The organism is Alitabrizicola rongguiensis, assembly GCF_021491355.1.
In the GTDB taxonomy this organism is placed as follows: Bacteria; Pseudomonadota; Alphaproteobacteria; order Rhodobacterales; family Rhodobacteraceae; genus Aliitabrizicola; species Aliitabrizicola rongguiensis.
Genome location: NZ_JAKENF010000003.1, coordinates 57672 through 112281, shown reverse-complemented (window position 1 = coordinate 112281; position 54610 = coordinate 57672). Strand labels below are relative to the sequence as shown.

The following is a 54610-nucleotide window of genomic DNA, read 5'->3' as shown; positions in this document are numbered from 1 at the left end:
CCTTCCGCGATGTCTTGGGCCTTCATACCGTTGTTCTGGGCTTCAGCCATGACGACGAGAACCTGCACGCGCCCGACGAATTCTTCCGGCTGGAGGCCTTCCGCAAGGGGCAAGAGGTCTATGGGCGGCTTTTGCAGCGGCTGGGCGGGCAGGCCTGAGCCAGGCCGCGCCGCGCGGCCAAAGCTTTTGCTTGAAACACCTCGCCGCTCGGCCTAGCGTAATTTGATCAAATTGTGGCGAGCGGACATGGCGATGGGTACGACGATCATCACGGGCGCCACATCGGGCATCGGTGCGGCCATCGCGCGAGAGTTGGCGGGACCCGAGCTGGCGCTGATCCTTGTCGGGCGCAACCTAAAGGCCGGTGCGGCGATTTCGGCAGAGCTTTCCCGGCATGGCCCGGTGCTTTTTGTGGCCGAAGACCTCGCGGACCGCAGCGCGCCGGAACGGGTCGTGGCGGCAGCCGAGGCCTTTGCAGGCCCTGTCACGGGGTTGGTGAACAATGCGGGCATGCTTACCAACGGTACGGCCCTGACCACTACGGACGCAGACTGGGATCGGCTGATGGACCTGAACCTGACGGCGGCCTTTCGCATGTCGCGTGCTGTTCTGCCGGGGATGATCGCGGCGCGACGGGGGGTGATCTTGCACATCGCCTCGGACTGGGCGCTGATGGGCGCGCAGGGGGCCTTGGCCTATGCGGTCTCGAAGGCGGGCCTTGCGCAGTTGGCGCGCTGCATGGCGCTGGACCATGCCGCGCAAGGCGTCCGCGTCAATGCGCTCTGCCCCGGTGACACCGACACGCCGATGATGGACTTGGCGCAGCCCGGCCAGGATCGCACCGCCATTGCCTCGAACCTCGCTCAAGGCATCCCCATGGGCCGCGTGGCCCAGGCCCCGGAAATCGCCAAGGTCGCCGCCTTTCTCATGTCCGACGCCGCCAGCTTCATGACCGGGGCGCTGGTCCCGGTCGATGGCGGCACCTCGGCCCAATGACCCTGAAGGAGACCAAATGACAGACTGGAACCAGGCGCCGGTGATCCTGACCGTTGCGCCGGTGGGCGCCGAGGTCACCCGGGACCATCACCCCGGCGTCCCCTTCACGCCCGAGGAAATCGCCGTGGCCTCGCTCGAGGCGGTCGCGGCCGGGGCCTCTGTCGTGCATCTGCATGCGCGGCTCGATGATGGCACGCCAAGCGGCGACCCCGAACTGTTTGACCGCACCATCCGGGCGATCCGGGCCAAGGCCGATCCGGTCATCATGGTGTCAACCGGCGGTGCGGTCTGGATGACCATCGAAGAGCGCACCCGCGCCCTAGAGGCCCGGCCCGACATGTGCTCGCTGGAAACCGGGTCGATGAACTTCGGCGACGACCTTTTCCTGACTTCGCGGCCCGACAGCATCGCTTCGGCGGCCAAGGCGCGGGCGATGGGGATCGTGCCCGAGATCGAGCTGTTCGACGTGGGTCATGCGGTCGCCGCCGCCCGGATGCTGAAAGAGGGCCATCTGACCGGCCCGCTGAACGTCAATCTGGTTCTGGGCGTGCCGGGCGGCATCGATGCCGTGCCCGAGGCGATCCCGGCCCTGTTGCGCCCGTTGCCCGCCGATGTGCGCTGGACAGTCACCGCGATAGGTCGCCACCAAAGGCGCATGCTGGCCGTGGCGGCACTTTTGGGCGCCCATGGCCTGCGGGTCGGATTTGAGGACAATGTCTTCCTGCGCAAGGGCCGCCTTGCCGCCTCCAACGCCGAACTCGTAGCCGACATGGCCCGACTCGTAACCGAGCTTGGCCGCACCATCGCAAACCCGGCCGAGGCGCGCAGCCTCCTTGGCCTTCCCCCTTCGGGAGCCTTCAAATGATCCGCCGTCCCCTTGGGCCCTCCGGCCTGACCACCGCTCCCGTCGTTTTCGGCGGAAATGTCCTTGGCTGGACCGTCGACGAGCCGACCGGTTTTGCCATCCTCGATGCCTTCGTCGATCACGGCTTCAACGCAATCGACACGGCCGATGTCTATTCCAACTGGGCGCCGGGCAACCACGGCGGCGAATCCGAGACGCTGATCGGCCGCTGGCTGAAGGCGCGTCCGGGGATGCGCGAGCGGGTGACGATCTTTACCAAGGTGGGCTCCGACCTCGGCCGGCCGGGGGAAAAGGGCCTGTCTGCGGGCTGGATCACCCGGGCCGTCGAGAGCTCTTTGCGTCGGCTCCAAACCGATGTGATTGACCTCTATTTCTCGCATTGGCCCGATGCCGAGACCCCGCAGGAAGAGACCCTGTCGGCCTTTGCCACGCTGCTGGCTTCGGGCAAGGTGCGCGCCATCGGGGCCTCGAACCTGGACGCGGGGCAATTGAGAGCAGCGCTGGAGCTTAGTCAGAAGGGCCTGCCGCGCTATCAGGTCCTGCAGCCGGAATACAACCTCTATGACCGCGCCAGCTTCGAGGGCCCCTTGCAGGACCTGTGCCGGGATCAGGGGCTAGGTGTGGTGACTTACTTCAGCCTGGCCTCGGGCTTCCTCAGCGGCAAATACCTCAGCGAGGCGGACTTCGCCCAGTCGGTGCGCGCCGAGGACATTGCCAAGTATCTGACACCTCGGGGCTTTGCGATCCTGGACGCCTTGCAAGAGGTCGCGGGACGCCACGGCGCGCAGCCCTCCGAGGTGGCGCTGGCGTGGGTCATGGCGCAACCCGGCGTCACCGCGCCCATCGCATCTGCGACCAAGCTTGCCCATGTCACCAGCTTTGCCCGCGCCGCCGAATTGAGGTTGACGGCCGAAGACCTGATCAGGCTGGCACTCTGAGGGTACGAGGCCGGTTGGGCAGTCCTACATAGGGAAGCAGATTGTACTCAGTCAGTGTGCGGAAGTACTCGGGTTCTGTCTGATCCAATGCGGTGCCTCTCCCACCAAGAGGAGCGCGGCGACTTTGTCCATTCGCACCGTGCCGCCTGCGCCTGCGCCAACGGATAGAAGAAGCGTATCCGGCAAATCACGGCTCGGCTGCGAGAGAGAAGCTTGCGATCGCTATATGGCGGCTCTGGCAGCGTCAGAGAGACCGGCCCCTCATACCCCCTGGCGAAAGATTGCGACTAAGCCGTCCGACCCTGGTCACGCAGCGACGGCTACGGGCACATGTTTGCCTCTCTGGAACAGGCGATTGATCAGCACGAAGAACACCGGCACGAAGAACACTGTAAGTGTTGTGCCGATGATCGTGCCGAACAGCGTTGCATAGCCGATGGCTTCACGCGCACCCGAGCCGGCCCCCGTGGACAACACCAGAGGAACGACGCCCAAACCGAAGGCCAGCGATGTCATCAGGATGGGGCGGAAACGCAGGCGCGCCGCAGCCCTGACTGCATCCACCGCTGTTTCGCCGAGGCCAGTCATGCGGTCGCGGGCAAACTCGACGATCAGGATTCCATTCTTGCCGGTCAAGGCAACGATGGTAAGTAGCCCGACCTGGAAGTACACCCCGTTCGACTGGCCGCCAATCCATGCGCCGACCAGCGCGCCAAGAATACCGACCGGCATTGCCAGCATCACTGCGATCGGGATGGTCCAGCTTTCGTAAAGCGCCGCCAGGCAGAGGAAGACAACGGCCAACGCAAGGCCATAAAGAGTCATCGCCCCCGCTCCGGCTTCCTTTTCTTCCAGCGACATGCCCGTCCATTGCAGGCTGAAGCCGGGCGGCAGCTTTTCTGCCATTTCCTCCATCGCGGCAATCGCCGCGCCCGACGTGAACCCAGGCGCGGCTGCCCCTTCGATCGCCATGGCTGGCAAAGCGTTGTAGCGCGTGACCTGTTGCGGGCCAAAGATCCATTCCTGCGTGGCAAAGGTCGAGAAGTCGACAAAATCGCCGCTGGCGTTTTGGATCCGCCACTGTGACATGTCATCCGGGGTTGACCGCGCCGAAGGCTCGCCCTGGACATAGACGCGCTTCATCCTGCCCTCGTAGAGGAAGTCGTTGACATAGGCGCTAGACCAGATGGTGGTCAGGAAATCACCGACATCCGCTGCCGTCACACCGACCGCCCCGGCCTTGGCCCAGTCGATGTTCATCCGGAATTGTGGGGCGTCCTCCACCCCGCTCGGTCGCACACCCGTAAGGATCGGGTTCTGCGACGCCATGCCCAGCAGCATATTGCGGGCATCCAGCAACTCCTGATGCGTCTTGCCAGTGGTTGCGGTCAGATAGACACTGAAACCGCTGGCATTGCCCAGTTCCATGACCGCAGGCGGCGCGAAGGGCACGACCATCGCCTCACGCATTCCGAAGAACAGGGGACCGAAGGCGCGTTGCACGACGGCCTGCACTGAAGCATCCGGTGTCGGGCGTTCCTCCCAGTCCTTCATCTTGACGAACAGCAGGCCCGTGTTCTGCCCCTGCCCCCCGAACGAAAAGCCGCGGACCGAGAAGATGGCATCGACGTTTGCGGCCTCAGCCGTTGTCCAATACCGTTCGACATTTCGCAGCACGGTTTCAGTCGCATGGGCGGTTCCGCCGGATGGCAGTTGCACGATGGTGATGAGCGAGCCCTGATCCTCTTCCGGCAGGAACGACGTCGGCGTGTGCTGGTACATGTAGATCATTCCGCCAACGATCAACGCATAGACGATCAGCATCCGCAGCGGCTTTGCCGTGGCATAGATCACGCCTGCCATATAGGTTTTCGTCACGCGACCGAAGTTGCGTTCGAACCAATCGGCAAAGCCATTGCCAAGCCGTGCGAGTATGCCTTGCCGACGTGCGCCCGGATGGGCATGCGGCTTCAGCATCGTCGCGCACAGCGCGGGTGTGAAGATGAGCGCGACCAGGACCGAAAGTCCCATCGCCGAAACGATGGTGACCGAGAACTGCTTGTACATCTCGCCCGTCGCACCGCCGAAGAAGGCCATCGGCACGAACACCGCCGACACAACCATGGCAATACCGACAAGCGCGCCGGAAATTTCGCCCATGGATTTTTCGGTGGCTTCCTTCGGACCCAGATGTTCGTCCTTCATGACACGTTCGACGTTCTCGACCACCACGATGGCATCATCCACCAGCAAGCCGATGGCCAGAACCATGGCGAGCATGGTCAGCGTGTTGATCGAGTATCCAAGCGCAGCCAGGATCCCGAACGTGCCCAGCAGCACCACCGGAACCGCGAGCGTCGGGATCAAAGTCGCCCTGAAGTTATGAAGGAATATCAGCATGACGATGAAGACCAGCACGATCGCCTCGATCAGCGTGTGGATTACGGCCTCGATCGACAGGACCACGAAAGGGGTGGTGTCATACGGGATGACGTAGCTGACGCCTTGCGGGAAATCCTTCGCAAGTTCGTTCAGCTTTGACTTGACCAGTTCGGCCGTTTGCAGCGCGTTGGCCCCAGAGGCCAGCTGGATCGCCATCGCCGCCGCGGGGCGGCTGTTGTAGAAGCCGGCAAGTTCGTAGTTTTCGGTGCCCAGTTCGGCGCGGGCCACATCACGCAGCAGCACCAGCCCGCCATCGGTGTCGGCCCGCAGGACGATACGCTCGAAATCCTCCGGGGTCTTGAGCAGCGATTGAGCGGTGATCGTCGCGTTCAGCAACTGGCCCTCGGGCGCGGGCATGGCACCAAAGGCTCCGGCAGATATCTGCGCGTTCTGGGCGCGGATGGCTGCCACGACGGTCGAAGGGGACATGTCGTAGTATTTGAGCTTTTGCGGATCCAGCCAGATGCGCATGGCATATTCCGACCCGAAGACCTGCACCTTGCCAACACCCGTCAGACGCGACACGGGCTCCACGATGTTGGACGCCAAGTAGTCGGCCAGGTCGATATCGCTGCGCGTGCCATCGTTGGAAACGAGGCCCACGATCATCAGAAAGCCGGTGGCGGATTTCTCGACCGTGACGCCCTGCCGCGTCACGGTCTCAGGCAGGCCAGCCTCGGCTTGCGCCAGTTTGTTCTGGACCTGAACCTGAGCGGTGTCGGGATCAGTGCCATTCTCGAATGTAATCGTGATACTGACCTGTCCCGTCGAGGTGGTCGAGGAATTGATGTATCGCAGCCCATCAAGGCCGGTCATTTCCTTTTCGATGATCTGCACGACGGTGTCGGCCGCAGTCTCGGCCGAAGCGCCCGGGTAATAGGCGCTGATCACGATCGAAGGACCGGCGATCGACGGATACTGCGAGATCGGCAACCGCATGATCGACAACGCGCCCACAGCCATCACGATGATGGCCAGCACCCAGGCGAAGATCGGGCGGTTGATGAAGAAACGCGCCATGGATCAGTTCCCTTCCGAAGGGGCCGGTTCCTGCCCTGGGGCGGCATCCGGAGGTGCGATCACGACCTCTGCACCGGGCCCCGCTTTCTGGAAGCCGGAGGTGACGATCTGGTCCCCGGCATTCAGGCCGGACGACACCACCCAGTTGTTGCCCGAAGCGCCCAGAATAGTGACCGGGCGAACCGCGATCTTGCCGTCCTCGACGACCCAAACGTTGGCGCCTCCGCGAACGTCCCGCATAACGGCGGATTGCGGCACAAGAACTGTGTTTTTCTCAGTGGTTTGCGGAAGAACGACCTCGACATAGAGTCCTGGCAGCAGAACGAAATCCGGGTTGTCGAAGCTTATCCGGAGCGTGACCATGCCTGTTGTCGGCTCGACCTGCGGCTCGGCGGCTTTCATCTGGCCCTTGTGTGGGAACGTCTCGCCATTTGGCAGGATCAGGGCCGCTTCGGCCGATTTCAGTATTTCATTGGGCGTACCGGGTGTGTTCCAGCGCATCAGATCGTTTACTGACTGGGTGACATCCACATAGATCGGGTCGAGGGTGCGGATTGTTGCAAGCGGAGCGACCTGCTGCGCACCGACAAGCGAACCGGTATTGGTCTGCGACAGACCGATCACCCCCGACACGGGCGCGCGAACCGTCGTGTGGTCAAGGTCAATCTCTGCGCTCGTCAGTTGCGCCTGAGCGGCCTGGAGCGCAGCAGCGGCGCCGTCACGCGTGGCCGTGGCCTTGTCGCGATTGGCTGCCGAACCGGCATTGGTGGCCAGGAGGCCTTCCGCGCGATTGGCGTCCAGAACCGAAAGGTCATAGGTCGCCTGCGCCTGAGCAACAGCGGCTTTCGCGGCTGCCACGGCTGCCGCGTAAACCGCGTCGTCGATCTTGTAGAGTGGTTGACCCGCCTCGACCCAGCTGCCCTCTTCGAACAGTTCTTCGCGGATAATGCCGGTTACCTGTGGCCTCACCTCTGCGACCTTGGATGCCTTGATCCGACCGGGCAGACGGGTCGTCAGCGTGTATTCCCCAACAACGGCGGGTTGGACCGTGACACTTGGCGGGGGCATCTGCTGGGCCAGCGCCACAACCGGCAGGGACGTGGCCAGCAGGGCGCACAGGGTTGCACGCATAACTTTGTCACGGATCATCTTGATACCTTGTTCGCTATTTGGCGGAGTCTGTCTGTTGGCTGGCGCAGTCACGCCGGGACATCGTCCGAAGAGGTGAGTTTTTCTCGGCGGAACAGAGACATTTGCCGTTTGACAAGTCTCGCGCCAAGATCGGCCAGCGGGAATAGCCTGCCTGATCGCAGCCAATCACTGATAAAGCCGTTCAAAGTGGCAATCATGATTACAGTGACTTCATTTGGAGAAAAGTCAGGCGTAAGCTCGCCTTTCTGTTCTGCCTGACCGATCAAGCTGGACAGGGTTAGGAAGAGTTCAGCGTTGACCTGTCGCAACCAGGCCGCGCCGCCTTCGTCGGGCGAGGTGAAGTTCATGATCATGAACATGCGTTGTTGCCGTGCATCCTGCTCGAAAGCAACCAGCATGTCGGTCGCCGCTTGCTCTAGCAAACCAAGCGGGTCCTCGTGCCCATCCTGAGCAGCGGCGCGGATCATGGCGTCCTGGACGGGCCGGCTGCGGTCGTGAAGCGCCTGCAGCAGGTCCGCCTTGTCCTTGAAATGCCAGTAAAGCGCGCCTCGCGTGACCCCTGCCCGGTGCGAGATCTTCTCAAGCGTGGCCGCTGCCACGCCCTGACTGCAAAAGATCTCCTCGGCGGCATCGAGAATGGCCTGCCGGGTCTGCTCTGCGTCTTCTTTGCTTCTGCGCACACCGAATCCCCCATGCGCCGCCGATTTATAAACATCCGCGTATGTATGTAAACTGAAAAGCTCCAGCTGCGCGGTAGTGGGCGCGCGGGCGATCCCTGGTCTCGAGAAACCTTGCCGGCAGGCGCCGGGCGGCTCCGAGTGAGGAGCGGGTGAAGCGGCAACCTGCGGCGATGGTTTTGCGAAGCGAGGAGGCTCTGGCAGAAGCCCGTTGGAAATCGGCCATCTTGCTGAGATTTCGAGGCATCGGCGCGGACCAATGCCGACTTGATAAGCCGTGACTCGCAATAGGACGCATAGTGAGAAGGCGCGTCGGGGATATCCTTACTCCCCGGGTAGACGAGAAGGTGGGCTCTTGGAAATCGTCTGGTCAAAAAGTGCTTTGCAAACAATCTGTTGCAAAGAAAATCTGGTGCCCCCAGAGGGACTTGAACCCCCGACCCCCTGATTACAAATCAGATGCTCTACCAGCTGAGCTATAGGGGCGCACGCGCGGCTTGGATAGCGCCCGAGGGGGCGTCGCGCAAGAGCAAGAAGGCAATGCGGTCCGGTCTGTCGGCCTGACCAAGGCCTGCTCAGGCTGCGCCAGGGCACGGAAAGGCGTTCCCCCCTTCGCAAAAGCCCCTATATTCCGCAAGAGCGGGGCCGGTTCGCCGTGACGGGCGCAGGGCGGACCCCAGGAACCGACAGCAGGACGAGCAGACGACCGATGCGTATTGCCTATCACCTCGGCGCCCACTGCACCGACGAGGAAAAGCTTCTCCGCTGCCTGCTGAAGAATCGCGGCCCTCTGGCCGAGCAGGGCATTCTCGTGCCGGGCCCCTCGCGCTACCGTGTCGCCTTGCGCGATGCCCTGGTGCAACTGAAGGGCCAGCCCGCCGACGAGGCGATGCAGGCCATGCTCCTGGAACAGATCATGGAGGCGGACGAGGCCGAACGGCTGGTCCTGTCCTGGGACAGCTTCATGGCCTTCCCGCAATGGGCGGTTCGGCGCAGCCTCTATCCAAACGGCCCCGAGCGGCTGCGGGCCTTGACCCGGATCTTCCCGCAGATCGAGGCGGAGTTCTTCCTTGCCATACGCAACCCTGCGGGCTTCCTGCCCGCCATGGTCGCCCGGCAGAAGGACCGCAGCTACGAGGACATCATCGCCGGGACCGACCCGCTGGCGCTGCGCTGGTCCGAGCTGATCACCCGCATCCGCAACGTCAATCCAGAGGTGCCGCTGACCGTCTGGTGCGACGAGGATTCGCCGTTGATCTGGCCCGAAGTGCTTCAGGCGATCTCGGGGCATGCGCCAGGAACGGAACTGGAAGGCGCCGACGACCTGTTGGGCACAATCATGACGCCGCGGGGCTTTGGCCGGCTAAAGGCCTATCTCGAGGCGAGTCCTCCCCCCGACGCCGAGACCCGGCGGCGCGCGGTTACCGGCTATCTCCAGCGCTTCGCTCTGCCGGAGCAGATCGAGACCGAAGTCGACCTGCCCGGCTGGACCGACGACTATGTCGCGCATCTGACCGAAGCCTACGACCGCGACGTGGCCCGCATAGTGGACATCCCGGGCGTCCGGCTCATCACCGCCTGACGCCCGCTGCCAGTCAGTTCATGCCGAGTGCGGCCTTGTACATCTCGAGCACCGCCTCTTCCTCGGCGATCTCGTCGGGCTTGCGCTTGCGGAGCGCGATGACCTTGCGCATCACCTTCGTGTCGTAGCCCCGACCCTTCGCCTCGGCGAAGAGTTCTTTCTCCTGCTCGGCGATGTCCTTCTTCTCGGCGGCCAACTGTTCGGCGCGCTCGATGAACTGCCGCAGCTCGTCGGCGGTGACGTTGTAGGGATCGGGATTGCTGCTCATTCCTGCCTCTCGGGGATTGGTCGGCCTTCCCTACCCCGTCAGTGACGCCCGGTTCAAGGGCTGCGGCGGCGGTTCAAGGCCCCGACCCTTGCCAGGACGGCGTGAACCCGCTAGGGGCGGCGGCGACAGGACCGCAGGGGCAGGAAGAAACCATGGACTGGCTGATCTCGATCGGAACGCTGTTCACGCTCGCGGGCGTCGGCGCGCTTGTCTGGTGCGTGCTCGTCGCCCTGCGCGCGCGGCGCGGCAACCTGCCCGAGGATCAGCTGCGCCAGCGTTTGCAGACGGTGGTCACGGTGAACATGGCTGCGCTTGGCGCGTCGGCGCTTGGGCTTGGCATGGTGGTGGCAGGCATCCTGCTGAAATAGTCAGGCGCCCAGGTCGGAAAGTTTCCGACCGTCGCGGATAAGCTGGTCGATCAGCGGTGCCACGGCCCAGAATTCCGGCGCCTGATCGGCGAAGCGGCGAAGCTCGGCCCGCAGCACCAGAAGCCCGCGCGCTTCCGCCCGGAACATCGGCCCGCCCTGCCAGCGTGGGAACCCCTGCCCCGCGACCATGACGACGTCGATATCCGAGGCGCGCGGCACGACAGCTTCGCCCAGGATCCGGGCACCCTCGTTGGCCAGCGCCGCAAGACAGCGGTCGCGGATCTCGTCGCTGCCGATCGGGCGCGCGACAATGCCCTTGGCAGCGCGAAGCTCGGCCAAAAGCGCGAGGACTTCGGGGTCCTCACGCCCCCCTGGTCCCTGATCGTAGATGTAGTAGCCGCGCCCCGTTTCCTGCCCCAGCCGACCGGACTCGACCAGCAGGTCGGCCAACTCGACATAGCGCGCCGCCGGATCGCGCCCCGGTGCAGCGCGCTGGCGCTCGGCCCAGTCCTTGTCGAGTCCGGCCGCATCCGACGCCTGATAGGGACCCATCGCAAAGCCCCAGGCCCTGAGCGCCATGTCGACCTGCAGGGGAGTCGCGCCATCCTCGATCAGGAAATCAGCCGCCGTCCGCAGGGCCGCCTGCATCCGCGGTCCGACCAGCCCCGGCGCGGCCGCGACCCGCACGGCAAGCTTGCCGGATTTCTTTGCCACGGCGACGACCGTCGCCACGGCATCGGCAGCTGTCTCGGGGCCGACACCGATCTCGGCTAGGCGGGCACGGTCCGCCACTGCAGGCTGCCGCAGGATCAGGGTATCGGCCGGACGACCGGTCAGCCGGCCCAGGTGATCGCCGGTCAGAAAGGTGGCAGAGGTCGCGAAAACCGCGCGAGGGTTCAGGGCAGCGGCCAACGCCGCCATGACCTCGGATTTCGACCCGAGATCGTCTGGCACTGCCTCGATCACCAGATCGCATTGCGACAGGGCGGCAAGGTCGATCGCGGGGGTCAGCCGTTCCCATTCGCGGTCCCTGGCCTCGCTTGTCAGCCTCCCGGCGGCGACGGCCTGCTCCTGCAGGTCCGAGACCCTTTCCAGCCCTGCGACGAGGGCTTCGGCATCGCGTTCGGCGGTGATGACACGGTAGCCGCTGGCGGCCATCTGCAAGGCGATCCTCGCGCCCGTACGACCAAGCCCGACCACGCCGACCGTCTGAACAAGGCGCGGAACCGACCCGGCTTCGGGAAAGTCTGCGATATGGCGCTCGGCGAGGAAGGCATGCCGAAGACCAGCGCTTTCGGGGCTGGCCCGCAGATCGTCGAAGGCCGCGCGTTCGAAGGCGATCCCCTGATCGAAGGGCAGAAGCTGCGCCGCCTCCACGCAATCCACAATGCGGCCGGCCGCGGGCAATCGGTCTTTCGCATGGGCGGCGCGCGAGGCCGCGACCGCGCTCTGATAGGCGGCGGCATCGCGCATCCCGTCCATCCGGTCGCGTGTGCGCGCCAGCGTCCGCCGTCCAGCGGCGACTTCGGCGGCGATCTCGGCCGCAAGGGTCACGGCTGCCTCACGCAGACCGGCATCGACCACCCCGTCGATCAGACCGAGCGACTGCGCCTCGGCGGGGCCGATGGCGCGACCGGTCAGCATAAGGCGCAACGCCGCCTGGGCTCCGATCAGGCGCGGCAGACGCTGCGTTCCCCCGGCGCCTGGACACAGGCCCAGCCCGACTTCGGGCAAACCGAAGCGGGCCTGAGGGCCGGCGATACGCAAATGACAGGCAAGAGCAAGCTCCAGCCCCGCGCCAAGGGCACTGCCTTGGATCGCCGCGATGACTGGCTTGCCCGCAAGTTCGACCCTGTCGCAGATCGCGGACATGCTGGGCACGGCAGGATCGGCAGGCAGGCCAAACTCGCGAATATCGGCACCGCCCGAGAAGTGGCGCCCCTCGGAGGCGATGACCACCGCATGAATGCCAGGGTCGGCCAAGGCGATCGTCAGCAGGGCCTCGAGCCCGCCACGCAGGGCTTGCCCGAAAGCATTGACGGGCGGCCTGTCAATCTCCAGAACCGCAACGCCACCGTCGCGGGTCAGCCGCACCACATCCGCATCCGGCCCCTGTGCAGGCCCGTTCTCTGCCATTCCCCGCCGTCCTGCCTTTTCCTCTTTAGCTCTTTGTAAGGGCTCAGACGAACTTGGCAACGCCCAGAGTGACATGGCGCAGCAGTGAGCGACCGCTTCGCCTTCGGGCTCAGACCGGCATGTTGTCGAAACCGGCCTCGATATCGGCTTCCATGGCGCGACGCTCTTCCTCGGTCAATGGCTTGTGTCCGCCGGGGAGAACCGAAGCGAGCGCCTGCATTTCGCTCAGCACGAAGGTCGCTGCGCGATCGGCGCTTTCCACCAGCTCATGCGCAAGCTGCTCGGCCACGTCGACAGGTTTGGCCGTTTCATTCGGTTCGCTTGTCATGGTTTCCTCCTCTGCCGATTACGGCGCGCACTTGCGGCAAAACGGGGTGTAGGGCAGCGCATCGAGCCGTTCGTCGCTGATCTGTTCGCCGCACTTCACACAGTAGCCGTATTCACCAATTGCCACACGCTCCAGAGCGGCCTGGATCTGACGAATTTCGGTCTGAGCCGAATTCCCCATGCCTTCGAGCACTTCGTCATCCTCGCGCTCGGTCGCAAGCTCTTCCCAGTCCTTGGCGTCATGCGAGTCGAGCTCCATCTCGATCCCGGCGATACGAGCGTTCAGATCGGCCAGCCGCGCTTCCAGTTGCGCGCGCCTCTCGTGAATGGACGACATGACACTTCCTCCTATTGACCGCAGTCTTTGTGAAAGCTTTCCCGCCATCCTACCTTGATTCAGGTCAAAACCCCACTGGAAGCTTGCAGGCGCTCTTCGGGCGGCTAAAGTCCCGGCGAAAATCACGGGTAAGTATATGCACACCGACTGGATCTGGGGGTTGTGTGGCGGGCTCATGATCGGGCTGGCAGGATCGGTCTATCTGTTGTGGAACGGGCGGATCATGGGCGCTTCCGGAATTCTGGGAGGGCTGATCGACGGGCAAGGTCGCGACACAGCGAACGAGCGCCTGGCCTTCCTGGGCGGCACGGTCGCCATTCCCGCTGTCCTGGCTCTGTTCACCCCCGGCGTCAGCACGCACCTGACCGGCAACGTCGCGGTCGTGGTGTTGGCCGGCCTTCTGGTTGGGATTGGCACGCGCATCGCCAACGGCTGCACCTCTGGCCACGGAGTCTGCGGCATTTCGCGCCTGTCCCTGCGCGGGATCGTGGCAACGGTGTTCTACATCCTGTCGGGCGGCCTCGTGATGGCGGTCCTGCGCCACCTCCTGGAGATCGTCTGATGCGTCGCCTCCTGTTCGCCTTCCTGTCCGGCGGCCTTTTCGGCGCAGGACTTTTCCTGTCCGGCATGACCGATACGACCAAGGTCCAGGGCTGGCTCGATGTGTTCGGCGACTGGGACCCGACGCTTGCCTTCGTGATGGGCGGCGCGATCATCCCAATGGCTATAGCCTGGAGGATCGCGGCGGGTCGCAGAACATCGCTCCTCGGCTCGCCCCTGCCCGGCCGCTCAAAGGCGCATGTCGACGCTCCGCTCGTTGTTGGCTCGGTGATCTTCGGTGCAGGCTGGGCAATGGCGGGGCTTTGCCCGGGGCCGGCCATCGCCTCGCTCAGTTACGGCGGATGGCGCGGGCTGCTCTTCCTTGTGGCGATGACGGGGGGTATGGTGGCCGCGCCCCCGCTCAAGGCCTGGCTTGCTGCCGCCTGACGCAACCCATTCGACCCTAAGGAACCAGCATGGACATCCGCGCCCTGACCGACAGCTACGCCGTCTCGCCGCAGATCTCGCCCGACGACTTGCCAGCGATCAAGGCGGCAGGCTATGTCACCGTGATCGACAACCGCCCGGATGCCGAGATCCCTGCCGAGCTTCACACCGAGACAATGCGCGCGGCGGCCGAGGCGCTTGGCCTGACCTTCGTCGCGAACCCGGTGATCGGCGGGGCAATCACACTGGCCAATGTAGAGCTGCAGCGCGAGACGCTGGCCGCCTCGCCCGGTCCGGTTTTTGCATACTGCGCCTCAGGCAACCGGTGTTCGATCGTCTGGGCGCTCGCCCATGCGGGACAGCGTCCTGCGGACGAGCTGATTTCGACCCCGGCCAAGTTCGGATACAATCTGGAACACCTTCGCCCGCAGCTAGAGGCCCTGGCCCGGGGCTGATGCAAAAGTTCACACGAATGGCTTTTCCCTCATAAAATCCGCCATATAAGCGCCAGATTTCATGTAAGATGTTATCCGGATGCCGTCATGACTGGCCTGCAGCGATCCTCCGGTCTGTGGACTGTTCCATGACCGGTGTCGCAGGCGGCGCCTCGGGGACGAGGCGTACCGCCCGCATCCCGCGGTTCTGGCCGAGTTTGCCGGTGGCCAACGGCCGACCGTCAATGCCTTCTACGACGACATGTCCGATCGCAGCCATCGGGAGCGGCACGATCTCGCCCGGTTGAAGGGACATCACTGCGCCGAGCGGCAACGTGACCCGGTGCAGGACCGCCCCAAGCTCGGCCTCGGTCTGCATGACCTGGTCGGAAAGTGCCTGGGCGAAATGCGCGGCAGAAGGCGGACTGGCCATTGACGGATCAGAGGGCCTGACCGGCGCGCTGGCACGTCCGTCGGCGGGCAGGGCCAGCAGCACCGCACCTGACCGCGCCCCGCCGGCAAGCGAGACCTCGGCCCGCAGGACGCGATAGGCGTCCTCCTCCAGCAGAAGACCAAGGGGGCGCGGATCGTCCAGGAACGAGGCATAGCGGAAGCCGGCAGCCCAGATCCTGTCCATGTCCTGTTCCAGTCCGGCTTCCAGATCGGCGAGCGCCCGGTCGATCAGACCCGCCGCCATTGCAGCATCCGTGCGGGTCGGCTTGCGCGGGGCGACCGGGCCGCCAGAGACCCGGCCGGTCGTCTGCTGCTCGATCAAGGAGGCCAGGACCGGCGGCGCCAGCGCGATCAGACCAAACCCCTCGCCCGGCCCTTCCAGTACGGCGATCAGCGCCCGCTCGGGGATGAGTTCCAGCAGATCGGTCAGTGACCGCCGTTCGATGGAAAGGCGCGTCACCTCCAGCGGCAGACCGATGTCGTCATTCGCCGCCCGGGCCAGGGCAAGGCGCCAGCCGCGATCGGCCCCCGGGCCGCCTTCCAGCGCCATCGCCCGCGCCGCCGCCACTTTCCGCCGGATCACATCGTTTTCCACGCCGTCGCCCTTCTGCCGAACGGTCCAAGGCTAATCCCCGGGCGGTAAACCGAATGTTGAGTTCCACGTCGCTCAGGCGGCTTTCTGCAAGCGCAGCGGGAAGGTCACGCGGAAGGCCGCACCGCCCTGCCCCGGCAGATAGGTGATCGTCCCGCCAAGGTTGGCCATCACCTCGCGGCAGATGGCAAGGCCAAGACCCGCCCCGCCGGCCCGGTTCTGATCGGTCAGGCGTGAGAACTTCTCGAAGATAAGCGCCTGGCTTTCCTCGGGAATGCCAGTGCCATTGTCGATGAAGTCGGCGATCATTCGCCCCCCGCGCTGTCGCACGACGATCCGCAATTCCGGCTGGGCCGCGTCGCAATACTTCCGCGCATTGGAGATCAGGTTGATGAAAACCTGGGTCAGGCGGTCGGGGTCGGTCGTGACATAGATCGATTCCGACGGCAGGTCGCGACGGACCGCAAACTGGCGCTCGGGCAGGGTCTCGCCGGCGGCCAGCAGGGCGCGGTCCAGCAGTTCCAGCACAGTGACCAAGGCAAGGTCGAGCCGCACCGAGCCATTCTCGAGAACGCTCAGATCCAGCAGATCGTCCAGCAGGCGGGTGAGCCGGATCGCCTCGCTGTGGATGATCCCCGCATGGCGCGCCGCCTGCTCGGAGGGAACATCACCCGCCATCAGAATTTCCGAGAAGGCTCGGATCGAGGTCATCGGCGTGCGCAATTCGTGGCTGATCTGGCTCAGGAAGGCGTCCTTCTGCTCTGAAAGCTGGGTCAGCTTTTCATTGGCTTCGCGCAGTTGCCGGGCAACGCGTGACAGTTCCTCGGACTGTTCTTCGAGCTTTGCGGAGTATTCCATGACCTGCGCGGTCTCGTTCGCCACCGCGACCAGATCCTCGACCGAGACGGTCTCTCCTCCCATGACCTGCGATAGCATGGCATGGGCGGCGGCCGCACCGACCGAACCGGCCAGCCGCAACTCCAGGCCGTCGAGGAATTCCGGAGTCGGGTCGGGCAGGAACCCTTCCTTGCCCTGCGCCCGTGCCTCGGCCTGGAAGAAGGCCAGCGCCTCGTCCTCGCCGAGGATGCGACTGCTGAGGATCAGCAGATCCTCTGCCTCGGCCTTGCCACCCGCCCAGCCGCCGGTGGTCAGTCCGCCCTCGAAGACATTGACGAAGGCCGCGCCCTGCACCCGTTCCATCGGTGAGGGAAAGCCCAGGATCGACACCAGACAGTAGGTCATGGCGTTGAGCGTCAACGACCAGAAGAGCGCATGGATCAGCGGGTCCATCCCCTCGATCCCGAACAGCGCCTCCGGACGGAGCCAGGCAATGCCCCAGGGGCCGTGGTCCATTACTGCGTCCGAAATGATCCCTTCGGGGCCGAAGGAGGGCAGGTACAGCGAATAGGCCCAAACCGCCGCTCCCAGGATCATGCCGGTCGCCGCACCGGCGCGGGTCGCGCCGCGCCAGAAGATGCCGCCGATCATCGCCGGCAGGATCTGCGCCACCCCCACGAAAGAGATCAGGCCGATGGCCGCCAGCGCCGAAGATCCGCCCGAAAGCCGGTAATAGGCATAGCCAAGCCCCACGATTCCCGCGATCGACACCCGCCGCGACAGAAGCACGATCCGCCGCACATCGCCCGAGACGGCGCGGGAGGGCTGCATCCGGAGCCAGAAGGGCATGACGATATGGTTCGACACCATCGTGGCCAGCGCGATCGCGGCGACGATCACCATGGAAGTGGCCGAGGAAAACCCGCCCAAAAAGGCGAGCATCGCCAAAGCTCCCTGTCCGCCCGCCAAGGGCAGCGTCAGCACGAACAGGTCGGGGTTGGCCCCTTCCGGCAGCACCATCAGGCCGGTCACGGCGATCGGCACGACGAAGAGGCTCATCAGCGCCAGGTACAGCGGAAAGGCCCAGCTGGCGGTCGCCAGATGGCTTTCCTCGACATTCTCGACCACCGTCACCTGAAACATCCGCGGCAGGCACAGGACGGCGGCACCCGAAAGGAAGATCAGTCCGATCCACCGGCCCGGATCCAGCGTCCAGTTCGCGACGGGGCTCGCCTCGATCCGGCTGAAGATCTCTGCTGGTCCGTCGGCCAACCCCCAGACGACGAAGATGCCAACGCCGAGCAGCGCCACAAGCTTGACCACTGCCTCGACAGCGATCGCGGTCACGACCCCGTGGTGCCTTTCGTTGGCGTCGAGGTTGCGCGTCCCGAAGAGAACGGTGAACAGCGCAAGTCCCACCGCGACCCAAAGCGCCGTCGCCTCCTTGCCGGGCGGAGCGCCGAAGGTATCGACGGGGCTGGCGAAGACCCCGAAGGACAGCGTAACCGATTGAAGCTGAAGCGCGATGTAGGGCGTCGCCGCCGTCACGGCGATCACGGTGACCAGCACGCCAAGCAGGTTTGACTTGCCGTAGCGCGACGAAATCAGGTCGGCGATCGAGGTGACGCGCTGCGCCTTGCCGATCCTGACCAGCTTGCGCAGGACCCACCACCAACCGATGAAGACAAGCGTCGGACCCAGATAGATCGTCAGGAACTCAAGCCCGGATCGGGCCGCATAGCCGACGGCGCCGAAGAAGGTCCAGGCGGTGCAGTAGATCGACAGCGAAAGCGTGTAGACCAGCGGCGAGCGCAGCCAGCGCGCCCTGAGCCTGATCGCGGGATGCTCGACCACAAAGGCCACGACGAAGAGCACCAGCACATAGGCCAGACAGACGAGCACAAGGATGTTGAAGGGAACCATAGGTTCAATCCCCTGCATCATCCGTCTCCGGGTTACTGCCGGGCCTGCGTTTTTCCTGCTCGATCGACACGAGGCGTGATCCAAGCAAGGCGGCCAGAACGATCAGGATCGCCCAGGCGAGAAACAGATAGAGCCCGTCCGCGGCGGTGCTTCGGCCTGTCTGCTCTCCCGGCATGGGCGACCAGAGCATCGGCAACAGGAACAGAAAGGCGCCCAGGATTGGCAGAAGGCGCGCCGCGTCCATCGCCCGCCGCCGCCGGTACGGCTGCCGCTTCAGGAAAAGGGGAAGACCGGGGCGCCTCACGCGCTGGCCAGCTCGCGCACCGTGGCGAGCATCTCGCTGTTCGAGAACGGCTTGGTCATGAAGCGGCTCGCCCCGATCCGCTCGGCCTCTGCCCGGTCGCGGCCCTGTCCGCGGGCGGTCAGCATCAGGACCGGCAGGTTGCATGTCGACTCGTCGGCCCGCAGGGCCGCAAGCACATCGAGCCCGCTCCGCCCCGGCAGCATGACGTCGAGGATCACCACATCCGGTCGGGCCGAGCGGATCGCCGCTTCCGCCGCCGCGCCATCCGTTAGCGCCGTGACTTCCCAGCCATCGCGGGCCAGGATGAACCGGATCGCCTCGGTAATGTTGGGCTCGTCCTCCACGAGCAAGACATGACGTCCCATCGGCCCTCCCCCGGCCGTTTCAGTCTGCCCGACTATCTGCGCAAAGCAGTTGCCTGAAAAGGGAATTGTCACTCGCTGCGACCTTCGTCCATCAGCGAGGGTTCACGCCGCGCGGCACACCCGATGCGGGGGCAGATGCGGCAGGTTGTCCCGACGGGCAGTGCGGGCTCGCTTGTCGCTTCGACCGGCACAAGAAGCATCGCCGCCTCGACAACCTCGGGCCCGCCGAATCCCCCGGTCAGGCGCGGCGCGGCGAAAGCGAGCGCGCGGAACCGCCGCGTCCGGCGTGACGCCATCTCGATCAGCCCGGTAATCGGGGTCATCGGCCGGCCGAGTGCACGGTAGAGTGGCCAGAGTGGACACGCGGCAGCAAAGCGCGGCAACGGGAAGCCCTCGACCGGGCGGCGAAACGTCAGCGTGCCCGAGGCGTCGCAGGCGACAACGCCCCACCGCGCACCCGGCACTAGGGCCAGCCGTCGAAACACGGCGACGATGTCCGCACCGAAACTCTGTGCAAGCTGGGCCGGATCGGGCAGGCCAGGCCCGATCGCCGTCTTGAACGCCTCCATCGGCAGGCGCTTCGCGTCTTCGGCGGCGATCCGCAGCCAATCCGCGGCGAGCGCCCGAGCCACGCTGGAGGCAAGCTGCCCGGCCTCTTCGCGCAGCCGCGCCAGGCCGGCCGCCCCCTGTTCGAGTTCGGGCATCTGCCAGTCATGGGCGGCCAGCCAGGCCTCCAGTTCTTCTTGTGGCGCGGCTAGGCCTGCCGCTTCCGCCTCGCCCGCAGCATCGAGATACGCCACCAGCGTCTCGGCCCCGGCCGCGAGCCGTTCGCTGTCGGCGTGAAGGTTGGCGTGGAACCTTGCCCGCCAATGCGGCTCGATCTCTTCGCTTTCGGCCAGGATCGCTGCTGTAGACCGCACCGAGCTGAGCGCTGACAGAAGCTCGTGCAGCGCCGCCGAAAGGTGCGGGTCATGCGCCATGCGGTCCGACAGTGCCGCGACCGACCGCTCGAGCGACCCAAGCCTGCGGTGCTGGGCCGAGATGAGCCCGGCCCAACCGGGAAACCGGCCGATGAAATCCTCGATCCGATCGACCTCCGGCATCGGGGCGGAAGCCCCCGCCGCCGCATCGCGCAGGTCAGCCACCAAAACGCCTTCCGCCCCTTCCGAGAGGACATCGGGTTTCAGGTCCAGAGCAGCGGCCAGGCGCAGCAGCACTTCGCCGGCAACGCGCCTGCGGTTGTGTTCGATAAGGTTGAGATAGGAGGCAGAAATGCCCGCTGCTTCGGCCAGTTCGCCCTGGCGCATCCCCAGAAGCAGGCGCCGCTCGCGCACGCGGCTGCCGGTCAGGGCCGTCATCGGCATGGCTCAACTCCCTCCGCTCAAGAGAGTTTACAACCGGCCAGAAGATTTACAAGAACCGGTAAATTCCAGCGCCGACCCTGCCCAAAATGCAAAGGAGGAGGCGCCTGGCCTCCTCCTTCCTTCTTTGCGCGAAGGCCTTGCGGCCTTCACTGTCTGTCAGGTCACTGAAGCGCCTTGTCGGTGATCTGGTGGGTCCAGGCCCCTTCCGGCGCCTTCGAGATCACCGGGTCCGAGCCGCCGGCGAGCAGGATCTTCACCGTGCGCTCATAGTCGGCCGGATCGAGAGCGCCGTTGGAGCCGGCGGTGAGCTTGGCGACTTCACCCATCATCCGCTTCTGGTGCTTTTCGGTCTGGGCACCGGTTTCGTCGTTCTCAAGAACGATCATTGCGGCCTCGTCGGGGTTCTCCTCGGCGTATTTCCAGCCCTTCATCGAGGCGCGGACGAACTTGACCATCTTGTCCTCGAAGGCCGGGTCCTTCAGCTTGTCCTCAAGCACATAGAGACCGTCTTCCAGCGTCGCCACGCCCTCGTCCTCGTACTTGAAGGTGACGAGCTGCTCGGGCGTGATGCCGGCGTCGATCACCTGCCAGTATTCGTTGTAGGTCATGGTCGAGATGCAGGCTGCCTGCTTCTGCAGCAGCGGATCGACGTTGAAGCCCTGCTTCAGCACGGTCACGCCGTTCGCGCTGCCATCGGTCGGGATGCCGAGCGTCGCCATCCAGCTGAGGAACGGATATTCGTTGCCGAAGAACCAGACACCAAGCGTCTTGCCGGGGAAATCCTTGGGCGAGGTGATGCCGCTTTCCTTGAGGCAGGTCAGCATCATGCCCGACGACTTGAAGGGCTGGGCGATGTTGACGAGCGCCAGACCCTTCTCGCGGGCGGCCAGCGCCGAGGGCATCCAGTCGATGACCACATCGGCCCCACCGCCGGCGATCACCTGCGTCGGCGCGATATCCGGGCCACCCGGCAGGATCGTCACGTCAAGGCCCTCTTCCTCGTAGAAGCCCTTGTCCTTGGCGACATAGTAGCCCGCGAACTGGGCCTGGGTGACCCATTTCAGCTGGAGCTTGACCTCATCCGCCGCCCAGGCACCGCTGGCCGCGAAGGCCGCCGTCACCAGACCCGTCACTAGACCTTTCATCTCTAACCTCCGTGTTGCGGGCACGTTTCGCCCTGTTCTTGGTTCTCTCAATGTCGTTGCGAGGGATGCCAGAAGGTCACCCGCCGCTCGATCAGCGCGACCAGCCCATAAAAGGCAGATCCCGCCAATGCCGCAACGGCAATCTCGGCCCAGACCATGTCCAGCCCCAGCCGCCCGACCTCGGTCGAGATGCGAAAGCCCATGCCCTTGATCGGACTGCCGAAAAACTCTGCCACGATGGCGCCGATCAGCGCGAGCGTCGTGGCGATCTTCAAGCCGTTGAAGATGAACGGCATCGCTGCCGGCAGGCGCAGCTTGAACAGCGTCTGCCAGTAGCTTGCATTCCAGGTCGCCATCAGGTCGCGCTGCATCTGTTCGCTCGCCGCAAGGCCCGCCACGGTGTTCACCAGCACCGGGAAGAACACCATGACCACCACCACCGCCGCCTTCGACTGCCAGTCGAAGCCGAACCACATGACCAGGATCGGCGCGATGCCGACGATGGGGAGTGCCGCGACGAAGTTCCCGATCGGCAAAAGGCCGCGCTGCAGGAAGGAGGACCGGTCGATCAGGATCGCCGTCAGGATCGCCGCCGCGCAGCCGATCAGATAGCCGGTCAACGCCCCCTTCACGAAAGTCTGGACGAAATCGATCCACAGCGTGTCGAGGTTCGAGGCGATCTTGGCCGAGATGGCGCTCGGAGAGGGCAGGATCACCTCGGGCACGGCATAGAGCCTTGTCATCAGCTCCCACAACAGAAGCAGCGTCAGCCCGAAACAGGCGGCCACGACCCCCTTGGCAAGCCGGGTCGTGGCGCGTTCCGAGAGCCAGGCATTGCCCATCCAGGCCAGAACCCAGACCAGCAACACCGTCCAGAGCCGCGGATCGGCCAGAACCCGCCCCACCTCGGCCACGGGAAGGCCCTCGAGCAGCGGCACCAGCACAAAGAAACCCAGCACCAGCACGAAGCCGATCAGGGGCATCCGCATCCAGCCGGGCAACGCGCCGCTCATCGTGCCATCCCCATCCGCTTGAGCGTCACCCGCTCTATCCCGCCGACGATCGCAACCAGCGCCGCCGCAACCAGGGCCGCCATGAACAGGGTCGACCAGATCTGGATCGTCTGCCCGTAGTAACTGCCAGACAGAAGCCGCGCGCCCAAGCCGGCCACGGCGCCAGTCGGCATCTCGCCCACGATCGCGCCGACCAGCGATGCCGCGACGGCAACCTTGAGGGAGGCAAAGAGATAGGGGGCCGAGGATGGCCAGCGCAGCTTCCAGAAGGTCTGGCTCTGGCTCGCACTGTAAGTCTTCAAGAGGTCCAGCTGCATCCGGTCGGGGCTGCGGAAGCCCTTCACCATCCCCACGACCACCGGGAAGAAGCTGAGATAGGCGCTGATGATCGCCTTGGGGATCAGCCCCTGCACGCCCACCGAGTTCAGCACCACGATGATCATCGGCGCGATGGCGAGGATCGGGATCGTCTGGCTGGCGATCGCCCAGGGCATCACGCTCAGGTCCATCGCCCGGTTATGAACGATGCCGATCGCCAGAAGAATGCCCAGACCCGCCCCGATCGCAAAGCCCAGAAGCGTGGCGGATACCGTGATCCACGCATGGTAGACAAGGCTGCGCTTGGATGTAACCGCCTGACCTGAAACACCTTTCCACAGCTCCGCGATCACCTGGTGAGGCGCAGGCAGAACAGGCCGCTCCTGATTCAAAGTCTCGCGGACCAATTGCGAGGTCGTGACCTCCTGCCCGGCCCGCGCCGCCTGGTCGCGCACCCAGGGCGCATTCATCCAAACCGTCGCGGCGTACCAGAGCGCGACGATCACCGCGACCACTGTCAGGATCGGCAGCACCCGGTTCATTGCCGCCCTCCGCGCCAGTCGTAGGTCGGCACAAGGATCAGGTCGTCATCGCTGACGTCGTCATGGATCAGAAGCTTGATCCCGGCCACGCCCGCGGGATCGTCTGGCGAGGGCTTGAAGCGGAACCGGAGCTTCAACCGCTCCTCACGCCCGACCAGGGCCTGCGTATTGCCCGAAAAGCAGGGGCCATTCAGGGCCTCGTCCTGGTTTCCCTCGGGATCGATGAAGGTCACCGTGCAGCTGAGCTTCAGCCGGCGATCCGCGATCTTGGGATCGGCCGTCAGACTCGTGACCAGCTGGATCGTCTCGGCCTCTTCGACGACCGACGCCGGCTCTTTGGTCCGCTCAAGCACCAGGAGGGCGCTGATGGTGACACCGCCCGCGAAGCTTGCATCATCCTGCGGATGCGCAGGGCTGATGCCGATCCCGTAGGACTGCGCTTCGGTTTCCGCAAAGGCACCGCCGCCGGTCAGGCAACCGACCGCGGCGACAAGGGCGACGCGGCGGCACATCTCAGACATCATAGGAATGCCCCGCCCTCAGCCCGTCGCGGACCCTGTGCGAGATCGCCAGGAATTCCGGCGTGTCGCGGATGTCGAGCGGCCGCTCGCGCGGCAGTGTGCTTTCGATGATGTCGGTGATCCGCCCCGGCCGCGGTGACATGACGACGATCTTCGTCGATAGATAGACCGCCTCCGGGATCGAATGGGTGACGAAGCCGATGGTCTTTTCCGTTTGCGCCCAGAGCTTGAGCAATTCCTCGTTCAGCCGGTCGCGCACGATCTCGTCCAGCGCACCAAATGGTTCGTCCATCAAGAGAATGTCGGCGTCGAAGGCCAGCGCCCGCGCGATGCTCGCCCGCTGCTGCATGCCGCCCGACAACTGCCAGGGAAACTTTGCGCCAAAGCCGTCCAGCTCGACCAACGATAGCACTTTTCGAACACGCTCGTCCTGATCAGTCTTGGAAAACCCCATGATCTCAAGGGGAAGTTTCACATTCCCTGCAATTGTCCGCCACGGGTAAAGCCCCGCTGCCTGAAAGACATAGCCATAGGCGCGCGCCTTTCGCGCGGCGTCCGGGCTCATTCCATTCACGGTCAGCGTCCCGCCCGTGGGCGTTTCGAGCGCCGCGATCGCGCGCAGAAGCGTGGTCTTGCCGCAGCCCGACGGCCCGATGAAGCTGACGAATTCGCCCTTACCGACTGTCAGGTTCACGTCCTTGAGCGCCTGCACCGGGCCGTCATTCGTCTCGAAAACGAGATTGACCCCCTTGGCCTCGATCACTGCCTTGTCCGTCATCCGCCCCTGTCCCTGCGACCGGTCTTCACCAGTTCGTCATCAATCCTACGCGCTTCGCCCGCACTGTTGCACATGCCGGCACCAGTCCCCATCTGCCCGGCATGGGAGGAGACCAATGCCATCGACACTCGCCTTCGCACCCGAACCCGAGGATCTGGAGGAACGCTTCTTCGATGCTCCGGTCATGACCTTCGCTCCGCCCCGGCCCGCGCCCGAGGCAAATCCCTTGGACAGACTCCCCGAACCGCGCGACAGTCGTCCAGACGACAGCGACCGGACACTCTCGCCATGACCGACTGCATCAAGCTCCGCCCCGGCGCCACCTACGACGGCAAGCAGGGCTTCTCCTATTTCGAGGGTATCGCCCGCGAAACCGCCGGGTCCCAGGCGATCTGCATGCACCTCCTGACCATCCCTCCCGGCGGACGCGCCAAGGCGCACAAACACGCCACCCACGAAACCGCGATCTACGCGCTGGAAGGGCGAACGGTGATGTACTGGGGGCCACGGCTGGAAAACCGCATGGAAGTCGAAGCGGGCGAGCTTCTCTACATCCCCGCCGACATGCCGCATCTGCCCTTCAATCCCGGCCCCGGCGTCGCCCGCGCGGTCATCGCGCGCACCGACCCGCACGAGCAGGAGAGCGTCATCCTCCTGCCCGAGCTCGAGGCGCTGGTGACCGAAGGCGTCGCCTGACATCACACCCCCGTCGCCGGGATGCCGGTCCGCACCACCGGGCGCGGCGCGGTCAGCTCTTTCCACTGGGTCAGGGCGCGGTTGACCGCAGGGCGCGGCTCGCGGGCCACGAACTGGCCGTGCCCTTCCTGCCCCTTGAACGCGCCGTCCACGACCGCCACGCGGCCCCGGGTCAGAGTGTAGCGTGGCAGGCCCTTCACCTCTTTCCCCTCGAAGACGTTATAGTCGATCGAGGATTGCTGGCTCTTGGCCGAGATCGTCTTGGTCTTCTCCGGGTCCCAGACCACCAGATCGGCATCCGCCCCCACCAGAACCGCGCCCTTCTTCGGATAGCAGTTCAGGATCTTGGCGATGTTGGTCGAGGTGACGGCCACGAATTCGTTCGGCGTCAGCCGCCCGGTATTCACCCCGGCGGTCCAGAGCATCGGCAGCCGGTCCTCAAGGCCCCCGGTCCCGTTCGGGATCTTGGCGAAGTTGCCGACGCCAAAGCGCTTCTGCTCGGTGGTGAAGGCGCAATGGTCGGTCGCAACGCAAGACAGCGACCCGGATTGCAACCCGGCCCAGAGACTGTCCTGATGCTTCCTGTCGCGGAACGGCGGCGACATGACCCGCCGCGCCGCATGGTCCCAGTCGGGGTGGAAGTACTCGCTTTCATCCAGAGTCAGGTGCTGGATCAGCGGTTCGCCCCAGACGCGCTTGCCCTGCGCCCGCGCCCGGCGGATCGCCTCATGCGCCTCCTCGCAGGAGGTGTGCACCACGTAAAGCGGCACGCCCGCCATGTCGGCGATCATGATGGCGCGGTTCGTCGCCTCGCCCTCGACCTGCGGCGGGCGGGAATAGGCATGCGCCTCGGGCCCGGTATTGCCCTCGGCCAGCAGCTTCGCCGTCAGTTCCGCCACCACGTCGCCATTCTCGGCATGAACAAGCGCGACACCGCCCAGATCGCCCACCCGACGGAACGAGGCGAACATCTCGTCGTCGTTCACCATCAGCGCGCCCTTGTAGGCCATGAAATGCTTGAACGAGGTGATCCCGGCCTTCACCGAGTCCGCCATGTCGTGCCAGACCTGCTCGCCCCACCAGGTGATCGCCATGTGATAGGAATAGTCGCAATGCGCCCGGCCCGACTTGTTGTGCCACATCTGCGCGGCATCCATCAGGCCCTGGCCCTGCCCCGGCAGGATGAAGTCCACGACCATCGTCGTGCCACCCGCCAGCGCCGCCCGCGTGCCGGACTCGAAATCGTCCGCCGAATAGGTGCCCATGAACGGCATCTCGAGATGGGTATGCGGATCAATCCCGCCCGGCATCACATAACAGCCGGTCGCATCCAGCACCTCGGTGCCCACGAGATTCTCGCCGATATGGATGATGACCCCCCGATCAACCAGCACATCCGCCTTGTAGGTCAGGTCGGCGGTGACGATCGTGCCGTTCTTGATGACTGTGCTCATCGTCGCTTCCTCCTTGCGAAACCGGGCGAGGTTCTCCCTCCAACCCTCTTCTTCTGTTCAGAAATATTCCGGGGTCCGGGGCAGAGCCCCGGTCCGCCCTCAGTCCACGATCACCGCCGTTTCCAGCACCGCGTGCAGCAGCACATCCGTCCCCGCCGCCGCCCATTCCGGGCTGATTTCCTCGGCCTCGTTATGGCTCAGCCCGTCGACGCAGGGACACATCACCATCACCGTCGGCGCCACCCGGTTGATCCAGCAGGCGTCATGGCCGGCGCCGGACACGATGTCCATGTGGCTGTAGCCCAGCCGCTCCGCCGCCGCCCGGACGGTCTTCACGAGGCCCGCATCAAAGGTGACCGGGTCGAAATGCCCGACCTCCTCGATCCCGATCCTCAACCCCAGCTCGGCGGCCACCGCATTGGCGTGACGGATCACCTCGGCCTTCATCGCGTCGAGCTTGGCCTGCTCGGGCGAGCGGATGTCGACGGTGAAGATCACCTTGCCGGGGATGACGTTGCGCGAGTTCGGGAAGACCTTCACCTGCCCCACGGCGCCTACGGCATTCGGCAGGTGGCTCATGGCGATCTGGTGGACCCGTTCGGTGATCCGCGCCATGCCGAGGCCTGCATTGACCCGCATATTCATGGGAGTCGAGCCGGTATGAGCGTCCTTGCCGGTGAGCGTGATCTCCAGCCACCACAGACCCTGCCCGTGGGTGACAACGCCGATATCCTTGCCCTCGGCCTCAAGGATCGGGCCCTGCTCGATATGCAGCTCGAACATCGCGTGCATCTTGCGGGCGCCGACCTTTTCGTCTCCGACCCAGCCGATCCGCGCCAACTCCTCGCCGAAGACCTTGCCGTCGAGGTCAGTCCGCGCCTTGGCGTATTCCTCGGTATGAAGACCGGCGAAGACGCCCGAGGCGAGCATGGCCGGCGCAAAACGCGCGCCTTCCTCGTTCGTCCAGTTGGTCACCACGATCGGGTGCTTTGTCTTCACGCCGAGGTCGTTCATCGAGCGCACCACTTCGAGCGCGCCCAGCACCCCCAGAACCCCATCGAACTTGCCACCCGTGGGCTGGGTGTCGAGATGCGAGCCCATATAGACCGGCAGCGCATCGGGGTCTGTCCCCGGCCGGGTGAAGAACATGTTGCCCATGGTGTCGACGCCCATGGTCATACCGGCGGCTTCGCACCAGCGCTTGAACAGATGGCGGCCCTCGTTGTCGGCATCGGTCAGCGTCTGACGGTTGTTGCCCCCCGCCACGCCCGGCCCGATCTTGGCCATCTCCATCAGGCTGTCCCACAGGCGCGGGCCATTGATCCGCAGGTTGGCTCCGGGTGCTGGCATCAGCTTGCTCTCCCTGGTCGCGGGGCGTCTCGCGCGCCTCTTGCGACGAATCCGTGTCTGACCATATGGTCAGGAAAGAAGGCACCATAACCTGACCATCCGGTCAACGAATATCTTGAGGCGCGCGACAGGATGACCGAGGCCCCCCGCCCCCTTCGCCGAACAGAAATCCGGCGCGAGAATGAGAAGCTCATTCTTTCGGCAGCGGAAAAAGTCTTTGCAGAGGCTGGGTTTGGCGGCGCGACGATGCAGCTCATCGCCGATGTGGCCGGATTGCCCAAGGCCAACCTGCACTATTATTTCGCAACCAAGGAAGACCTCTATCGCCGCGTCGTGCGCGACATTTTCGAGATCTGGCTGAAGGCGGCCGAGACCTTCGACAATGCCCCCGGCCCGGTCGAAGGGATTGGCGCCTATATCGACGCCAAGATGGAGATCAGCCGCCGCCATCCCGACGGATCGAAGGTCTGGGCCTCTGAGGTCATGCACGGTGCCCCAGTGATCCAGGACTATCTGGAGACGACGCTCCGCGACTGGACCGAGGGGCGGATCGCGGTGATCCAGCGCTGGATCGACGAGGGCAAGATGGCGCCGGTCGATCCGCGCCACCTGCTCTACATGCTCTGGGCCACAACCCAGCACTATGCCGATTTTGGCCACCAGATCGAAACGCTGAACGCCGGCAAGCCTCTGTCCGACCGCCAGTGGAAGGCCGCGAAGGACAGCGTCAAGACCATCATCCTGACGGGGATCGGGGCGCTGTAAGCGCAGCGCTTCCGCGGGATGATGTCAATCTGGGGAATGTGTCGAATTTAACGAGGGTTCATGCGATTCCGCTCTAAGCTCGCCTCGGACGGCATCGAGTCGTCCTCCATTACTTTAAACATTCACTGGGAGGGCCAAGAAGATGAAGGGATCACTGATCGCCGGTTTCACGGCACTGCTGCTCGTGACTGCCTGCTCTGCGCCGACTGCGACCGTTCGGGTCAAATGCGGCAATACGGATGTGCTCATGCCGGGCGCGCTTGCGAACCAGATCAAGGAACAGACCGGCGAGATCGAATTCGGCCACGAGGTCTGCAAGGCCGTAAAGGATGTCGACGCCTCGACCTACACCCAGCCGACCGACGTGAAGGTCATCATGTCGAACGGAAACACCTATCAGGTCCAGCTGCAGAAGAACGCGGGCTAAAAAGCTGATTGCGTCGCGGCCGCCCCAGCCAATCGGACGGGGCGGCCGTTCCGTTCTTGATTTCCGTCATCTGCGTCCCGCATCTTGCCCGAACCTGTGCAATGCAGCAGGTTGCGTCCTGACAATTCCCAGTCGAGGCAGTTCTTTGACGATGTCTCTCCATTGCTGCGAGACCCAGACGGGCGTCGTTGGGTTTCCTTCCCTCAACGAGATTGCGCCATCGCGCTCTTGCACTGATGCTTCCAGACTGGACCTGGCGTGACTGAAGCGCCGCCCTTCCTTGCGCTGTTGCTTGACGAACTGAGCCCCGTTCGGCCCACCTCGATCGTGGATGTTGGGGCGAACCCGATCAACGTGCCACCCTATGCGCCGTTGCTGGCGTCCGGCGGATGTGTCGTCACCGGATTCGAACCGCAGCCCGAGGCGTTCGCGGCCCTTCAGGAGCGGCACACACCGAACGAGCGCTATCTGCCCCATGCCGTCGGCAATGGCGAAACGATGGAACTGAAGGTGATGCGGTCGTCAGGCATGACCTCGCTCCTTGAGCCGTACATGCCCGGCCTGACGCTTCTCGGGCATCCTCGTTGGGGCAAGGTCCAACAAAGGATCGAGATGGAGACCGTGCGTCTCGACAGCCTTGAGGACCTGGGGCCGATCGACCTCCTCAAGATCGACATCCAGGGCGCCGAACTGATGGTGATCGAGGCGGCGCGGCGGGCCTTGTCCGAGGCTGTGGCCGTGATCGTGGAGCTTCGGTACCTGAGGCTCTATGTCGGCGAGCCGATGATGGGAGGCCTTGATCTTGGCCTGCGGGATCTGGGATTCGGGCTGCACAAGTTCCTGTTCAACAAGAGCGTGATGGTGCCCAACTCGCAGTCCGGGCGCCTGAGATCGGCGATCGCGCAGGACCAGCTGGTCGATGGCGACGCGGTTTATGTGAAGGACATCTCGCATTTCGAAACCTTTTCGGACGAACAGCTGAAGCACCTGGCCCTGCTCGCCGCCTCGACCTTCCAAAGCTATCCGTTGGCGATACGCTGCCTAGACGAGCTTGCCGCCCGTGGAATCGTGGCGGAGGATCTGGCCGAACGCTTCGTGACCAGACTGGATCCCCAGCTGCTGCGCCCCTCTCGCCGGTCCGATGACGGCCGAGCGAGGACGGCGCCCCGCAAGGCCAGTCGCAATGGTTGATCCGGTTCCCGTCGCATTTGCCACCATGGTGCGCAACGAGCCGATCTTCCTGCCGATCTGGATCAACCATTACGCCCGGCTTGTTCCGAAATCGCAGCTCTTCATCCTGTTCGATGGCGGGGACCAGGACATCCCACCCGAGGCCGAAGGATGTCAGGCTCTGGTCCTGCCCCGCGGAGCGATCGCCGCGGGATGGGAACGCAGGCGCTGGTCGATGCTTGCCGATTTGGCCGCGATGCTGCTCGCGAGATTTGATGTGGTTGTCCTGCACGATGTTGACGAGCTGATCGTCGCCGATCCGCAGATCACCTCTGATCCGCTGGCCACGCTCCTCACGGCGAGAGAGCGGGGTGTCATCTCGCCCTTCGGGGTAGAGATTATTCACCGGACCGATCTCGAGACATCCTCCTTCGACCCGGCGCGCCCTGTGCTGGATCAGCGAAGCCATGCACGCGTCAATGCAAGCTATAGCAAGCCCTGCATTCTGGGCGTGCCGGTGCGCTGGTCGCCCGGCGGGCATTATGCCTCGCATCAGACGCTGGATATCGACCCAGCCCTGTACCTGTTCCACTTGCGCTTCATGGACCGTGACCTGCTCCTCGAGCGGCAAGCCAGCCGCAACACCTTCATGGGCGAGGCGCCCGAGGACGACGAGGCGCCGGCGGGAAACGGATGGTCCCGGGACCAGACGGAGATTATCGACTTCCTCGACTCCTTCGTCGCCAAGGGGAAGCCGCAGACAACCGATTTCCGGTTCGACTGGCAGCGGGAGCGCATCCGGTCCGACTGGTCCTTCGACGCTGCCGAGGGCATCTGGCGCCACGGGAAACTTCACAACCGCAAGACCTATCTCATACCCGAGCGGTTCCGCTCGGCCTTCTGAAAGGACTGCCCATTGGACGCCAGCACCTATGATGCCGAGGAACGCGCCCTCGCCTTCGAGTCCTTCGACGAGAACAGGGCGATCGAGCTCGGCCTTGCGCTGGTTCGCCTCGCCAGCGAGGCTGGCCATCCCGTCGTCATCGATATCCGCAGCTCGGACCGAACCCTGTTCCATGCCGCCCTGCCCGGATCCGGCGGGATCAACGACAACTGGGCCCGGCGGAAAAGCAACACAGCCCTAGCCTTCCGCAAGGCGTCACTCGTGGTCGGGCTACAGAACAAGGCCAAGGGCGAAAGCCTGGCGGTGCATGGCCTGGATACCTCGGATTACGCCGATCATGGCGGCGCTGTCCCGATCCGGGTCAAGGGCACCGGGGTTGTCGCCGTCGCCACGGTTTCCGGACTGCCGCAGGTCGAGGACCACAATCTGGTGATCCGCGCCCTGCGGCTGATCCACAGCCAAGGCTAGCGCGCAATCTGCTTCAAGAGAAATTGCCAAAAGTCTTCAAAGACTTTTGGCACGAAGCTCAACTGCCGGTCATGATCCGCTGCCAGGCGCGCGTGCGAGCGCTGTCATAGTCCGCGCTGACCGCTTCGGGCAGCCAGATACGCGCCTTGACCTCGGCATCGGGATAGACGGCCGGGTTGCCGCGGATCGCCGGATCGACCAGTGCGTCGGCATCCTTGTTTGCGTTGGCATAGGCCGTGTAGTTCGTCGCCGCGGCAATCACTTCTGGCTTCATCATGAAATCGAGGAAGGCATGCGCCTCTTCCTTGTTGGCGGCATCCGCGGGGATGATGAAGGCATCGACCCACATCGTGCCGCCGGTCTTGGGCACGAAATACTGCAGGTCAAGATCAAGGCCAGCTTCCTTCGCCCGCGTGACCGACACGGCATAGTCGCCGGCCCAGTTCATGGTGACGCAAAGCTCTTCATTGGCCATGTTGGCGATGTAGGCGTTGTTGTCGAAGGACCGGATGAAGGGGCGGACCTTGTCGAAGGCGGCGATCGCCGCATCCAGATCCGCCGGATCCTGCGACATCGGATTCTTGCCAAGCCAGGCCAGGATCATCGGCATCACCGTGCCGGGGCTGTCGAGCATGTTGACGCCACAGGCCGACAATTTCTCCATCACCACCGGATCGAACAGGAAATCGAGCGTCGATGGATCGGTGCCGGGGGCGAATTCCTCGACCAGTTTGCGGTTCACCGTGATGCCGGTGGTCCCCCACATATAGGGAAGCGCATAGGCGTTGCCCGGATCGAGCGGATCGAGGATCGCCATGATCGCCGGGTCCATATGCACAAGGTTCGGCATCTTCGCCTTGTCGAGCGGCGCCATGATGCCCGCCGCCTTGAACCGCGGCAGGTTCCGGCCTGCGGTCACGACCACGTCATAGCCCGATTGACCCGCCATAAGCTTGGCCTCTGCCGCCTCGGCGCTGTCATAGACGTCATAGACCGGCGTGATGCCGGTTGCGGCCTCGAAATCTGCCAGCGTGGTCTCACCGATATAGTCTGCCCAGTTGTAGACATTGACGGTCCGGCCCTGGGCAAGGGCGAGACGCGAAAGGAATGGCGTGGCAAGGGCGGCGGCTCCAGCCCCGAGCGCGGCCCGGCGGGTCAGTTTCATGTTGCACTCCCTGGTCAGGACCGCCTGTTGCCGGCGGTCTCTGGCCCGAGCCTAGCATCGGTGCGGCCCGCCGGGCAACGATTTGCTTAACGCCCCGTTCAGTCGGTCAGCGCAGGGCCTGAAGCAGCTCCTGCGTCGCAACGCCCGTCACAGCCATGCCATGTGCGGCCTGATAGTCGCGGATCGCCTGTTCGCTCTTCTTGCCGATCACGCCGTCTGTGCCTTGAGTATCGTAGCCCGCCGCAGTCAACCGCCGCTGGATCTCCTGCCTGTCGGCCAGCGTGAGGCCCTGCGCGTCTGGCGGGAAGTTGCCCTGGATCGCGGGTCCACCGGCGATCCGGTCGGACAGGTGACCGACGCCGATCACGTAATTGACCGCGTTGTTGTAGCGGGCGATGGCGTTGAAGTTGTTGAAGATCAGGAAGGCCGGACCAGACGACCCCGCCGGCAGCAGCAGCGAAGCCGGGCCGTAATCCGGAACCACCCGCCCGTTCATGTCGCGGACACCCATGGCGGCCCAGGCCGAGGTCGAGCGGCCCTTGCCGCGTCCGGCGACACTGGTGTCGAACCCTGCCGGCAGAGTGACCTCCACCCCCCAGGGCTGGCCCTTGCGCCAGCCCGACTTCTGCAGATAGGCGGCCGTCGAGGCCAGCGCGTCGGTCGGGTCCGCCGCCCAGATGTCGCGCCGCCCGTCGCCGTCGTAATCCACCGCATAGGCCAGATAGGTCGTCGGGATGAACTGGGTCTGCCCCATCGCCCCGGCCCAGCTGCCCGTCATCCGCTCGGGCGTGACATCGCCATTCTGGACGATCTTCAGCGCCGCGATCAGCTGGTCCTCGAAGAAGTCGGCGCGATAGCCGCTATAGACCAGTGTCGACAAAGCGCCCACGACCGGGATGTTGCCGGTCCGCGTGCCGAAATTGCTTTCCACCCCCCAGACGGCGACGATCACCTCGGGCTCCACCCCGTAGGTCGCCGAGATCGAGTCGATCAATCCGCGATAGCGTGCCAGCGCCGCCTTGCCGTTCGCCACCTTCTCGTCCGAGGCGGTGATGGCCAGATAGTCCTGGAGCGAGCGCTTGAACTCGGTCTGGTTATTCGCCTTCTCGATCACCTCGGGCATATAGCCGCCATGGGCAAAGGCCCGGTCATAGGTCGCGGCCGAGATGCCCCTCGCCTCGGCGCGCGGCCGGAAGGCAGCAACCCACCGGTCGTAGTCGGGATTGGGCACCGGCTGCATGATCGGCTCCGGTCCCGCGCTCGCCACGCGTCCACCGCCACCCACACAGGCCGACAAGCCCAAAACGGAAATGCCGATCAAGATTGCCCGTCGTGTCGCCTGCATGATTTGCCTCGCTGTTCTGTTTTGTCTGAAGGCTAGCGCATGACGGGGAGAGTTCAAAGATCACCGGACCGCAAAGATTGACCGGGCCAGCCAGATCAAGCCGGGTGATCTCGGCCTCGGGACCGCCGCCATTCCAGAACGACATCCTCGCCGTGCCGTTCACCCGACGCCCGCCATCCAAGTCTTTCGTAGAAGCCGCTTGCCCGGACATCGGGATCGGGGTTTGCGTAGAGCCACAGCCGCTCGTGCCCGGCGGCCAGCAGGCGCGTTGTTACGCGGTGAAGCAGGTTGCGGCCGATGCCCCGTCCCTCCCAGTCGGGCAAAAGGGCCACCACAACCACCTCGCCCGTCCGTTCGTCGCCCATCGCAAAGCCCACGATGCCGCTCCCCGCCTCGACCACCCAGCCGAACAGCCCCCGGCTCATGTCTGCCGCCACGCCTTCGGGCGTAATGCCGTAGTCGCGCTCCATCTCCTCGCGCGTGACGGGGTTTTCACGGGTCAGCGCCCGCATCTCCATCGTCGCGGGGATGTCGTCGATCCGCATCGGACGGACGCTCCAGCCGGTATCAGCCACAAGCAGGCCCCTCTTGCAGGAGGTGAATATTTGACCGGACGGTCAATTGCAGGGTAGCAAGAGGGGAAGGGTCAGGAAAGGCAAGATGGGCGCGGAAGGTCGGCTTCAGGCGGCAGGGCGATGAGCAAGCCGCGCACGAGAATCCAGCAGCGGAACTCGGAGGCGATCCTTGACGCCGCGCTCGAGGTGTTTTCCCAACACGGCTTTCGCGGCGCGACGCTTGACCAGATTGCCGAGGTTGCGGGCCTGTCGAAGCCCAATCTGCTCTACTACTACCCATCGAAAGAGGCGATCCATGTCGCGCTGCTGAGCGGCCTGCTCGACACCTGGCTCGACCCCTTGCGCGAAATGGACCCGGCCGGCGAACCGGTTGAAGAGTTGCTGGCCTATGTCCGGCGCAAGCTGGAACTCAGCCGCGATTTCCCGCGCGAAAGCCGGCTTTTCGCCAACGAGATCCTTCAGGGTGCGCCACGGATCCAGGAAGCGATCGAAGGCGATCTGCGGACGCTGGTCCAAGAGAAAGCTGCCGTCCTGACGCGCTGGATGGACGAGGGTCGCATCGCCCGCGTCCACCCCGTGCACCTGATCTTCTCGATCTGGGCCCTGACCCAGCACTATGCCGACTTCGACGTACAGGTCCATGCGGTCCTCGGCCCGGCGGAACCCGATCCCTACCCAGAGGCGCATCTGTATCTCGAGACGGTCTTCCGCAGGCTTCTTGCCGTCTGACCCCCGGCGAAAACGCTTGTGCCCTGCGCCAAATCGCGGATTCTGGCAGGGGGAGCCTGTTCCGGGGGAGATTTCAGGATGATGATGCGCAAGGCTGCGGCACCGGCCCGGCGGATTTCGGCCGCGGAAGCGGCTGGTCTGGTGCAGTCCGGCATGTGGGTCGATTACGGCGCGGTGCTGGCCCAGCCCGATGTCTTTGATGCCGCGCTTGCCGAACGCCGCGCCGAGTTGCACGGGGTCAAGGTCCGGACCTGCCTGTCGACCCGCCCCCGCGCGGTGCTGGAACACGATCCCGACAACCAGCATTTCTTCATGCTCAGCCTGCATTTCTCGGGCTATGACCGGCGCAAGCACGATGCCGGGATCGTGTCCTATCTGCCGGTGAACCTCGGCGAGATCCCCGACTATTACCGCCGCTTCCTTCCGCCGGTGGATGTCGCCGTCTTCAAGACCCGGCCGATGGACAAGGACGGCAACTTCAACCTCGGGCCGGCCAATCTCTGGCACCGCGCGGTCGCCGAGCGGGCGCGCCTGGTCATCGTCGAGGAAAGCGAGGCCGTGCCCCTCTGCAAAGGGGTCGAGAACCACCTTCATGTCTCGGAAGTCGATTTCATCTTGCGTGGCGACGACCATCCGCTGACCGAGCTTCCAAACCCGCCGCCGACCGAAGTCGACCGAGCGGTGGCGCGTCTCATCATGGAAAGGATCGACGACGGCGACTGCCTGCAAATCGGCATCGGCGGCATGCCGAACGCCGTCTGCTCGCTTCTGGCCGAAAGCAGCGTCAAGGACCTCGGCATCCATACCGAGATGCTGACCGACGGGATAATCGACCTTTACAAGGCAGGGTTCCTGACCGGTGCGCGCAAGCAGATCGACCGTGGCAAGATAGTCTACAGCTTCGGCCTGGGATCGAAGCCGCTTTACGACGCCGTGAACGACAATCCGGATTTCCACTGCTGCCCGGTCGACTACACCAACCTGCCGCAGAACATCATGCAGAACCACAACATGGTGTCGATCAACAACACGACCCAGATCGACCTGACCGGACAGGCGGCGTCGGAGTCGGACGGGCTTCGGCATATCAGCGGGACGGGCGGGCAGCTGCAGTTCCTGCGCGGCGCCTATGCCTCACCGGGCGGGCGATCGTTCCTGTGCCTGTCCTCGACCTATGACAAGAAAGGCGACCGGAGAAGCCGCATCAACCTGCACCTGACCCATGGCAACACCGTCACCACGCCACGAACCGACGTGATGTATATCGTCACCGAATATGGCTCGGTCTGCCTCAAGGGCCTGTCGGTCCCGGAGCGGGCGAAGGCGCTGATCGGCATCGCGCATCCGGATTTCCGCGAGGATCTGGAGCGCGAGGCCTATCACCACCGCCTGATCCCGCGCGGGTTCTTCTGACCGGCCGGAACAGCGCGGGCGCAAATTTCTTCGAAGAAATTTGCCGAAAGCCTTCAAAGGCTTTTGGACCGGCCGCCCCTGACGGCAGGCCGGTCCTCACGATCACTCTGCCGCCTTGACCGCCATCGGGTTGTTCGGATGGGTCGTCCAGTTGGCATAGGGTTCCACCCGGCGGCCCGTGCGTTCGTCCAGCGCGCCGAGCGGCAGCGTCTCCATCGTGATGCAGTTCTCGACCGGGCAGACGTTGACGCAAAGGTTGCAGGCGACGCATTCGTCATCCTTCACCTCGAAGACGCGGCCCGGCTTCATCGCGATGGCCTGGTGGCTGGTGTCCTCGCAGGCGGCATAGCAGCGACCGCATTTGATGCAGGCGTCCTGGTCGATCCGCGCCTTGGTCACGTAGTTGAGGTTCAGGTCCTGCCATTCGACGAAATTCGGCACGGCGCGGCCGACCAGGTCGGACAGCGCCATTTCCTTTTCGTCCAGATACTGCGACAGGCCCGAGATCATCTCCTGCACGACCTTGAAGCCATAGGTCATGGCCGCCGTGCAGACCTGCACGTTGCCCGAGCCAAGCGCCATGAACTCCGCCGCGTCACGCCAGGTGGTGACGCCGCCGATCCCCGAAATCGGCAGTCCGCGGGTTTCATGATGGCGCGCGATCTCGGCCACCATGTTCAGCGCGATCGGCTTCACAGCCGGGCCGCAATAGCCGCCGTGGCTGCCCTTGCCGTCGATCGTCGGGAAGGGCGAGAAGGCGTCGAGATCGACATTGGTGATCGACTTGACCGTGTTGATGAGCGACACGGCATCCGCCCCGCCGCGCTTGGCCGCCATCGCCGGCGGCAGGATCGAGGTGACGTTCGGCGTCAGCTTCACGATGCAGGGCATCCGGCTGTACTGCTTTACCCACCGGGTGACCATCTCGATGTATTCCGGCACCTGCCCCACGGCCGAGCCCATGCCGCGCTCGGCCATGCCATGCGGGCAGCCGAAGTTCAGCTCCACCCCGTCCGCCTCGGTATCCTCGATGCGCTTGAGGATGTCCTTCCAGCTCTCCTCGTCGCAGGGCACCATCAGGCTGATGACCAGCGCCCGGTCGGGATAGTCGCGCTTGACCGACTTGATCTCGCGCAGATTCACCTCGAGTGGTCGGTCGGTGATGAGCTCGATGTTGTTCAGCCCCATCAGCCTGCGGTCCGAACCCCAGATCGCACCATAGCGCGGGCCCGAGACGTTGACGATCGGCGGCCCTTCGGACCCGAGCGTTTTCCACACGACGCCGCCCCAGCCGGCCTCGAAGGCGCGGCGGACGTTGTATTCCTTGTCCGTCGGCGGCGCCGAGGCCAGCCAGAAGGGGTTCGGGGATTTGATGCCGATAAAGTTGGAGGTCAGGTCGGCCATGGCGGGTCTCCTATGGCAAGGGGCGCGAGGCGGCCCCCTGGCCGCCCGCGTCCGGGCTGAGGATAGCAGAAAATGCGGGGATCAGTGACCGGCGAAGAGGTTCCAGACCCATCCGATGATGAGTCCGCCCACCTCGCCGGATTTCGGCACGACAAAGGCCCAGCCGATCGACCCCACGAGGTTGAACAGCATGAACTTGCCGAAGGGCATCAGCGCGATGCCGCAGAGAAGGAAGGCCACGGGCCGGAGCGGCCCGAAGAAATGACCGAGGATGATCGCGAAGGGTCCCCACTTGTTGAACGCGTCCTTGCCACGCTGCACCAGGTCGGGATGCTTGTTGATCGGCCAGAAGTTCAGCATGTAGTCGCCGTAGATCAGGCCCAGGAACCACGACAGCGTCGATCCCAGGATCGCGCCGATCGAGGCGCCGATGAAGATCGGCGTAAAGCTGAGCTCGCCCGTCGCGACCAGCGCGCCGACGGCGACCAGGATTGCGGTCGACGGGATGGCCAGCGACAGGAAGGCGAGATTCTCGGCAAAGGCGAAGAGCAGGGCGATCCAGAAGGCCCAGGCCGAATGCGTGGCCATGAACTTCACCAGTCCGTCGATCGCCGCTTCCATCTCTCGCTCCGGGCTGGCCGCGCCGTTTGCCTAGCCCGGAGGCGACAGGGATGCAACCCGGACAGATCATGCCCCGGCCATCAGGCTGGCGTGGATGTCCTCGGCGGCATCGCGACCCTCGGCCACGGCGGTCACGGTCAGGTCGTTGCCCCCGGCCGCACAGTCGCCACCCGCCCAGACGCCGGGCAGAGACGTCCGCCCTGCCCCGGTCACCGCGATCTTTCGGCCTTCCAGCTTCAGGCCGTCGGGCTGGCCTTCAAGCGTCTGGCCGATGGCCTTGAACACCTGATCAGCCCTCAGGACGAAGGTCTCCGCCGACAGGGCAAGGCCATCCTGCCCCTCGATCGTGTAGGCGAACTCGATCTCGCGCACCGCGCCGTCGCCATGGACGCGCAGCGGGGCTGCGCCGGTGATGATGCGCACGCCTTTCGAGGCGGCATGTTCCTGTTCGTAGGTCGAGGCCGACATCTTGTCCTGCGTGCGGCGATAGACGATCGTCACGTTCTCGGCGCCGAGCAGCTTGGACTGGACCGCGGCATCGACTGCCGTCATGCCCCCGCCGATCACCACAACGTCGCGCCCGATGGGGAGCGTCGACTTGTCCGCGGCCTGGCGCAGTTCAGCGATGAAATCGACCGCATCGCGGACCATCGCCTTATCCTCGCCCTCGGCCCGCAGCGCGTTGACTCCGGCAAGCCCGATGCCGAGGAAGACCGCATCATGCGCCTTGCGCAGGTCGTCCAGAGAGATGTCGCGGCCAAGCGACTTGCCGGTCTTGACCGTGATGCCGCCGATCTTCATCAACCAGTCGATCTCGGCCTGGGCGAAGTCATCCGGCGCCTTGTAGGCGGCAATCCCGTATTCGTTCAGGCCGCCGGCCTTCTGCCGCGCGTCGTAGATCGTCACGTCGTGGCCATGCATCGCCAGCCGATGCGACGCCGCAAGCCCGGCCGGCCCCGCCCCGACCACGGCCACCGTCTTGCCTGTCCGCGCCGCACGGGCGAAGGGATGAACCCCCTTTGCCATCAGAGTATCGGTGGCATAGCGCTGGAGCCGCCCGATTTCGACCGGCTTGCCTTCTGCCACCTCGCGCACGCAGACCTCCTCGCACAACTGCTCGGTCGGGCAGACGCGGGCGCACATGCCGCCAAGGATGTTCTGCGACCAGATCGTCACCGCTGCCGCCTCGGGAGTGCCGGTGGAGATCTGGCGAATGAACAGCGGGATGTCGATCGAGGTCGGGCAGGCCGTCATGCAGGGCGCGTCATGGCAGAAGTAGCAGCGATCCGCGGCCACCTGCGCCTCGTGCCGGTCAAACACCGGGTCCTTGTCGGCGAAATGCTCGCGATAGGCGGTGGCGGGCAAACGCCCCGGCACCACGCCGGGCGTCAGCTGGCTGTTGGTCACTTTGGACCCTCCCGTTGATGTTGTTCTTTTGAAGAAGGCTGCCACAGCGTCATTTTTTTATCAAATGGTAAATTTTCGTTTCGGCGCGATGCGGCAGGGATCGAAAAAACGACGCCGAAAATTTGGGCAATCCGGTTGCGGCACCTCTCAAGGTAGGCGCTTTTCACCCCACGATGCCTCGCATATAACGGGCGGGCCATGAGGCGGCCCTGGGGTCCGCCCATCAAGAACCAGAAGAACATCCCATAGAGGACGGCATGAGCAAACAAAGCACCGACGCGGACGTGGCCTTCATCCAGGCGCTCGCGGAGCTTCTGAACAAGAACGACCTGACCGAACTGTCGGTGAAACGGGAATACGGCGAAGACGACAGCCTGGAAGTGCGCGTCGTCAAGCAAGCCAACATCGTGACGACTGCCGTCGCCGCCCCGGCACCCGTGATTCATCACGCGGCCCCCACTGCCGTTGCAGCAGCGCCAGCCCCTGCCGCTGCGGCTCTGGTCGAGGATCCCGCGCAGCATCCGGGCGCGGTGACATCGCCGATGGTCGGCACCGTCTATCTGGCTGCCGAACCGGGAGCGACGCCCTTCGTCAGCATCGGCGCGACCGTGAGCGAGGGACAGACCGTGCTCATCATCGAGGCGATGAAGACGATGAACCACATCCCGGCCCCGCGCGCCGGGACGGTGAAGCGCATCCTGATCGAAGACGGCTCGCCGGTCGAATACGGCGCGCCGCTGATGATCATCGAATGAGCCCGGAAGCGACGACACAGGGAACCCGACCCATGTTCGACAAGATCCTGATCGCCAACCGGGGCGAGATCGCGCTGCGCGTCATCCGCGCCTGCCGCGAGATGGGCATCACTTCGGTCGCCGTGCATTCCACGGCGGATGCCGACGCGATGCATGTGCGCATGGCCGATGAAAGCGTCTGCATCGGCCCGGCCCCGTCCTCGGAAAGCTATCTCAACAAGGCCGCGATCATCTCGGCCTGCGAAATCACCGGGGCGCAGGCCGTTCATCCGGGTTATGGCTTCCTGTCCGAAAACGCCTCGTTCGCGCAGGCGTTGGAGGATCACAGCATCACCTTCATCGGCCCGTCGGCGGAACATATCCGCATCATGGGCGACAAGATCACCGCCAAGGAAACCGCCAAGGCACTTGGCATTCCGGTGGTCCCGGGCTCGGACGGCGGCGTGCCGGATTTCGAGACGGCGCTGAAGGTTGCGGCCGAGATCGGCTATCCGGTCATCATCAAGGCCACCGCCGGCGGCGGCGGCCGGGGCATGAAGGTCGCAAAATCGCCGGAAGAGCTGGAGATCGCCTTCCGCACCGCCCGGTCCGAGGCCAAGGCCGCCTTCGGCAACGACGAAGTCTATATCGAGAAGTACCTGCAGAAGCCGCGCCATATCGAGATCCAGGTCTTCGGCGACGGACGCGGCAAGGCGGTGCATCTGGGCGAGCGTGACTGCTCGCTGCAGCGCCGGCACCAGAAGGTGTTCGAAGAAGCGCCCGGCCCGGTCATCACGCCGGACATGCGGGCGAGGATCGGCCGCATCTGCGCCGAGGCGGTCGCCAAGATCAACTACATCGGCGCAGGCACCATCGAGTTCCTCTACGAAGATGGCGAGTTCTACTTCATCGAGATGAACACCCGCCTGCAGGTGGAACACCCGGTGACCGAGGCGATTTTCGGTGTGGACCTGGTGCGCGAGCAGATCCGCGTGGCCTCGGGGATGGATATGTCCTTCACCCAGGACGATCTCGTCATCAACGGCCACGCGATCGAGGTCCGGATCAACGCCGAGAAGATCCCGGAATTCGCCCCCCGCCCCGGCAAGGTCAAGGTGTTCCACGCCCCCGGCGGCCTTGGTGTGCGGATGGATTCGGCGCTTTACGGCGGCTATTCGATCCCGCCCTATTACGACAGTCTGATCGGCAAGCTGATCGTCCACGGCCGCGACAGGCCCGAGGCGCTGGCGCGGCTGAACCGGGCGCTTGGCGAATTGGTGATCGACGGGGTCGAAACCACGATCCCGCTCTTCCACGCCCTTCTTGCCGACTCGGACATCCAGACCGGCGACTACAACATCCACTGGCTGGAAAAGTGGCTGGCCAAGAAGTTCGCCTAAGTCCAGAGGCTCCGGGGGCTACTCCGGGGCCTTGACCTCCCACGGTTTCTGCCAGTCTCCTGGCACGCGCAGGTCGATCCCGGCATCGTCCTCGATCACCTTGCAGACGGTCATCTCCCCTGCCCCCATGCCATATCGCCGACCCGCCTCGCGGAACCGTTCATGCGTGGCAGCCGTCAGGTCATTCCGCGTACCGGTGTGGCGGATCAGTTCGTCGATCAGGTCGAGGTCCTTGAGGCACAGCGCGATCGGGAAGGACGGATCGTAATGCCCGGCGAAAATCGAGGGAACGTCATGGGACAGAACGAAACTGTCGGCGGCACCGCCCTTCATCACCTCCCACCAGACCAATGGATCAAGTCCGGCGAGCTTGGCCGTCACCATCGCCTCGCCGATCGCCGCCGCATGGATTTTCCATAGCTGGTTGTTGACGAGCTTGGCCACATATCCGTTGCCATAGCCGCCAACCTTGCGCAGCCGACCCATCGCCTCGATCACGGGTCGGACGCGCTCGATGACCGCATCGTCCCCGCCGACAAACATCGGCATGTCGCCCCGAATCGCGGCATCGACCGACCCGGTAACCGGCGCATCGACGGCAAATCCGCCCCGTGCCTCGAACTCTGCCGCAAGCTCGCGCATCAGGAACGGGCTGGACGTGGTCATGTCGATCCAGATCTTGCCCTTTGGCTCGCCCGACAGGAACCCGCCCGGCCCCCGCATGACCTCGGCGACCTGTTTTGGGCCAAAGACCATCGTAACGACCACGTCGGCGGCGGCCAGGACATCAGCTGGCGACCTGGCAGCGACGGCCCCCATCGCCACAAGCGGTTCGGCCGCCTCGGGCCTGATGTCGTAGACGACCAGATCAAATCCCTTGCGCCGCACGTTCGTGGCCGCATTCCGCCCCATGGTTCCCAGTCCGATGAAACCGACCCGCATCGCCATCCTCCGCTCTCTGTGGCGATTGGAAGCATCGCCAGGCGGGTATAGGGTCGCAAACAAATGATCCTTATCCCGGTATCAGCGGGGGTTATGGCAATTGGATATCGAACTCCGACTGCTGCGAAGTTTCGTTGCGATCTACGAGACCGGCTCGATCTCTCGGGCTGCTGAACGGCTGCATTGCACGCAAGCCGCGATGAGCATGCGGCTGAAACTCCTGGAGACCGACATGAAGGGGGCGCTCTTCCTGCGCCAACACCATAGGATGGAGCCCACCGCGCTAGGCAATGACCTCTATGCCCGCGCGCTGACGGTCCTCGCCGTGTATGACGAGATGTTGTCGGCGACCCGCCGCCCCACGCGCGCCCGCGTCCGCATCGGGATGCCCGACGACTACGCCCTCGCCTTCCTAGGGCCAATGCTGGAGGCACTGGGCCCTGCCGCCAACGAGATCGACATCGAGGTGGTCTGCGACCTAAGCGCCACGCTGCTGGCGCAGGTCCAGCGGCGCGAGGCGGACCTGGCGCTGGTCACCCTGACGGTTCCACCGCCGGATGCACGCCTGACGGTGCGCGCGCCGCTCCGCTGGCTGACCGGCCCGGCAATGCCCCGGGACACGGTCCGGCTTGCCGCCTATCCCGAGGGCTGCGTGTTCCGCCGCGCCATGATCGACACGCTGACGGCGGCAGGGACACACTGGCAGGTCGCGATGCAAAGCCGCGGCCAGGCCGGGATTCTTGCAGCCGTTCAGGCGGGGGCGGCAGTGACGGCGGTTGCCGCGGGAACCGGGCCGGCGGGCCTGACCGAGATCGAGGCGGACGAGACGCTGCCGCGGTTGCCCGACGTGACGCTGTCACTGGTCTCCGCTCCGGAGAACGGAACCTCTGCCTTAGCGCACGTCACCCATGTGCTGGCGGACGTCCTGGCCAGGCGCTACGCCCTGGATGCTGCCCGATGTCAGACCGCCTGAGCGCGCCCATCCTCCTGCGCGCCTATGCCGCCGGGATCTTCCCGATGGCGGAAAGCCGCGAAAGCGAGGGGATCCATTGGCTGGACCCAAGGCGCAGGGGTATTCTGCCCTTGGACGGATTTCACATTTCACGTTCGCTTTCCCGCAGAATACGCGGATGGAATTATACAATTCGAACAGACAGCGATTTTGATGGCGTGCTGCACGGTTGTGCTGACCGCCCCGAAACCTGGATCAATCCGGCAATCCATGGACTTTACATGGAGCTGTTCCGCCAGGGTCACGCGCATTCGCTGGAGGTCTGGGAGGGCGATGAGCTGGTCGGTGGTGTCTATGGCGTCGTGCTCGGTGCGGCCTTCTTCGGTGAAAGCATGTTCTCGCGCCGCACCGATGCCTCGAAGGTGGCGCTGGCCTGGCTTGTGCATCGGCTGAGGGCTGGCGGCTTCACCCTGTTCGACACGCAGTTCCTGACCCCGCATCTCGCCTCGCTTGGCGGCAAAGAAATCCCCCGCGGCGACTATCACCGCCGCCTTGCCGAGGCCTTGAACCATGAGGCCGGCTTCGATCCGCCCGGCTATTCGCCGTCGCGGGTCGGCGTGTCGCAACGCAGGATCCAGACGTCGTAGCGCGGATGGTCCAGCGCGTTCAGCGCCGGGCTCGAGGCCACCATCCAGCCGGCAAAGACCGGTGCCCCCGGCGTCATCGCGTCCATGATGGTCAGATGCGCATAGGCGTTCGAGGCGGGATCGGCGAGCGGATAGCGGCAGTCGTCCAACTGAACGGTCAGCCGTTCATGCGTGGCGCTCTGGCCGCGGCTCAGGTCGATGTCCTCAAGCTGCCCGGTCAGACGATCAAGCAGCCGAACCACGCCGCCCGGGGCATCGCCCACCTCTTCGGCCATGGCCGGAAAGGCGATGACAGCGGCCAGCAGCCCGGCTCGGATCACGTCTTGTCCTCACTCGATCCGCTGACGAACTTCATCAACAGCGTGATCAGGCTGACGGCGCCTTGCGTGTCTTCGATCTCCGCACCCGGAGGCAGCATCTCGGTCGATCCGCCCGGCTGAATTTCGACGAAATTGCCCCCGAGCAGCCCTTCGGACGAAATCACGATGGCGCTGTCATCAGGCAGTTCGATCCCGTTCTGCACGCTGACGGTCGCATCGGCATAGAAGGTCTGCGGGTTCAGCGTCAGGCTGGTCACCGTTCCGACCTTCACCCCGGCCAGCCGCACATCCGTGCCGACCTTCACCCCTTCGACCGAGCGGAAACTGGCCTTCAGGGGATAGCTGCCGCTGTCGGTCGGCGAAAAGCCGGTATGCTGGCCGGCATAGACCAGAAACCCGAGGGCAACGGCCAGAACTGCGCCGCCAGCGACGACTTCTGTGACGTTCTCGGCCATTATTCTGGCTGCCAGGCCTCGTAATCGGCCCGAACGACCGGGTCAGGCCGGCGGATCGAGCCGGGCGGCGCATAGGCCGCCAGAGTGCCCGTGAGGTTCTCCTGATGCGGCTTTTCCCAGGCCTTGTGCTTGAGCGGCGACTTGGTCGGCGGGTCGTTCCAGGTGTGGTGCAGCCAGCCGTGCCATTCGGGCGACACGCGCGAGGCTTCGGCCTCGCCGTTATAGATGACCCAACGGCGTTTGCCGTCGCGGGTCTCGTAATAGATGTTGCCCTGATCGTCCTCGCCCACCTTGACGCCCCGGCGGGCGGTGAACAGCTGGGTGCCGAGCGTCTGGCCGTTCCACCAGGTGACAAGGCGCTTGAGGAATTCCATCGGGGCCTCCGCGGGTCGTTTGCCCCTCTATGGCCGAAGGCGGGCGCGAGGTCCAGAGGCGAGAACGCCCTGCGCGGGATTGCCGCCCCGTCCGTCGCGGCCTAGCCTGCCCGCAAGCGGAAGGACGCCAGATGCCGAACCAATCCACCATCCTGGTCCTGAACGGCGTCGGCAGCGTCGGAAAATCGTCGGTGGCGCGCGCCCTGCAGGAGCGGCTGGCAGCGCCCTTCATGCACGTAAAGATGGACAGCTGGATCGAGATGTTGCCTGCAGACCTTCAGGACGATCCCTCGACCTTTGCCTTCATCGCTGGAGTGGAGGCGGGGATGCCGAGCGTTGCAATCCATTCGGGACCTCTGGGCGGCAGGCTGATGGCCGGCTTTCGCGCCTCGGTCGTGGCGATGGCCGACGCCGGCAACGACCTGATCGTGGACGACGTGATGCTGTCGCCGGCAGAGGGGGAAGAGTATCGTCGGCGTCTGGAAGGTCACGACCTGCGCATGATCGGACTGCACGCCCCTCTACACGTGCTGGAAGCCCGCGAGCGGTTCCGCGGCGATCGGATGCCTGGGCTTGCCCGCTGGCAATTCGGCCGGGTCCACCGCGGCCAGCTTTATGATCTGGAACTGGAGACGGGACAGTCGTCGCCCGGTCAATGCGCGGACGCGATCATCCTTGCCTTCGGCCTGACAAGACGCTGACCGGCACAAACGATTTTTCTGCGAAAAATCAACGCGTCCCAGGATTCTTCGCAGAAGAATCGAAAAGGGCAGACGCGTGCCTGCCCTTTCGCAATTCCATTTCTGGAGTCAGGTCAGCCTGCCGAAGCCGGTTCCTTCTTCTTCTTCGGCTCGGTGAAGATCAGCAGCGGTTTGGCACCGCTCTTCACGGCTTCCTCGTTCACCACGACCTCTTCCACGCCTTCCATGCCCGGCAGTTCGAACATGGTGTCGAGCAGGATGTCCTCCATGATCGACCGAAGGCCACGCGCACCGGTCTTGCGCTTGATCGCGCGCTTGGCGATGGCGACAAGAGCATCCGGGGTGAAGGTCAGCTTAACGCCCTCGATCTCGAACAGGCGCTGGTACTGTTTCACCAGCGCGTTCTTCGGCTCGGTCAGGATGGTCACCAGCGCCGCCTCGTCCAGGTCGGTCAGGGTGGCGATGACCGGCAGACGGCCGACGAATTCCGGGATCAGGCCGAACTTCAGCAGGTCTTCCGGCTCAAGCTCCATGAACAGCTCGCCCACGCCACGCGCATCCGGGTCCTTGACCTCGGCGCCAAAGCCGATGCCCGAGCCCTTGTTGCGCTGCGCGATGATCTTTTCCAGCCCCGCAAAGGCGCCGCCACAGATGAACAGGATGTTCGTCGTGTCGACCTGCAGGAATTCCTGCTGCGGATGCTTGCGACCGCCCTGGGGCGGAACCGAAGCGATCGTGCCTTCCATGATCTTCAGAAGCGCCTGCTGCACGCCCTCGCCCGACACGTCGCGGGTGATCGAAGGGTTGTCGGACTTCCGCGTGATCTTGTCGACCTCGTCGATATAGACGATGCCGCGCTGTGCCCGCTCGACGTTGTATTCCGACGCCTGCAGGAGTTTCAGGATGATGTTCTCGACATCCTCGCCGACATAGCCGGCCTCGGTCAGCGTCGTCGCATCGGCCATGGTGAAGGGCACATCCAGGATGCGGGCCAGCGTCTGCGCGAGCAGCGTCTTGCCGCAGCCGGTCGGGCCGATCAGCAGGATATTCGACTTCGACAGCTCGATATCGGTCTTCGACGAGTGGTTCAGCCGCTTGTAATGGTTGTGCACCGCGACCGAGAGCACGCGCTTGGCATGGATCTGGCCGATCACATAGTCGTCCAGAACCTTGCAGATCTCGCGCGGGGTCGGGACCCCGTCCGAGGATTTCAGCCCGGAGGATTTCGTTTCCTCACGGATGATGTCCATGCAAAGCTCGACGCATTCGTCGCAGATGAACACCGTCGGTCCGGCGATCAGCTTGCGGACCTCATGCTGGCTCTTGCCGCAGAACGAGCAGTAAAGCGTGTTCTTGCTGTCGGAGCCGGAATTGTTCGCCATCGTCGTCCTCTGCCTGGCGGCCGCCCGGCCCGAAGGCTGGCCTTGCCTCTAACGTGAAAAGTCTAGGACAGACCCAAAACCTTCACAATCGCAAATCATGCCCCGTGGCCTTATGGCCACAGGGCCCCGACGTCACTTCGCCGTGTCGTCCATCTTGCCGCGGGCCTCGAGGATCTCGTCGATCAGGCCCCAGGCCTTGGCATCCTCGGCCGACATGAAGTTGTCGCGCTCCAGTGCCGCTTCCACTGTTTCCAGGGACTGCCCAGTGTGTTTCACGTAGATCTCGTTCAGCCGGCGCTTCAGCTTCTCGGTTTCGCGGGCGTGGATCATGATGTCCGTCGCCTGGCCCTGATACCCGCCCGAGGGCTGGTGGACCATCACGCGGCTGTTCGGCAGCGAGAAACGCATTCCCTTCTCCCCCGCCGTCAGCAGGAGCGAGCCCATCGAGGCCGCCTGCCCGATCACCAGGGTCGAAACCTTCGGCCGGATGTACTGCATCGTGTCGTAGATCGACAGGCCAGAAGTGACCACACCCCCGGGGCTGTTGATGTACATGGCGATTTCCTTGGACGGATTCTCCGACTCAAGGAACAGCAGTTGCGCGCAGATCAGCGACGACATGCCGTCATGCACCGGGCCAGCAAGGAAGATGATCCGTTCCTTCAGGAGGCGCGAATAGATGTCATAGGCCCGTTCGCCCCGGCTGGTCTGTTCGACCACCATCGGCACGAGCGTGTTCATGTAAGTGTCGATCGGGTCTTTCATCGGTCCTGCCTCATGTTCCGCGATGACTATCGCCGGTGGTCTTGCCAGAGTCTTAGTTGCGCGTTCCGGGGGCTGCAAGGGCAGCCCTGGGCAAAAGGCAGGCAGGACCGGAGTCAGGTGCCGCAGAAGGTACGAAAATTCTCGGTAAAGGACTGCGGAGGCGGCAGAACGAAAGCCTCGCGCCCTTCCATCTCTTCAAATGGTCGCTGGATTTGGTCGAGAAGCGCCTCAAACGGGGCAAGATCGTTCTCCCAGACCGCCGCCGCGATCGCTTCTTCGACCTTGTGGTTGCGGGGAATGACCAGAGGATTGACCCGATCCATCGCTGCGGCCCGGACCTCTGCGGGCCGGCCGTCACGCATGCAGCGCGCCTGCCAGAGCGTGAGCCAGTCATCGACCGCCGCGGGATTGCCGAAGAGCAGCCGGAACGCCGAGGCATCGCCTTGCGCCACACGGGACAAGCGCCGGAAGACAAGCGTCCAGTCCGCCCTTTCCGCCTCCATGATCGCAAGAAGGCCAAGCGCAAGCGCCGCGTCGCCGTCCTCGGCCTCCGCCAGCCCCAGTTTCGCCCGCATCCGGTCAGTCCAGGCGCGTTCGTAAGCTGGAACAAAACCCTGCAAGACATCCGTCGCCCGTTCCACCGCGCGATCCTCGTTCGGGTCGATCAGCGGCAGAAGCGCTTCGGCAAGCCGTGCGAGGTTCCATTGGGCGATACCCGGCTGGTTGCCGTAGGCGTAGCGGCCCTGATGGTCGATCGAGGAAAACACCGTCCCTGGCGCATAGGCGTCCATGAAAGCGCAGGGGCCATAGTCGATGGTCTCGCCCGACAGCGTCATGTTGTCCGTGTTCATGACACCATGGATGAAGCCCACCGCCATCCACTGGGCAATCAACTGAGCCTGTGCCTCGGTCACCGCCCCCAGCAGCGCCAAGGCGGGAGGCTCTGCGCTGGCGACTGCGGGATAATGGCGGGCAAGCGTATAGGTCGTCAGCTTGGCCAGGTTCTCTCGGTCGCCGCGGGCCGCAAAGAACTGGAACGTGCCCACGCGGATATGGCTGGCCGCCACGCGGGTCAGAACCGCCCCGGGCAACGCCGTGTCGCGAAGGATCTGCTCTCCGGTCGCCACGGCCGCGAGTGCTCGCGTGGTCGGGATGCCAAGAGCATGCATCGCCTCGCCGATCAGGTATTCACGCAGGACCGGCCCGATGGCCGCCTTGCCGTCGCCGCGGCGCGAGAAGGGTGTCTGCCCAGATCCCTTCAGCGCGATGTCTCGCCGGCGTCCCTTCCGATCGATCACCTCACCCAGCAACAGCGCGCGTCCATCGCCCAGCTGGGGCGAAAACCCCCCGAACTGATGGCCCGCATAGGCCTGCGCAAGCGGTTCGGCATCGGATGGAGGAAGGTTGCCCGAAAACACCTCTGCCCCGAGCGGCCCGTCAAGGGTCGCGGTGTCCAGCCCCAGCTCTTCGGCCAGTTCGCGGTTCAGCTTCAGAAGCCGCGGCGCCGCTACGCGTGCGGCCCGCCAGGCAACAAACGTGCCTGGCAGGTCGCGCGCATAGCTGTTGTCCAATCCGAAGACCGGCGCGGTATGGGGCGCTCCGTCGGGCATGGCCCCTCCCCGTTCAGGCCGCGTCGCTTGCGCGGCGCGGCAGCTTCCAGTTCGGTCGCGCGAAGTGGCAGGTATAGCCGTTCGGATTGCGAACGAGGTAATCCTGATGGAAGGGTTCCGCCTCCCAGAAATCACCCGCCTGCTTGACTTCGGTCATCACCTTGCCGGGCCAGATCCCGGAGGCATCCACATCGGCGATCGTGCGTTCGGCTTCGGCCTTCTGCTCCTCGGTCAGCCAGTAGATGCCCGATCGGTACGACATACCGATGTCGTTGCCCTGACGGTTCAGGGTGGTGGGATCGTGGATCTGGAAAAAGAACTCCAGAAGGTCGCGGTAGCTTAACACCTCGGGGTCGAACACGATTTCTATCCCCTCGGCATGGCTGCCATGATCGCGGTAGGTCGCGTTGGCCACGTCTCCCCCGGTGTAGCCGACACGGGTCTTGATTACGCCAGGCATCTTGCGGATCAGGTCCTGCATCCCCCAGAAGCATCCGCCCGCCAAAATGGCCGTTTCACGCTTGTCAGACATTGCAACCTCTTGTTCCTGTCTCTGCCAGTAGATGGCACTTGTCCTGGCTTTGTCCAATACGACGAATGCGCAATCCGCGTTACAATGCCGATGGCGCGGCGGGATTTGCCGCAGGGGTGTGGCGCGACAGAAGGCGATCCACTATGTAGGGCGCCAACATGTGCCGCGCGGGAGGTCTTCCCGGCCGGAGCGAACGATATCGGGACCTGCCGTCGAATGGCGCTGAAACTGACCGAGAAACTGGCCTACGTCTTTCCGATCATTAGGGAAGAGCAGCTCTGGCGGCTTCTGCGCGAGAACATCCGCGCCCAACGACATCTGTACATCATAGCCGTGCTCGCGATGATCGTGGTGGCGGGCATGACCTCAGCCACAGCCTGGATCATGCGCTACATCGTTGATGCGATGACGATCCCTGACAACCGGGGAATGGTGTTCCTGGTGGCCGGCGCGGTGGCGCTGATCTTCACCTTGAAGGGCTTGGCGACCTATGTGCAGTCTGTCGCGCTGACCCGTGCGGGCAACAGGATCGTGGCGACCCAGCAGATCAAGCTTTACGACAAGCTCCTGCGCCAGGGCGTTTCCTTCTTCAACCTGACGGAATCCTCGGACCTGCTGATGCGGGTCACCCAGTCGGCTAATGCAGCACGATCCATCATCGACATTATCGTGACATCTTTCGTCCGCGACCTGCTGACATTGATCGGTCTGGTTACGGTCATGTTCTGGCAGCAGCCGCTTCTTTCGATGGTGTCCCTGGTCTTCGGACCGCTCGCGATTCTCGGCATCCGCATCCTGCTGCGGAAGGTCCGAGCCATCATGGAGCAGGAGATGGCCTCGCTTGCCGAGATCATCAAGGTGATCCAGGAAACATCGACGGGCATCCGCATCATCAAGGCTTTCGCGCTGGAAGACCGAATGGCCTTCCGCATGAACAAGGCCGTCCGCGAAGTCGAGAAGCGCTCGAACGCCATTGCGCGCCTCGAGGCGATTACCAGCCCGCTGATGGATACTCTGTCGGGCTTTGCCATCGCCGCTGTTGTGGCCCTTTCGGCCGTTCAGGCCTTCGGCCAGTCCAATTCTTCGCCCGGTCAACTGATGTCCTTCGTCACCGCGCTGCTGATGGCCTATGAACCAGCCAAACGCCTGTCACGGATGAGGGTGTCGATCGAATCCGGCATGGTGGGCGTTCGGATGATGTTCGGACTGCTCGACCAGCCCGAAACCCTGACCCAGCACCCCGAAGCGCTTCATCTTGCCAAGGGCGAGGGGCGGATTTCCTTCGATCAGGTCTCCTTCGACTACGGCAATGGCCGCCCTGTCCTGAACAACATTTCCCTCGCATTCGAGGCGGGCAAGACGACGGCGTTGGTCGGCCCTTCAGGCGGCGGCAAGTCGACCATTCTGAACCTGATCCTTCGGCTCTATGACCCGAGAAATGGAACGGTCCGGATCGACGGCCACGACATCCGCCTTGCGACGTTTGCCTCGCTCCGCGATCTCATAAGCTATGTGGGGCAGGACACTTTCCTGTTCTCGGCCTCAGTCGCCGAGAACATCCGGTTCGGCCGGCCTGACGCCACAGTCGAGGAGATTGTCGCAGCCTGCAAATCCGCCAACGCCCATGAGTTCATCGAGAAACTTCCGAAAGGCTATGACACCCAGGTCGGTGAAAACGGCGCCTTCCTTTCGGGCGGCCAGAAGCAACGCCTCGCCATCGCCCGCGCCATGTTGCGCAACGCCCCGATCCTTCTGCTGGACGAGGCCACGAGTGCGCTCGACAGCCGCTCGGAGGCGCTGGTTCAGGAGGCGCTGCAGCACCTGACCCAGGGGCGCACGACCGTCGTTATCGCGCATCGCCTCTCGACCGTGCTGAATGCCGACAAGATCTGCGTGATCGAGAATGGCCGCCTGTCGGAAGAAGGCTCCATCGACGCCCTTCTTGCCCGCGAGGGCACCTTCCGTGCGCTCTACGATCAGCAGTTCGGCGGGGCCGAGCGGCGCAACAGCGCCTGACCCCCTGCCTTGCAGGCTACCGCCTGACCCGCCTATCCTCGCGCGATCCACCCGAACCTGGCCCGATGACCCGACGCATCCTTTTCATTACCGGCACCCGCGCCGATTTCGGCAAGCTGGAACCTTTGGCCGTCGCAGCCCGCGATGCCGGCTTTGCCGTGGCCTTCTTCGTGACCGGCATGCACCTGATGGAGCGCTACGGCCGCACCAAGCTGGAAGTTGCCCGCTTCCCCGGCGCCGAGATGTTCGAGTTCCAGAACCAGCGCGAGGGTGACCCGCAGGACCTGATCCTGGCCAAGACAGTCGTCGGCTTTTCCGATTTCCTGACCGAGCATCGCCCCGACCTTGCCGTGGTGCATGGCGACCGGATCGAGGCGCTGGCCTGCGCGCTGGTCTGCGCAACGAACTACGTCCGCTCGGCCCATATCGAGGGCGGCGAGGTCTCGGGCACGATCGACGAGATCTTCCGCCACTGCAATTCCAAGCTCGCCACCCACCACTTCGTCTCGAGCGAGGACGCCGCCCGCCGGGTCATGTCGCTTGGCGAACCGGCGGAGTCGATCCATGTCATCGGCTCGCCGGAGCTCGATTTTCACTCGCAGGCCTCGGGTGTGTCGATCGACGAAGTAAAGGCGCACTACGCCATCCCCTTCACAGAATACGGCATCGTCACTTTCCACCCGGTCACCTCCGAGTCCGCGACGATGGGCAGCCAGGCCGAGGCGCTGTTCGGCACGCTTGCTGCGTCAGGAAAGCCCTTCGTCGTCATCGCACCGAACAACGACCCCGGCTCCGAGGCGATCTTCCGCGTTCTGGAAACATTGCCCACGGATCGTTTCCGCATCCTTCCCTCGATGCGCTTCGCCCACTTCTCCGAATTGATGAAGAACGCCGCCTGCATGGTCGGCAATTCCAGCGCCGGCGTGCGAGAGGCGCCGTTCCTCGGCCTTCCCTCGCTCGACATCGGCACCCGCCAGACCAACCGCGGCTCGGCCCCCTCGATCGCGACGGCCACAGCCTTCGACCGCGATGCGATCCTGTCCTTCGTGGCGACGGAGTGGGGAAGGCCGCATGACAGCCACACAGCCTTCGGCGAGGGCCGCGCGGCGGATCGATTTGTCGAAGTGCTGAAAGACCCCGCCTTCTGGGAGCGGGGACTGCAAAAGCAGTTCAGCGACCTTGGCTGAGTCGCCGACCGGGCCC

General features: G+C 64.4%; 59 protein-coding genes and 1 tRNA gene (2 of these 60 only partly in view). 26 read left to right on the top strand and 34 right to left on the bottom strand.

Annotated elements, in window-relative coordinates; translation table 11 throughout:
- The 4 genes from L0V05_RS12010 to L0V05_RS11995 all read left to right on the top strand — a co-directional run.
- Positions 1–158 carry the 3' end of a dipeptidase gene (locus tag L0V05_RS12010; RefSeq protein WP_234870785.1) on the top strand. It extends 1213 nt beyond the left edge of the window, so 158 of the gene's 1371 nt are visible here — the last part of the coding sequence; its start codon lies beyond the left edge, outside the window; its stop codon occupies positions 156–158.
- A gap of 88 nt (positions 159–246) precedes the next feature.
- Positions 247–996, top strand: coding sequence for an SDR family NAD(P)-dependent oxidoreductase (locus L0V05_RS12005; protein WP_234870783.1), 750 nt, complete (start codon positions 247–249; stop codon positions 994–996).
- Positions 997–1012: 16 nt separating this feature from the next.
- Entirely contained in the window at positions 1013–1861 is an 849-nt protein-coding gene (locus L0V05_RS12000; RefSeq protein WP_234870781.1) for a beta-keto acid cleavage family enzyme, read from the top strand.
- Positions 1858–2799, top strand: coding sequence for an aldo/keto reductase (locus L0V05_RS11995; RefSeq protein WP_234870780.1), 942 nt, complete (start codon positions 1858–1860; stop codon positions 2797–2799). Before L0V05_RS12000 ends, L0V05_RS11995 begins: the two co-directional genes overlap by 4 nt.
- A gap of 306 nt (positions 2800–3105) precedes the next feature.
- On the opposite strand, the gene L0V05_RS11990 is transcribed toward L0V05_RS11995, so the two are convergent.
- The 4 genes from L0V05_RS11990 to L0V05_RS11970 form a co-directional block, all read right to left on the bottom strand.
- Complete coding sequence (locus L0V05_RS11990; RefSeq protein WP_234870778.1) at positions 3106–6261, bottom strand: efflux RND transporter permease subunit; 3156 nt, start codon at positions 6259–6261, stop codon at positions 3106–3108.
- Between the two features lie 3 nt (positions 6262–6264).
- Positions 6265–7392 (bottom strand): efflux RND transporter periplasmic adaptor subunit, encoded by a 1128-nt coding sequence (locus tag L0V05_RS11985; protein WP_234870776.1) that lies wholly within the window; start codon positions 7390–7392, stop codon positions 6265–6267.
- A gap of 68 nt (positions 7393–7460) precedes the next feature.
- Positions 7461–8093 carry a TetR family transcriptional regulator gene (locus tag L0V05_RS11980; protein ID WP_319937841.1) on the bottom strand — a complete coding sequence of 211 codons (633 nt, stop codon included), beginning with the start codon at positions 8091–8093 and terminating at the stop codon, positions 7461–7463.
- Between the two features lie 407 nt (positions 8094–8500).
- Positions 8501–8576 (bottom strand) — tRNA-Thr (locus L0V05_RS11970).
- A gap of 223 nt (positions 8577–8799) precedes the next feature.
- Between L0V05_RS11970 and L0V05_RS11965 the strand changes: the two genes are divergently transcribed.
- On the top strand, positions 8800–9672 hold the full coding sequence (locus L0V05_RS11965) for a hypothetical protein (protein ID WP_234870775.1): 873 nt from the start codon (positions 8800–8802) through the stop codon (positions 9670–9672).
- Positions 9673–9685: 13 nt separating this feature from the next.
- Here the strand turns inward: L0V05_RS11965 and L0V05_RS11960 are convergent, their stop codons facing one another.
- A complete protein-coding gene (locus L0V05_RS11960; RefSeq protein WP_234870773.1) occupies positions 9686–9940 on the bottom strand; it encodes a DUF2312 domain-containing protein in 255 nt (84 codons plus the stop codon).
- A gap of 152 nt (positions 9941–10092) precedes the next feature.
- Here L0V05_RS11960 and L0V05_RS11955 point away from each other — a divergent pair, with 152 nt between their 5' ends.
- Positions 10093–10308, top strand: coding sequence for a hypothetical protein (locus L0V05_RS11955; RefSeq protein ID WP_234870771.1), 216 nt, complete (start codon positions 10093–10095; stop codon positions 10306–10308).
- Here L0V05_RS11955 and L0V05_RS11950 read toward each other — a convergent pair whose 3' ends face one another.
- The 3 genes from L0V05_RS11950 to L0V05_RS11940 all read right to left on the bottom strand — a co-directional run bounded on the left by L0V05_RS11950 (position 10309) and on the right by L0V05_RS11940 (position 13108).
- Positions 10309–12444 carry an enoyl-CoA hydratase-related protein gene (locus L0V05_RS11950; protein ID WP_234870770.1) on the bottom strand — a complete coding sequence of 712 codons (2136 nt, stop codon included), beginning with the start codon at positions 12442–12444 and terminating at the stop codon, positions 10309–10311.
- 109 nt (positions 12445–12553) lie between these two features.
- The gene (locus L0V05_RS11945; RefSeq protein ID WP_234870768.1) at positions 12554–12772 is read right to left on the bottom strand and encodes a hypothetical protein; all 219 of its coding nucleotides are present in this window, start codon (positions 12770–12772) and stop codon (positions 12554–12556) included.
- 18 nt (positions 12773–12790) lie between these two features.
- The gene (locus L0V05_RS11940) at positions 12791–13108 is read right to left on the bottom strand and encodes a TraR/DksA family transcriptional regulator (protein WP_234870766.1); all 318 of its coding nucleotides are present in this window, start codon (positions 13106–13108) and stop codon (positions 12791–12793) included.
- Positions 13109–13244: 136 nt separating this feature from the next.
- On the opposite strand from L0V05_RS11940, the gene L0V05_RS11935 reads away from it, so the two are divergent.
- From L0V05_RS11935 to L0V05_RS11925, 3 genes are read left to right on the top strand one after another with little or no spacing between them, the layout of a single operon-like run.
- Positions 13245–13670: a YeeE/YedE family protein gene (locus tag L0V05_RS11935; protein ID WP_234870764.1), complete on the top strand. Its 426-nt coding sequence runs from the start codon at positions 13245–13247 to the stop codon at positions 13668–13670.
- On the top strand, positions 13670–14095 hold the full coding sequence (locus L0V05_RS11930; protein WP_234870763.1) for a DUF6691 family protein: 426 nt from the start codon (positions 13670–13672) through the stop codon (positions 14093–14095). Before L0V05_RS11935 ends, L0V05_RS11930 begins: the two co-directional genes overlap by 1 nt.
- Positions 14096–14124: 29 nt before the next feature.
- A complete protein-coding gene (locus L0V05_RS11925; RefSeq protein WP_234870762.1) occupies positions 14125–14550 on the top strand; it encodes a protein tyrosine phosphatase family protein in 426 nt (141 codons plus the stop codon).
- A gap of 85 nt (positions 14551–14635) precedes the next feature.
- On the opposite strand, the gene L0V05_RS20670 is transcribed toward L0V05_RS11925, so the two are convergent.
- The 10 genes from L0V05_RS20670 to L0V05_RS11875 form a co-directional block, all read right to left on the bottom strand.
- Positions 14636–15577, bottom strand: a complete 942-nt coding sequence (locus tag L0V05_RS20670) for a FliM/FliN family flagellar motor switch protein (RefSeq protein ID WP_234870761.1) — start codon at positions 15575–15577, stop codon at positions 14636–14638.
- 72 nt (positions 15578–15649) lie between these two features.
- Positions 15650–18334, bottom strand: coding sequence for a sensor histidine kinase (locus L0V05_RS11915; RefSeq protein WP_234872173.1), 2685 nt, complete (start codon positions 18332–18334; stop codon positions 15650–15652).
- Between the two features lie 4 nt (positions 18335–18338).
- Positions 18339–18578, bottom strand: a complete 240-nt coding sequence (locus L0V05_RS11910; RefSeq protein WP_234870760.1) for a hypothetical protein — start codon at positions 18576–18578, stop codon at positions 18339–18341.
- A gap of 56 nt (positions 18579–18634) precedes the next feature.
- Entirely contained in the window at positions 18635–19003 is a 369-nt protein-coding gene (locus L0V05_RS11905; protein ID WP_234870759.1) for a response regulator transcription factor, read from the bottom strand.
- A 68-nt stretch (positions 19004–19071) separates the two neighbouring features.
- On the bottom strand, positions 19072–20367 hold the full coding sequence (locus tag L0V05_RS11900) for a helix-turn-helix transcriptional regulator (protein ID WP_234870758.1): 1296 nt from the start codon (positions 20365–20367) through the stop codon (positions 19072–19074).
- A 161-nt stretch (positions 20368–20528) separates the two neighbouring features.
- A complete protein-coding gene (locus tag L0V05_RS11895; RefSeq protein ID WP_234870757.1) occupies positions 20529–21512 on the bottom strand; it encodes an ABC transporter substrate-binding protein in 984 nt (327 codons plus the stop codon).
- A gap of 47 nt (positions 21513–21559) precedes the next feature.
- Positions 21560–22354, bottom strand: a complete 795-nt coding sequence (locus L0V05_RS11890; protein WP_234872171.1) for an ABC transporter permease — start codon at positions 22352–22354, stop codon at positions 21560–21562.
- Between the two features lie 167 nt (positions 22355–22521).
- Positions 22522–23385, bottom strand: a complete 864-nt coding sequence (locus tag L0V05_RS11885; protein ID WP_234870756.1) for an ABC transporter permease — start codon at positions 23383–23385, stop codon at positions 22522–22524.
- Positions 23382–23906, bottom strand: coding sequence for a hypothetical protein (locus tag L0V05_RS11880; RefSeq protein WP_234870755.1), 525 nt, complete (start codon positions 23904–23906; stop codon positions 23382–23384). The genes L0V05_RS11885 and L0V05_RS11880 overlap by 4 nt, the downstream gene beginning before the upstream one ends.
- On the bottom strand, positions 23899–24684 hold the full coding sequence (locus tag L0V05_RS11875) for an ABC transporter ATP-binding protein (RefSeq protein ID WP_234870754.1): 786 nt from the start codon (positions 24682–24684) through the stop codon (positions 23899–23901). The genes L0V05_RS11880 and L0V05_RS11875 overlap by 8 nt, the downstream gene beginning before the upstream one ends.
- Positions 24685–24799: 115 nt before the next feature.
- Between L0V05_RS11875 and L0V05_RS11870 the strand changes: the two genes are divergently transcribed.
- Both L0V05_RS11870 and L0V05_RS11865 read left to right on the top strand, forming a co-directional pair.
- Entirely contained in the window at positions 24800–24976 is a 177-nt protein-coding gene (locus tag L0V05_RS11870; RefSeq protein WP_234870752.1) for a hypothetical protein, read from the top strand.
- Complete coding sequence (locus tag L0V05_RS11865) at positions 24973–25380, top strand: cupin domain-containing protein (RefSeq protein WP_234870750.1); 408 nt, start codon at positions 24973–24975, stop codon at positions 25378–25380. The genes L0V05_RS11870 and L0V05_RS11865 overlap by 4 nt, the downstream gene beginning before the upstream one ends.
- 2 nt (positions 25381–25382) lie before the next feature.
- Here L0V05_RS11865 and hydA read toward each other — a convergent pair whose 3' ends face one another.
- Positions 25383–26834: a dihydropyrimidinase gene (gene hydA / locus L0V05_RS11860; protein WP_234870748.1), complete on the bottom strand. Its 1452-nt coding sequence runs from the start codon at positions 26832–26834 to the stop codon at positions 25383–25385.
- 99 nt (positions 26835–26933) lie between these two features.
- Positions 26934–28184 (bottom strand): Zn-dependent hydrolase, encoded by a 1251-nt coding sequence (locus L0V05_RS11855; protein WP_234870746.1) that lies wholly within the window; start codon positions 28182–28184, stop codon positions 26934–26936.
- 132 nt (positions 28185–28316) lie between these two features.
- On the opposite strand from L0V05_RS11855, the gene L0V05_RS11850 reads away from it, so the two are divergent.
- From L0V05_RS11850 to L0V05_RS11830, 5 genes are all read left to right on the top strand, one after another.
- Entirely contained in the window at positions 28317–28949 is a 633-nt protein-coding gene (locus L0V05_RS11850) for a TetR/AcrR family transcriptional regulator (RefSeq protein ID WP_234870744.1), read from the top strand.
- 142 nt (positions 28950–29091) lie between these two features.
- Complete coding sequence (locus tag L0V05_RS11845) at positions 29092–29376, top strand: hypothetical protein (protein ID WP_234870742.1); 285 nt, start codon at positions 29092–29094, stop codon at positions 29374–29376.
- Between the two features lie 258 nt (positions 29377–29634).
- Entirely contained in the window at positions 29635–30567 is a 933-nt protein-coding gene (locus tag L0V05_RS11840) for an FkbM family methyltransferase (RefSeq protein ID WP_234870740.1), read from the top strand.
- A complete protein-coding gene (locus L0V05_RS11835; protein WP_234870739.1) occupies positions 30560–31450 on the top strand; it encodes a hypothetical protein in 891 nt (296 codons plus the stop codon). The genes L0V05_RS11840 and L0V05_RS11835 overlap by 8 nt, the downstream gene beginning before the upstream one ends.
- A 12-nt stretch (positions 31451–31462) precedes the next feature.
- Positions 31463–31918 carry a heme-degrading domain-containing protein gene (locus tag L0V05_RS11830; protein WP_234870737.1) on the top strand — a complete coding sequence of 152 codons (456 nt, stop codon included), beginning with the start codon at positions 31463–31465 and terminating at the stop codon, positions 31916–31918.
- Positions 31919–31976: 58 nt separating this feature from the next.
- Here L0V05_RS11830 and L0V05_RS11825 read toward each other — a convergent pair whose 3' ends face one another.
- The 3 genes from L0V05_RS11825 to L0V05_RS11815 form a co-directional block, all read right to left on the bottom strand.
- Positions 31977–33083 carry an extracellular solute-binding protein gene (locus tag L0V05_RS11825; protein WP_234870736.1) on the bottom strand — a complete coding sequence of 369 codons (1107 nt, stop codon included), beginning with the start codon at positions 33081–33083 and terminating at the stop codon, positions 31977–31979.
- Positions 33084–33189: 106 nt separating this feature from the next.
- Entirely contained in the window at positions 33190–34428 is a 1239-nt protein-coding gene (locus tag L0V05_RS11820) for a lytic murein transglycosylase (RefSeq protein ID WP_234870735.1), read from the bottom strand.
- A gap of 95 nt (positions 34429–34523) precedes the next feature.
- On the bottom strand, positions 34524–35003 hold the full coding sequence (locus tag L0V05_RS11815; RefSeq protein WP_234870734.1) for a GNAT family N-acetyltransferase: 480 nt from the start codon (positions 35001–35003) through the stop codon (positions 34524–34526).
- 120 nt (positions 35004–35123) lie between these two features.
- Here L0V05_RS11815 and L0V05_RS11810 point away from each other — a divergent pair, with 120 nt between their 5' ends.
- Complete coding sequence (locus L0V05_RS11810) at positions 35124–35732, top strand: TetR family transcriptional regulator C-terminal domain-containing protein (RefSeq protein WP_234870733.1); 609 nt, start codon at positions 35124–35126, stop codon at positions 35730–35732.
- 78 nt (positions 35733–35810) lie between these two features.
- On the top strand, positions 35811–37145 hold the full coding sequence (locus tag L0V05_RS11805) for an acetyl-CoA hydrolase/transferase family protein (RefSeq protein ID WP_234870732.1): 1335 nt from the start codon (positions 35811–35813) through the stop codon (positions 37143–37145).
- Positions 37146–37247: 102 nt separating this feature from the next.
- Here L0V05_RS11805 and preA read toward each other — a convergent pair whose 3' ends face one another.
- The 3 genes from preA to L0V05_RS11790 all read right to left on the bottom strand — a co-directional run bounded on the left by preA (position 37248) and on the right by L0V05_RS11790 (position 40577).
- On the bottom strand, positions 37248–38549 hold the full coding sequence (preA, locus tag L0V05_RS11800) for an NAD-dependent dihydropyrimidine dehydrogenase subunit PreA (RefSeq protein WP_234870731.1): 1302 nt from the start codon (positions 38547–38549) through the stop codon (positions 37248–37250).
- An 81-nt stretch (positions 38550–38630) separates the two neighbouring features.
- Entirely contained in the window at positions 38631–39170 is a 540-nt protein-coding gene (locus L0V05_RS11795) for a DedA family protein (RefSeq protein ID WP_234870730.1), read from the bottom strand.
- A 66-nt stretch (positions 39171–39236) separates the two neighbouring features.
- Entirely contained in the window at positions 39237–40577 is a 1341-nt protein-coding gene (locus tag L0V05_RS11790) for an NAD(P)-dependent oxidoreductase (RefSeq protein WP_234870729.1), read from the bottom strand.
- Between the two features lie 257 nt (positions 40578–40834).
- Here L0V05_RS11790 and accB point away from each other — a divergent pair, with 257 nt between their 5' ends.
- Positions 40835–41332 (top strand): acetyl-CoA carboxylase biotin carboxyl carrier protein, encoded by a 498-nt coding sequence (accB, locus tag L0V05_RS11785; RefSeq protein ID WP_234870728.1) that lies wholly within the window; start codon positions 40835–40837, stop codon positions 41330–41332.
- Positions 41333–41364: 32 nt separating this feature from the next.
- Positions 41365–42711, top strand: a complete 1347-nt coding sequence (accC, locus tag L0V05_RS11780) for an acetyl-CoA carboxylase biotin carboxylase subunit (protein ID WP_234870727.1) — start codon at positions 41365–41367, stop codon at positions 42709–42711.
- 18 nt (positions 42712–42729) lie between these two features.
- On the opposite strand, the gene L0V05_RS11775 is transcribed toward accC, so the two are convergent.
- Positions 42730–43653 carry an NAD(P)-dependent oxidoreductase gene (locus L0V05_RS11775; protein WP_234870726.1) on the bottom strand — a complete coding sequence of 308 codons (924 nt, stop codon included), beginning with the start codon at positions 43651–43653 and terminating at the stop codon, positions 42730–42732.
- A 100-nt stretch (positions 43654–43753) separates the two neighbouring features.
- Between L0V05_RS11775 and L0V05_RS11770 the strand changes: the two genes are divergently transcribed.
- Together L0V05_RS11770 and aat are read left to right on the top strand one after the other, a co-directional pair.
- Positions 43754–44626: a LysR family transcriptional regulator gene (locus tag L0V05_RS11770; RefSeq protein WP_234870725.1), complete on the top strand. Its 873-nt coding sequence runs from the start codon at positions 43754–43756 to the stop codon at positions 44624–44626.
- Complete coding sequence (aat, locus tag L0V05_RS11765) at positions 44611–45252, top strand: leucyl/phenylalanyl-tRNA--protein transferase (protein WP_234870724.1); 642 nt, start codon at positions 44611–44613, stop codon at positions 45250–45252. The genes L0V05_RS11770 and aat overlap by 16 nt, the downstream gene beginning before the upstream one ends.
- On the opposite strand, the gene L0V05_RS11760 is transcribed toward aat, so the two are convergent.
- From L0V05_RS11760 to L0V05_RS11750, 3 genes are read right to left on the bottom strand one after another with little or no spacing between them, the layout of a single operon-like run.
- Complete coding sequence (locus L0V05_RS11760; RefSeq protein ID WP_234870723.1) at positions 45201–45572, bottom strand: DUF2155 domain-containing protein; 372 nt, start codon at positions 45570–45572, stop codon at positions 45201–45203. The genes aat and L0V05_RS11760 overlap by 52 nt on opposite strands.
- The gene (mlaD, locus tag L0V05_RS11755) at positions 45569–46027 is read right to left on the bottom strand and encodes an outer membrane lipid asymmetry maintenance protein MlaD (protein WP_234870722.1); all 459 of its coding nucleotides are present in this window, start codon (positions 46025–46027) and stop codon (positions 45569–45571) included. Before mlaD ends, L0V05_RS11760 begins: the two co-directional genes overlap by 4 nt.
- Positions 46027–46401, bottom strand: a complete 375-nt coding sequence (locus tag L0V05_RS11750; protein WP_234870721.1) for an NADH:ubiquinone oxidoreductase subunit NDUFA12 — start codon at positions 46399–46401, stop codon at positions 46027–46029. Before L0V05_RS11750 ends, mlaD begins: the two co-directional genes overlap by 1 nt.
- A 131-nt stretch (positions 46402–46532) precedes the next feature.
- On the opposite strand from L0V05_RS11750, the gene L0V05_RS11745 reads away from it, so the two are divergent.
- Positions 46533–47102, top strand: coding sequence for a chloramphenicol phosphotransferase CPT family protein (locus tag L0V05_RS11745; RefSeq protein ID WP_234870720.1), 570 nt, complete (start codon positions 46533–46535; stop codon positions 47100–47102).
- Between the two features lie 113 nt (positions 47103–47215).
- On the opposite strand, the gene clpX is transcribed toward L0V05_RS11745, so the two are convergent.
- The 4 genes from clpX to msrA form a co-directional block, all read right to left on the bottom strand.
- Positions 47216–48484: an ATP-dependent Clp protease ATP-binding subunit ClpX gene (clpX, locus tag L0V05_RS11740; RefSeq protein ID WP_234870719.1), complete on the bottom strand. Its 1269-nt coding sequence runs from the start codon at positions 48482–48484 to the stop codon at positions 47216–47218.
- Between the two features lie 132 nt (positions 48485–48616).
- Positions 48617–49249 (bottom strand): ATP-dependent Clp endopeptidase proteolytic subunit ClpP, encoded by a 633-nt coding sequence (gene clpP, locus L0V05_RS11735; protein ID WP_234870718.1) that lies wholly within the window; start codon positions 49247–49249, stop codon positions 48617–48619.
- A gap of 113 nt (positions 49250–49362) precedes the next feature.
- Entirely contained in the window at positions 49363–50859 is a 1497-nt protein-coding gene (locus L0V05_RS11730; RefSeq protein ID WP_234870716.1) for a protein adenylyltransferase SelO, read from the bottom strand.
- 13 nt (positions 50860–50872) lie between these two features.
- A complete protein-coding gene (gene msrA / locus L0V05_RS11725) occupies positions 50873–51391 on the bottom strand; it encodes a peptide-methionine (S)-S-oxide reductase MsrA (RefSeq protein ID WP_234870715.1) in 519 nt (172 codons plus the stop codon).
- Between the two features lie 216 nt (positions 51392–51607).
- Here msrA and L0V05_RS11720 point away from each other — a divergent pair, with 216 nt between their 5' ends.
- The 3 genes from L0V05_RS11720 to L0V05_RS11710 form a co-directional block, all read left to right on the top strand.
- Entirely contained in the window at positions 51608–53407 is a 1800-nt protein-coding gene (locus tag L0V05_RS11720; RefSeq protein WP_234870713.1) for an ABC transporter ATP-binding protein, read from the top strand.
- 65 nt (positions 53408–53472) lie between these two features.
- Positions 53473–54594 carry a UDP-N-acetylglucosamine 2-epimerase gene (gene neuC / locus L0V05_RS11715; protein ID WP_234870711.1) on the top strand — a complete coding sequence of 374 codons (1122 nt, stop codon included), beginning with the start codon at positions 53473–53475 and terminating at the stop codon, positions 54592–54594.
- Positions 54587–54610 carry the beginning of a 3-deoxy-D-manno-octulosonic acid transferase gene (locus L0V05_RS11710; RefSeq protein ID WP_234870709.1) on the top strand. The gene runs 1245 nt beyond the window's last position, so only the first 24 of its 1269 coding nucleotides appear in the window; the start codon lies at positions 54587–54589; its stop codon lies off the right edge, out of view. The genes neuC and L0V05_RS11710 overlap by 8 nt, the downstream gene beginning before the upstream one ends.

What these genes read in the sequence shown, in the direction of transcription:
- L0V05_RS12005 (WP_234870783.1), top strand. Translation starts at nt 247, where the DNA reads ATGGCGATGGGTACGACGATCATCACGGGCGCCACATCGGGCATCGGT.
- L0V05_RS12000 (WP_234870781.1), top strand. Translation starts at nt 1,013, where the DNA reads ATGACAGACTGGAACCAGGCGCCGGTGATCCTGACCGTTGCGCCGGTG.
- L0V05_RS11995 (WP_234870780.1), top strand. Translation starts at nt 1,858, where the DNA reads ATGATCCGCCGTCCCCTTGGGCCCTCCGGCCTGACCACCGCTCCCGTC.
- L0V05_RS11990 (WP_234870778.1), bottom strand. Translation starts at nt 6,261, where the DNA reads ATGGCGCGTTTCTTCATCAACCGCCCGATCTTCGCCTGGGTGCTGGCC.
- L0V05_RS11985 (WP_234870776.1), bottom strand. Translation starts at nt 7,392, where the DNA reads ATGCGTGCAACCCTGTGCGCCCTGCTGGCCACGTCCCTGCCGGTTGTG.
- L0V05_RS11965 (WP_234870775.1), top strand. Translation starts at nt 8,800, where the DNA reads ATGCGTATTGCCTATCACCTCGGCGCCCACTGCACCGACGAGGAAAAG.
- L0V05_RS11960 (WP_234870773.1), bottom strand. Translation starts at nt 9,940, where the DNA reads ATGAGCAGCAATCCCGATCCCTACAACGTCACCGCCGACGAGCTGCGG.
- L0V05_RS11955 (WP_234870771.1), top strand. Translation starts at nt 10,093, where the DNA reads ATGGACTGGCTGATCTCGATCGGAACGCTGTTCACGCTCGCGGGCGTC.
- L0V05_RS11950 (WP_234870770.1), bottom strand. Translation starts at nt 12,444, where the DNA reads ATGGCAGAGAACGGGCCTGCACAGGGGCCGGATGCGGATGTGGTGCGG.
- L0V05_RS11945 (WP_234870768.1), bottom strand. Translation starts at nt 12,772, where the DNA reads ATGACAAGCGAACCGAATGAAACGGCCAAACCTGTCGACGTGGCCGAG.
- L0V05_RS11940 (WP_234870766.1), bottom strand. Translation starts at nt 13,108, where the DNA reads ATGTCGTCCATTCACGAGAGGCGCGCGCAACTGGAAGCGCGGCTGGCC.
- L0V05_RS11935 (WP_234870764.1), top strand. Translation starts at nt 13,245, where the DNA reads ATGCACACCGACTGGATCTGGGGGTTGTGTGGCGGGCTCATGATCGGG.
- L0V05_RS11930 (WP_234870763.1), top strand. Translation starts at nt 13,670, where the DNA reads ATGCGTCGCCTCCTGTTCGCCTTCCTGTCCGGCGGCCTTTTCGGCGCA.
- L0V05_RS11925 (WP_234870762.1), top strand. Translation starts at nt 14,125, where the DNA reads ATGGACATCCGCGCCCTGACCGACAGCTACGCCGTCTCGCCGCAGATC.
- L0V05_RS11915 (WP_234872173.1), bottom strand. Translation starts at nt 18,334, where the DNA reads ATGGTTCCCTTCAACATCCTTGTGCTCGTCTGTCTGGCCTATGTGCTG.
- L0V05_RS11910 (WP_234870760.1), bottom strand. Translation starts at nt 18,578, where the DNA reads ATGGACGCGGCGCGCCTTCTGCCAATCCTGGGCGCCTTTCTGTTCCTG.
- L0V05_RS11905 (WP_234870759.1), bottom strand. Translation starts at nt 19,003, where the DNA reads ATGGGACGTCATGTCTTGCTCGTGGAGGACGAGCCCAACATTACCGAG.
- L0V05_RS11900 (WP_234870758.1), bottom strand. Translation starts at nt 20,367, where the DNA reads ATGCCGATGACGGCCCTGACCGGCAGCCGCGTGCGCGAGCGGCGCCTG.
- L0V05_RS11895 (WP_234870757.1), bottom strand. Translation starts at nt 21,512, where the DNA reads ATGAAAGGTCTAGTGACGGGTCTGGTGACGGCGGCCTTCGCGGCCAGC.
- L0V05_RS11890 (WP_234872171.1), bottom strand. Translation starts at nt 22,354, where the DNA reads ATGGGCAATGCCTGGCTCTCGGAACGCGCCACGACCCGGCTTGCCAAG.
- L0V05_RS11885 (WP_234870756.1), bottom strand. Translation starts at nt 23,385, where the DNA reads ATGAACCGGGTGCTGCCGATCCTGACAGTGGTCGCGGTGATCGTCGCG.
- L0V05_RS11880 (WP_234870755.1), bottom strand. Translation starts at nt 23,906, where the DNA reads ATGTCTGAGATGTGCCGCCGCGTCGCCCTTGTCGCCGCGGTCGGTTGC.
- L0V05_RS11875 (WP_234870754.1), bottom strand. Translation starts at nt 24,684, where the DNA reads ATGACGGACAAGGCAGTGATCGAGGCCAAGGGGGTCAATCTCGTTTTC.
- L0V05_RS11870 (WP_234870752.1), top strand. Translation starts at nt 24,800, where the DNA reads ATGCCATCGACACTCGCCTTCGCACCCGAACCCGAGGATCTGGAGGAA.
- L0V05_RS11865 (WP_234870750.1), top strand. Translation starts at nt 24,973, where the DNA reads ATGACCGACTGCATCAAGCTCCGCCCCGGCGCCACCTACGACGGCAAG.
- hydA (WP_234870748.1), bottom strand. Translation starts at nt 26,834, where the DNA reads ATGAGCACAGTCATCAAGAACGGCACGATCGTCACCGCCGACCTGACC.
- L0V05_RS11855 (WP_234870746.1), bottom strand. Translation starts at nt 28,184, where the DNA reads ATGCCAGCACCCGGAGCCAACCTGCGGATCAATGGCCCGCGCCTGTGG.
- L0V05_RS11850 (WP_234870744.1), top strand. Translation starts at nt 28,317, where the DNA reads ATGACCGAGGCCCCCCGCCCCCTTCGCCGAACAGAAATCCGGCGCGAG.
- L0V05_RS11845 (WP_234870742.1), top strand. Translation starts at nt 29,092, where the DNA reads ATGAAGGGATCACTGATCGCCGGTTTCACGGCACTGCTGCTCGTGACT.
- L0V05_RS11835 (WP_234870739.1), top strand. Translation starts at nt 30,560, where the DNA reads ATGGTTGATCCGGTTCCCGTCGCATTTGCCACCATGGTGCGCAACGAG.
- L0V05_RS11825 (WP_234870736.1), bottom strand. Translation starts at nt 33,083, where the DNA reads ATGAAACTGACCCGCCGGGCCGCGCTCGGGGCTGGAGCCGCCGCCCTT.
- L0V05_RS11820 (WP_234870735.1), bottom strand. Translation starts at nt 34,428, where the DNA reads ATGCAGGCGACACGACGGGCAATCTTGATCGGCATTTCCGTTTTGGGC.
- L0V05_RS11810 (WP_234870733.1), top strand. Translation starts at nt 35,124, where the DNA reads ATGAGCAAGCCGCGCACGAGAATCCAGCAGCGGAACTCGGAGGCGATC.
- L0V05_RS11805 (WP_234870732.1), top strand. Translation starts at nt 35,811, where the DNA reads ATGATGATGCGCAAGGCTGCGGCACCGGCCCGGCGGATTTCGGCCGCG.
- preA (WP_234870731.1), bottom strand. Translation starts at nt 38,549, where the DNA reads ATGGCCGACCTGACCTCCAACTTTATCGGCATCAAATCCCCGAACCCC.
- L0V05_RS11795 (WP_234870730.1), bottom strand. Translation starts at nt 39,170, where the DNA reads ATGGAAGCGGCGATCGACGGACTGGTGAAGTTCATGGCCACGCATTCG.
- accB (WP_234870728.1), top strand. Translation starts at nt 40,835, where the DNA reads ATGAGCAAACAAAGCACCGACGCGGACGTGGCCTTCATCCAGGCGCTC.
- accC (WP_234870727.1), top strand. Translation starts at nt 41,365, where the DNA reads ATGTTCGACAAGATCCTGATCGCCAACCGGGGCGAGATCGCGCTGCGC.
- L0V05_RS11775 (WP_234870726.1), bottom strand. Translation starts at nt 43,653, where the DNA reads ATGCGGGTCGGTTTCATCGGACTGGGAACCATGGGGCGGAATGCGGCC.
- aat (WP_234870724.1), top strand. Translation starts at nt 44,611, where the DNA reads ATGTCAGACCGCCTGAGCGCGCCCATCCTCCTGCGCGCCTATGCCGCC.
- mlaD (WP_234870722.1), bottom strand. Translation starts at nt 46,027, where the DNA reads ATGGCCGAGAACGTCACAGAAGTCGTCGCTGGCGGCGCAGTTCTGGCC.
- L0V05_RS11750 (WP_234870721.1), bottom strand. Translation starts at nt 46,401, where the DNA reads ATGGAATTCCTCAAGCGCCTTGTCACCTGGTGGAACGGCCAGACGCTC.
- L0V05_RS11745 (WP_234870720.1), top strand. Translation starts at nt 46,533, where the DNA reads ATGCCGAACCAATCCACCATCCTGGTCCTGAACGGCGTCGGCAGCGTC.
- clpX (WP_234870719.1), bottom strand. Translation starts at nt 48,484, where the DNA reads ATGGCGAACAATTCCGGCTCCGACAGCAAGAACACGCTTTACTGCTCG.
- clpP (WP_234870718.1), bottom strand. Translation starts at nt 49,249, where the DNA reads ATGAAAGACCCGATCGACACTTACATGAACACGCTCGTGCCGATGGTG.
- L0V05_RS11730 (WP_234870716.1), bottom strand. Translation starts at nt 50,859, where the DNA reads ATGCCCGACGGAGCGCCCCATACCGCGCCGGTCTTCGGATTGGACAAC.
- msrA (WP_234870715.1), bottom strand. Translation starts at nt 51,391, where the DNA reads ATGTCTGACAAGCGTGAAACGGCCATTTTGGCGGGCGGATGCTTCTGG.
- L0V05_RS11720 (WP_234870713.1), top strand. Translation starts at nt 51,608, where the DNA reads ATGGCGCTGAAACTGACCGAGAAACTGGCCTACGTCTTTCCGATCATT.
- neuC (WP_234870711.1), top strand. Translation starts at nt 53,473, where the DNA reads ATGACCCGACGCATCCTTTTCATTACCGGCACCCGCGCCGATTTCGGC.